Source organism: Aeromonas sp. 159 (assembly GCF_963862045.1).
Taxonomy (GTDB): domain Bacteria; phylum Pseudomonadota; class Gammaproteobacteria; order Enterobacterales; family Aeromonadaceae; genus Aeromonas; species Aeromonas veronii.
This window is the reverse complement of sequence record NZ_CAWLMI010000019.1, coordinates 1-57,671: the sequence shown is the minus strand read 5'-3', so window position 1 is coordinate 57,671 and position 57,671 is coordinate 1. Positions and strand designations below refer to the sequence as shown.

General features: G+C 57.8%; 52 protein-coding genes (1 of these 52 running past the window's edge). 22 read left to right on the top strand and 30 right to left on the bottom strand.

All coding sequences use genetic code 11. The annotated features are described in order from the left end of the window. Positions 1 to 114, bottom strand: the 5' end (the start) of a protein-coding gene (locus AACR14_RS04215; RefSeq protein ID WP_019445241.1) for a LysR family transcriptional regulator. The gene continues 759 nt to the left of window position 1, outside the view; only the first 114 of its 873 coding nucleotides appear in the window; its start codon is at positions 112 to 114; its stop codon lies off the left edge, out of view. A gap of 134 nt (positions 115 to 248) precedes the next feature. Here AACR14_RS04215 and AACR14_RS04210 point away from each other — a divergent pair, with 134 nt between their 5' ends. Continuing rightward, on the top strand, positions 249 to 1,277 hold the full coding sequence (locus AACR14_RS04210) for an NAD(P)H-quinone oxidoreductase (protein ID WP_019445240.1): 1,029 nt from the start codon (positions 249 to 251) through the stop codon (positions 1,275 to 1,277). Positions 1,278 to 1,558: 281 nt separating this feature from the next. Here the strand turns inward: AACR14_RS04210 and AACR14_RS04205 are convergent, their stop codons facing one another. Beyond that, complete coding sequence (locus AACR14_RS04205) at positions 1,559 to 2,230, bottom strand: DNA-methyltransferase (RefSeq protein WP_041201823.1); 672 nt, start codon at positions 2,228 to 2,230, stop codon at positions 1,559 to 1,561. Positions 2,231 to 2,766: 536 nt separating this feature from the next. Continuing rightward, a complete protein-coding gene (gene tkt / locus AACR14_RS04200) occupies positions 2,767 to 4,758 on the bottom strand; it encodes a transketolase (protein WP_019445238.1) in 1,992 nt (663 codons plus the stop codon). 349 nt (positions 4,759 to 5,107) lie between these two features. Between tkt and metK the strand changes: the two genes are divergently transcribed. The 7 genes from metK to ruvX all read left to right on the top strand — a co-directional run bounded on the left by metK (position 5,108) and on the right by ruvX (position 10,711). Then, complete coding sequence (gene metK / locus AACR14_RS04195) at positions 5,108 to 6,259, top strand: methionine adenosyltransferase (RefSeq protein WP_005338519.1); 1,152 nt, start codon at positions 5,108 to 5,110, stop codon at positions 6,257 to 6,259. A 68-nt stretch (positions 6,260 to 6,327) separates the two neighbouring features. Further along, entirely contained in the window at positions 6,328 to 6,855 is a 528-nt protein-coding gene (locus AACR14_RS04190; RefSeq protein WP_019445237.1) for a SprT family zinc-dependent metalloprotease, read from the top strand. Positions 6,856 to 6,929: 74 nt separating this feature from the next. Further along, positions 6,930 to 7,634, top strand: a complete 705-nt coding sequence (locus tag AACR14_RS04185) for an endonuclease (protein ID WP_019445236.1) — start codon at positions 6,930 to 6,932, stop codon at positions 7,632 to 7,634. Between the two features lie 120 nt (positions 7,635 to 7,754). Beyond that, positions 7,755 to 8,486 (top strand): 16S rRNA (uracil(1498)-N(3))-methyltransferase, encoded by a 732-nt coding sequence (gene rsmE, locus AACR14_RS04180; RefSeq protein ID WP_019445235.1) that lies wholly within the window; start codon positions 7,755 to 7,757, stop codon positions 8,484 to 8,486. A gap of 51 nt (positions 8,487 to 8,537) precedes the next feature. Further along, positions 8,538 to 9,488, top strand: a complete 951-nt coding sequence (gene gshB, locus AACR14_RS04175; protein ID WP_019445234.1) for a glutathione synthase — start codon at positions 8,538 to 8,540, stop codon at positions 9,486 to 9,488. A 202-nt stretch (positions 9,489 to 9,690) separates the two neighbouring features. Then, entirely contained in the window at positions 9,691 to 10,245 is a 555-nt protein-coding gene (locus tag AACR14_RS04170; protein WP_005349793.1) for a YqgE/AlgH family protein, read from the top strand. Positions 10,246 to 10,288: 43 nt separating this feature from the next. Beyond that, positions 10,289 to 10,711, top strand: a complete 423-nt coding sequence (gene ruvX, locus AACR14_RS04165) for a Holliday junction resolvase RuvX (protein WP_005343821.1) — start codon at positions 10,289 to 10,291, stop codon at positions 10,709 to 10,711. A gap of 57 nt (positions 10,712 to 10,768) precedes the next feature. On the opposite strand, the gene dtpB is transcribed toward ruvX, so the two are convergent. From dtpB to AACR14_RS04150, 3 genes are all read right to left on the bottom strand, one after another. Further along, a complete protein-coding gene (gene dtpB, locus AACR14_RS04160) occupies positions 10,769 to 12,274 on the bottom strand; it encodes a dipeptide/tripeptide permease DtpB (RefSeq protein ID WP_019445233.1) in 1,506 nt (501 codons plus the stop codon). A 711-nt stretch (positions 12,275 to 12,985) separates the two neighbouring features. Beyond that, a complete protein-coding gene (gene yidZ, locus AACR14_RS04155) occupies positions 12,986 to 13,948 on the bottom strand; it encodes an HTH-type transcriptional regulator YidZ (RefSeq protein WP_019445232.1) in 963 nt (320 codons plus the stop codon). 18 nt (positions 13,949 to 13,966) lie between these two features. After that, the gene (locus tag AACR14_RS04150; protein WP_019445231.1) at positions 13,967 to 15,139 is read right to left on the bottom strand and encodes an MFS transporter; all 1,173 of its coding nucleotides are present in this window, start codon (positions 15,137 to 15,139) and stop codon (positions 13,967 to 13,969) included. A gap of 357 nt (positions 15,140 to 15,496) precedes the next feature. On the opposite strand from AACR14_RS04150, the gene AACR14_RS04145 reads away from it, so the two are divergent. Genes AACR14_RS04145 through AACR14_RS04135 form a run of 3 tightly spaced genes read left to right on the top strand, consistent with a single transcriptional unit; the run spans position 15,497 to position 19,423 of the window. Beyond that, entirely contained in the window at positions 15,497 to 16,426 is a 930-nt protein-coding gene (locus tag AACR14_RS04145) for an AAA family ATPase (RefSeq protein WP_019445229.1), read from the top strand. Then, positions 16,426 to 17,421, top strand: a complete 996-nt coding sequence (locus AACR14_RS04140) for a DUF58 domain-containing protein (RefSeq protein ID WP_019445228.1) — start codon at positions 16,426 to 16,428, stop codon at positions 17,419 to 17,421. The genes AACR14_RS04145 and AACR14_RS04140 overlap by 1 nt, the downstream gene beginning before the upstream one ends. After that, positions 17,408 to 19,423, top strand: coding sequence for a transglutaminase family protein (locus AACR14_RS04135; protein WP_019445227.1), 2,016 nt, complete (start codon positions 17,408 to 17,410; stop codon positions 19,421 to 19,423). The genes AACR14_RS04140 and AACR14_RS04135 overlap by 14 nt, the downstream gene beginning before the upstream one ends. Before the next feature lie 62 nt (positions 19,424 to 19,485). Here AACR14_RS04135 and AACR14_RS04130 read toward each other — a convergent pair whose 3' ends face one another. Next, positions 19,486 to 20,916, bottom strand: a complete 1,431-nt coding sequence (locus tag AACR14_RS04130) for an alanine/glycine:cation symporter family protein (protein ID WP_013724018.1) — start codon at positions 20,914 to 20,916, stop codon at positions 19,486 to 19,488. A 701-nt stretch (positions 20,917 to 21,617) separates the two neighbouring features. Here AACR14_RS04130 and tal point away from each other — a divergent pair. Together tal and AACR14_RS04120 are read left to right on the top strand one after the other, a co-directional pair. After that, positions 21,618 to 22,568, top strand: a complete 951-nt coding sequence (tal, locus tag AACR14_RS04125) for a transaldolase (protein WP_019445226.1) — start codon at positions 21,618 to 21,620, stop codon at positions 22,566 to 22,568. 159 nt (positions 22,569 to 22,727) lie between these two features. After that, positions 22,728 to 22,910, top strand: coding sequence for a DUF3545 family protein (locus AACR14_RS04120; RefSeq protein ID WP_005338547.1), 183 nt, complete (start codon positions 22,728 to 22,730; stop codon positions 22,908 to 22,910). Positions 22,911 to 23,196: 286 nt separating this feature from the next. On the opposite strand, the gene accA is transcribed toward AACR14_RS04120, so the two are convergent. The 17 genes from accA to rpsB all read right to left on the bottom strand — a co-directional run bounded on the left by accA (position 23,197) and on the right by rpsB (position 42,518). Beyond that, positions 23,197 to 24,147, bottom strand: coding sequence for an acetyl-CoA carboxylase carboxyl transferase subunit alpha (accA, locus tag AACR14_RS04115; RefSeq protein WP_005338549.1), 951 nt, complete (start codon positions 24,145 to 24,147; stop codon positions 23,197 to 23,199). A 15-nt stretch (positions 24,148 to 24,162) separates the two neighbouring features. Beyond that, positions 24,163 to 27,642 (bottom strand): DNA polymerase III subunit alpha, encoded by a 3,480-nt coding sequence (gene dnaE, locus AACR14_RS04110; RefSeq protein WP_019445225.1) that lies wholly within the window; start codon positions 27,640 to 27,642, stop codon positions 24,163 to 24,165. A 38-nt stretch (positions 27,643 to 27,680) separates the two neighbouring features. After that, on the bottom strand, positions 27,681 to 28,271 hold the full coding sequence (gene rnhB / locus AACR14_RS04105) for a ribonuclease HII (RefSeq protein ID WP_019445224.1): 591 nt from the start codon (positions 28,269 to 28,271) through the stop codon (positions 27,681 to 27,683). Between the two features lie 119 nt (positions 28,272 to 28,390). Beyond that, on the bottom strand, positions 28,391 to 29,530 hold the full coding sequence (gene lpxB, locus AACR14_RS04100; RefSeq protein ID WP_019445223.1) for a lipid-A-disaccharide synthase: 1,140 nt from the start codon (positions 29,528 to 29,530) through the stop codon (positions 28,391 to 28,393). Next, positions 29,523 to 30,314: an acyl-ACP--UDP-N-acetylglucosamine O-acyltransferase gene (gene lpxA, locus AACR14_RS04095; protein ID WP_005338557.1), complete on the bottom strand. Its 792-nt coding sequence runs from the start codon at positions 30,312 to 30,314 to the stop codon at positions 29,523 to 29,525. Before lpxA ends, lpxB begins: the two co-directional genes overlap by 8 nt. A gap of 5 nt (positions 30,315 to 30,319) precedes the next feature. Beyond that, the gene (fabZ, locus tag AACR14_RS04090; protein ID WP_005338559.1) at positions 30,320 to 30,781 is read right to left on the bottom strand and encodes a 3-hydroxyacyl-ACP dehydratase FabZ; all 462 of its coding nucleotides are present in this window, start codon (positions 30,779 to 30,781) and stop codon (positions 30,320 to 30,322) included. Positions 30,782 to 30,805: 24 nt separating this feature from the next. Continuing rightward, entirely contained in the window at positions 30,806 to 31,825 is a 1,020-nt protein-coding gene (gene lpxD, locus AACR14_RS04085; RefSeq protein ID WP_041201824.1) for a UDP-3-O-(3-hydroxymyristoyl)glucosamine N-acyltransferase, read from the bottom strand. A gap of 3 nt (positions 31,826 to 31,828) precedes the next feature. Further along, positions 31,829 to 32,341, bottom strand: coding sequence for an OmpH family outer membrane protein (locus AACR14_RS04080; protein WP_005338563.1), 513 nt, complete (start codon positions 32,339 to 32,341; stop codon positions 31,829 to 31,831). Positions 32,342 to 32,490: 149 nt separating this feature from the next. Then, entirely contained in the window at positions 32,491 to 35,022 is a 2,532-nt protein-coding gene (gene bamA / locus AACR14_RS04075; protein ID WP_019445221.1) for an outer membrane protein assembly factor BamA, read from the bottom strand. 34 nt (positions 35,023 to 35,056) lie between these two features. Then, on the bottom strand, positions 35,057 to 36,409 hold the full coding sequence (rseP, locus tag AACR14_RS04070) for a sigma E protease regulator RseP (protein ID WP_019445220.1): 1,353 nt from the start codon (positions 36,407 to 36,409) through the stop codon (positions 35,057 to 35,059). Further along, the gene (gene ispC, locus AACR14_RS04065; protein WP_019445219.1) at positions 36,409 to 37,605 is read right to left on the bottom strand and encodes a 1-deoxy-D-xylulose-5-phosphate reductoisomerase; all 1,197 of its coding nucleotides are present in this window, start codon (positions 37,603 to 37,605) and stop codon (positions 36,409 to 36,411) included. Before ispC ends, rseP begins: the two co-directional genes overlap by 1 nt. Continuing rightward, positions 37,605 to 38,462 carry a phosphatidate cytidylyltransferase gene (locus AACR14_RS04060; RefSeq protein ID WP_026034918.1) on the bottom strand — a complete coding sequence of 286 codons (858 nt, stop codon included), beginning with the start codon at positions 38,460 to 38,462 and terminating at the stop codon, positions 37,605 to 37,607. Before AACR14_RS04060 ends, ispC begins: the two co-directional genes overlap by 1 nt. 27 nt (positions 38,463 to 38,489) lie before the next feature. Beyond that, the gene (uppS, locus tag AACR14_RS04055) at positions 38,490 to 39,266 is read right to left on the bottom strand and encodes a polyprenyl diphosphate synthase (protein ID WP_005338574.1); all 777 of its coding nucleotides are present in this window, start codon (positions 39,264 to 39,266) and stop codon (positions 38,490 to 38,492) included. Between the two features lie 72 nt (positions 39,267 to 39,338). Continuing rightward, complete coding sequence (frr, locus tag AACR14_RS04050; RefSeq protein WP_005338576.1) at positions 39,339 to 39,896, bottom strand: ribosome recycling factor; 558 nt, start codon at positions 39,894 to 39,896, stop codon at positions 39,339 to 39,341. A 101-nt stretch (positions 39,897 to 39,997) separates the two neighbouring features. Then, entirely contained in the window at positions 39,998 to 40,732 is a 735-nt protein-coding gene (pyrH, locus tag AACR14_RS04045) for a UMP kinase (RefSeq protein WP_005338577.1), read from the bottom strand. Between the two features lie 71 nt (positions 40,733 to 40,803). Beyond that, positions 40,804 to 41,685: a translation elongation factor Ts gene (gene tsf / locus AACR14_RS04040; protein ID WP_005338578.1), complete on the bottom strand. Its 882-nt coding sequence runs from the start codon at positions 41,683 to 41,685 to the stop codon at positions 40,804 to 40,806. Positions 41,686 to 41,789: 104 nt separating this feature from the next. Continuing rightward, a complete protein-coding gene (gene rpsB / locus AACR14_RS04035) occupies positions 41,790 to 42,518 on the bottom strand; it encodes a 30S ribosomal protein S2 (RefSeq protein WP_005303470.1) in 729 nt (242 codons plus the stop codon). Between the two features lie 371 nt (positions 42,519 to 42,889). Between rpsB and map the strand changes: the two genes are divergently transcribed. The 4 genes from map to AACR14_RS04015 all read left to right on the top strand — a co-directional run bounded on the left by map (position 42,890) and on the right by AACR14_RS04015 (position 47,924). Then, positions 42,890 to 43,678, top strand: a complete 789-nt coding sequence (gene map, locus AACR14_RS04030; protein ID WP_019445218.1) for a type I methionyl aminopeptidase — start codon at positions 42,890 to 42,892, stop codon at positions 43,676 to 43,678. Positions 43,679 to 43,763: 85 nt separating this feature from the next. Beyond that, positions 43,764 to 46,412 carry a bifunctional uridylyltransferase/uridylyl-removing protein GlnD gene (glnD, locus tag AACR14_RS04025; RefSeq protein WP_019445217.1) on the top strand — a complete coding sequence of 883 codons (2,649 nt, stop codon included), beginning with the start codon at positions 43,764 to 43,766 and terminating at the stop codon, positions 46,410 to 46,412. 174 nt (positions 46,413 to 46,586) lie between these two features. After that, positions 46,587 to 47,414: a 2,3,4,5-tetrahydropyridine-2,6-dicarboxylate N-succinyltransferase gene (gene dapD, locus AACR14_RS04020; RefSeq protein WP_005338581.1), complete on the top strand. Its 828-nt coding sequence runs from the start codon at positions 46,587 to 46,589 to the stop codon at positions 47,412 to 47,414. 126 nt (positions 47,415 to 47,540) lie between these two features. After that, positions 47,541 to 47,924: a DUF3461 family protein gene (locus AACR14_RS04015; protein ID WP_005338583.1), complete on the top strand. Its 384-nt coding sequence runs from the start codon at positions 47,541 to 47,543 to the stop codon at positions 47,922 to 47,924. 276 nt (positions 47,925 to 48,200) lie between these two features. Here AACR14_RS04015 and ptsG read toward each other — a convergent pair whose 3' ends face one another. The 6 genes from ptsG to AACR14_RS03985 all read right to left on the bottom strand — a co-directional run bounded on the left by ptsG (position 48,201) and on the right by AACR14_RS03985 (position 54,562). Further along, a complete protein-coding gene (gene ptsG / locus AACR14_RS04010; protein ID WP_005338586.1) occupies positions 48,201 to 49,631 on the bottom strand; it encodes a PTS glucose transporter subunit IIBC in 1,431 nt (476 codons plus the stop codon). A 423-nt stretch (positions 49,632 to 50,054) separates the two neighbouring features. After that, a complete protein-coding gene (locus AACR14_RS04005; RefSeq protein ID WP_019445216.1) occupies positions 50,055 to 51,062 on the bottom strand; it encodes a MalM family protein in 1,008 nt (335 codons plus the stop codon). A gap of 82 nt (positions 51,063 to 51,144) precedes the next feature. After that, a complete protein-coding gene (gene lamB / locus AACR14_RS04000; RefSeq protein ID WP_019445215.1) occupies positions 51,145 to 52,383 on the bottom strand; it encodes a maltoporin LamB in 1,239 nt (412 codons plus the stop codon). 542 nt (positions 52,384 to 52,925) lie between these two features. Then, positions 52,926 to 53,366, bottom strand: a complete 441-nt coding sequence (locus tag AACR14_RS03995) for a flavodoxin (protein WP_019445214.1) — start codon at positions 53,364 to 53,366, stop codon at positions 52,926 to 52,928. Positions 53,367 to 53,456: 90 nt separating this feature from the next. Then, the gene (gene truC, locus AACR14_RS03990; protein ID WP_019445213.1) at positions 53,457 to 54,230 is read right to left on the bottom strand and encodes a tRNA pseudouridine(65) synthase TruC; all 774 of its coding nucleotides are present in this window, start codon (positions 54,228 to 54,230) and stop codon (positions 53,457 to 53,459) included. After that, positions 54,227 to 54,562, bottom strand: a complete 336-nt coding sequence (locus AACR14_RS03985; RefSeq protein ID WP_005338596.1) for a YqcC family protein — start codon at positions 54,560 to 54,562, stop codon at positions 54,227 to 54,229. Before AACR14_RS03985 ends, truC begins: the two co-directional genes overlap by 4 nt. Positions 54,563 to 54,838: 276 nt before the next feature. On the opposite strand from AACR14_RS03985, the gene AACR14_RS03980 reads away from it, so the two are divergent. The 5 genes from AACR14_RS03980 to AACR14_RS03960 form a co-directional block, all read left to right on the top strand. Continuing rightward, complete coding sequence (locus AACR14_RS03980) at positions 54,839 to 55,879, top strand: DUF3549 family protein (protein ID WP_019445211.1); 1,041 nt, start codon at positions 54,839 to 54,841, stop codon at positions 55,877 to 55,879. A gap of 111 nt (positions 55,880 to 55,990) precedes the next feature. Then, positions 55,991 to 56,290, top strand: a complete 300-nt coding sequence (locus tag AACR14_RS03975; RefSeq protein ID WP_019445210.1) for a DUF3301 domain-containing protein — start codon at positions 55,991 to 55,993, stop codon at positions 56,288 to 56,290. A 74-nt stretch (positions 56,291 to 56,364) separates the two neighbouring features. Beyond that, the gene (locus AACR14_RS03970) at positions 56,365 to 56,601 is read left to right on the top strand and encodes a DUF2789 family protein (protein WP_005338602.1); all 237 of its coding nucleotides are present in this window, start codon (positions 56,365 to 56,367) and stop codon (positions 56,599 to 56,601) included. A 79-nt stretch (positions 56,602 to 56,680) separates the two neighbouring features. Beyond that, entirely contained in the window at positions 56,681 to 56,977 is a 297-nt protein-coding gene (locus AACR14_RS03965) for a DNA-binding protein (RefSeq protein ID WP_005338604.1), read from the top strand. A gap of 3 nt (positions 56,978 to 56,980) precedes the next feature. Next, on the top strand, positions 56,981 to 57,671 hold a 691-nt coding region (locus AACR14_RS03960; protein ID WP_019445209.1), incomplete at its 3' end, for a Zn-ribbon-containing protein.

The window sequence follows — 57,671 nt, the reverse complement described above, 5'->3', positions numbered from 1 at the left end:
TGCGGCAATCCGCCTGCCAATGGTGGCCTGATCGACCCCGACCACACGGGCTGCGCCCCTCAGGCTCCCCTCCCGATGCAACGCCAGAAAAATTTTCGCATCATCCCAGTTCATCACGACTCCCGGTTGGAATGCATTTTTGCATTACAGGTGAGGGATAATACTGCGTTTATTCATCAGCAATCTCCACTATCTTGGTGCTCATCCCACTCGGGGAACCTCATATCACCTCGTTACAGGAGCCGCTGATGCATAACGCCTATTCCATTCCCGCCACCATGAGCGCGGTAGAAATTACCCAGCCAGGTGGCCCCGATGTCTTGCAACTGACCACCCGCGCCACACCGGCGCCCAAGCCCGATGAGGTTTTGATCCGGCACTATGCGACCGGCATCAATGGGCCGGATGTGATGCAGCGCAAAGGGCTCTACCCGCCTCCGGCAGGGGCATCGGATATTCCCGGGCTGGAGGTCGCCGGGGTCGTGGTCGCCAAGGGGGAGCAGGTGGACCATCTCAAGATTGGCGACAAGGTCGCCGCACTGATTTCGGGTGGCGGCTATGCCGAATACAGCGTCGCCCACCAGAGCAATGTCCTGCCCCTGCCGCCCGGATTGAGCTTTGTCGAAGCCGCGGCACTGCCGGAAACCTTTATGACGGTCTGGTCAAATATGTTTGAACGGGGCCAGTTTAAAAAAGGCGACATCATCTTGATTCATGGCGGCGCCTCCGGCATCGGCACGACCGCCACCATGCTGGCCAAGGCATTTGGCGCCGCCAAAATCATCACCACGGTCGGCTCACCCGAGCAGCAGGCCGCCAGCATCAAGCTGGGCGCCGATGTGGCCGTACTCTACAAGGAGGAGGATTTTGTCGAGGCCGTGCATGCCGCCACCGATGGCCATGGCGCCGACATCATTCTCGATATCATTGGCGGGGAGTATGTCGCGCGCAACTATGCGGCGGCCGCCATCAATGGTCGCATAGTCCAGATCGGCATTATTGCGGGCGCCGCCCCCAATCTGGATCTGTTTCCCATGCTGCAAAAGCGGCTGACCCATATCGGATCCACCCTGCGCTCGCGTACTCCGCAAGAAAAAGCCGAACTGATTGCCCAGTTGCAAACTCATGTCTGGCCATTTATCGAACGTGGCGAGGTCAAACCGCAGGTTTACCAGACCTTCCCGCTGCATGAGGCCGCCGCCGCCCACCATTTGCTGGATTCAGGCCGTCATATCGGCAAGCTGGTATTAACCATGGCGCCGTTGTCGTCAGATTGATAAAGCCCATCGTGGAGCAGGCCGAGGTGGATGCGGTGATATCCAACGCGGAAAGTCTCCCGCCGCAGGCGTAAGGGTTGCGGAAATAAAAAAGAGACCGGCTATATGCCGGTCTCTTTTTAGGTAACAGGAAGGGGCATTATTTTTATGGCATCGTCTTAAAGAACGCGAACGTTCGATTATGCTTCGCTAATCGAACCTACTAGCTACGTTCAATAATTAAAAACGCACCAGCTTAGGCCGGTGCTTTTTCTGAAACGAAAAGAGAACAACAATATATTTTAATTGTCATTTGAATGATTTTTCATTCGTTCATAGACATGTTCATGGGCTGCACTTGAAATATCACACCCCATAGTCCTCCTTCCAAGGTTTTTGGCTGCAACCAAGGTTGAACCTGAACCAAAGAATGGATCTACAACCAAATCATCATGACTGGAGCTCTGAGATATAAGAGTCTCTAATAATGCAACAGGTTTTTCAGTAGGATAGCCACGATGCACTCGTTTACACTCCAGAACATCAGGTATACCCAAGTCGTTTAGTTTTCTTTTCCCTTTCTCAAAGAAAAGAATAAATTCATACTTGGCCCGATAATGATACCCCATACCAATTGCCATTTTATTCCAAACGATTGGTTTCCAAAATTTAAAACCAACTTTCTCCGCAATTGGTTTTACATAAAACATCGTTTCTTGATCGCAGAAAAGATAGAAATGTGAGTTTTTCTTTAACACTCGATAAAGCTCTAAAAATAAGCTTTCGAAACGTTCATTAGGGAAAATATCAAACCATTGATTACTTGATCCTTCACTTACTTTAAGACGAGTTGTCGTTCCTATTTTCCGATGCTTCTCAAGAGATTCATAAGGAGGGTCAGTAATAACAAGATCAACGCTTGCATCCGCAAGCGTCGACAACCATTTCACAGCATCATCACAAAATAGATTCATTTTATCTGCTTAATAAAGAACTACAGGGTCTACCATTCGAGTATACCGTTGATGGTGCCCCAGGGTCTAATGTCCGGCAATCGACACAATAGCTCTGATCACCCTGAGGATTAGCAGGTGTCCTACGTGCAGGTGTTTGTCCAAAAGCCTCCGGATGACGATGAAATACATGCTCCTGCCCATTGGTAGCAGAGCAACGAGGACATGACTTGTACTCATTACCCAATTCATCATACTTATGTAAAACACCAACATTTAAACGCTGGCCACAACATTGGCAAGGCATATCGAAGCTCCTTATTCTAGCTTTCAAGTCTAAGAGTAAATAAACACTCTAATTTAACAGTATTGACACATAACATATCAGCACTAAGACTCAAACTAACACCAGCTAAGGGCTATATGAAGCCTCTCACTCTTATTTTGAGATCCTCATCATTGGCGGAGCAATATATATACAGCTGTGTGTTCCGATACACCTAAAAAAGCGCCTCCCAAGGGAGGCGCTTTTCAGTTCAATACAAAGCAATCAGGGATTACAGGGATTCAGCGGTCGCAACCACGTTTTCCACAGTAAAGCCGAATTCCTTGAACAGCAGCTCGGCCGGTGCGGACTCACCGAAGGTGGTCATACCGATGATCTTGCCGCCGAAACCGACGTACTTGTACCAGTAGTCAGCGATGCCCGCTTCGATGGCCACACGCTTGGTGACGGACATCGGCAGGACGGACTCTTTGTACTCGGCAGACTGGGCGTCGAACACGTCGGTAGACGGCAGCGAGACCACGCGCACGGCACGGCCCTTGGCAGTCAGCTGCTCATAGGCGGCAACAGCCAGTTCCACTTCGGAACCGGTGGCGATCAGGATCAGCTCCGGAGTACCGGCGCAATCCTTCAGCACGTAGCCACCCTTGGCGGTGTCGGCCAGCTGCTGGGCAGTACGGTCCATCTGGGCCAGGTTCTGACGAGAGAAGATCAGAGAGGTCGGGCCGTCGGTACGCTCGATGGCGTGTTTCCAGGCGATGGCAGATTCAACCTGGTCACACGGACGCCAGGTGCTCATGTTCGGAGTCAGACGCAGGGAGGCGATCTGCTCAACCGGCTGGTGAGTCGGGCCATCTTCACCCAGACCGATGGAGTCGTGGGTGTAAACGAAGATGGCACGCTGCTTCATCAGGGCGGCCATGCGCAGTGCGTTGCGGGCATACTCCATGAACATCAGGAAGGTGGCGCCGTAGGGGATGAAACCACCGTGCAGGGCGATACCGTTCATGATGGCGGACATGCCGAACTCGCGGACACCGTAGTGGATGTAGTTGCCGGAGGCGTCGTCGTTGGTCAGGGACTTGGAACCGGACCACATGGTCAGGTTGGACGGAGCCAGGTCAGCGGAGCCACCCATGAATTCCGGCAGCAGCTTGCCGAACGCTTCCAGTGCGTTTTGGGACGCTTTACGGGTCGCGATCTTGGCCGGGTTGGCTTGCAGGGTTTCGATGATCTTGGCGGATTCAGCAGCCCAGTTGGCCGGCAGTTCGCCAGCGGTGCGGCGCTTGAATTCGGCAGCCAGAGTCGGGTGAGCGGCTTCATAGGCAGCGAACTTGGCAGCCCAGTCGGCTTCCAGTTTGGCGCCCTTCTCCTGACCGTTCCACTCGGCAGCGATATCGGCCGGGATAACGAACGGCGCGTGGTCCCACTTCAGGAAGGCACGAGCAGCGGCGATCTCGTCGTTGCCCAGCGGTGAGCCGTGGCAGTCGTGAGAACCGGATTTGTTCGGGGAGCCGTAACCGATGATGGTGCGGCAGCAGATCAGAGTCGGCTTGCCGGTCTCGGCCTTGGCGGCTTCGATGGCGGCATTGATGGCTTCCGGGCTGTGACCGTCAACAGCCGGGATTACGTGCCAGCCGTAGGCTTCGAAGCGCTTGACGGTGTCGTCGGTGAACCAGCCTTCTACGTGACCGTCGATGGAGATACCGTTGTCATCCCAGAACGCGATCAGTTTGCCCAGTTGCAGGGTACCTGCCAGGGAGCACGCTTCGTGGGAGATACCTTCCATCAGGCAGCCGTCGCCCATAAAGGCATAGGTGTAGTGGTCAACGATGTCGTGGCCCGGCTGGTTGAACTGCTCAGCCATGGCTTTTTCGGCGATCGCCATACCCACGGCGTTGGTGATGCCCTGACCCAGCGGGCCAGTGGTGGTTTCAACGCCCGGTGCATAGCCGTACTCCGGGTGACCCGGGGTGCGAGAGTGCAGTTGGCGGAAGTTTTTCAGATCGTCGATGGAGAGGTCATAACCGGAGAGGTGCAGCAGGGAGTACAGCAGCATGGAGCCGTGGCCGTTGGAGAGAATGAAACGGTCGCGGTCGGCCCACTTGGGGTTGTTCGGGTTATGTCTGAGGTGGCTACGCCACAGCACTTCGGCGATATCCGCCATTCCCATGGGGGCGCCCGGGTGACCGGAGTTGGCTTTTTGAACGGCATCCATACTCAATGCACGAATGGCATTGGCAAGCTCTTTACGAGAAGGCATCTGAATCTCCTGCGATTGCTTCATTTGATGGCCAAGATTAAGGCGCGTTATTGTCCCAGCAGGGCGCGCGGCGTGCAAATATTATCTGGATGAATAAAGTGGCTTTGGGAGGACAATCGCTTTTCTTGCCCTCTATTGACCAAAGCAACCAGAGAAAAACGTTTGATTTCCATCCCTTTCGGGATAGGAGAGCACCGCTTGTGACCCATTGGACACTGCGCGACAAAATAGTGCTGGCAATCGGGGGGGGCGCTAATTAAAATAGACGTCCAGATGTAGATACCTCTACACCATCCCATTCATCCGGTTATTGCCGTGGCGATAACCCAGACAAGCTGAGACTCTTATCATGGCAAAGCTGTTTACTTCCGAGTCGGTCTCCGAAGGCCATCCCGACAAGATTGCGGACCAGATCTCCGATGCGGTACTGGACGCCATCCTCAAGCAAGATACCAAGGCACGCGTTGCCTGCGAGACCCTGGTCAAGACCGGTATGGTCATGGTGGCCGGCGAAGTAACCACCTCTGCCTGGGTTGATATCGAAGAGATCGTGCGTGATACCGTACGTGAAATCGGCTACACCCACTCCGACATGGGCTTCGATGCTGACTCCTGCGCCGTGCTGAACGCCATCGGCAAGCAGTCCCCTGATATCAATCAGGGTGTTGACCGCAGCGATCCGCTGGAGCAGGGCGCTGGCGACCAGGGCCTGATGTTCGGCTACGCCACCAACGAAACCGACGTGCTGATGCCGGCCCCCATCACCTACTCTCACCTGCTGGTGAAGCGTCAAGCTGAAGTGCGCAAGAACGGCACCCTGCCGTGGCTGCGTCCGGATGCCAAGAGCCAGCTGACCTTCGCCTACGACGACGCAGGCAAGATCATCGGTGTCGATGCCGTGGTGCTGTCTACCCAGCACGCCGAATCCATCAGCCACAAGGATCTGGTTGAAGCAGTACGCGAAGAGATCATCAAGCCGGTGCTGCCGGCCGAGTGGGTCAACAAGGACACCAAATACTTCATCAACCCCACCGGCCGTTTCGTTATCGGCGGCCCGATGGGTGACTGCGGTCTGACCGGTCGCAAGATCATCGTCGACACCTACGGCGGCATGGCTCGTCACGGTGGTGGTGCCTTCTCCGGTAAGGATCCGTCCAAGGTTGACCGCTCCGCTGCTTACGCCGCCCGTTACGTTGCCAAAAACATCGTGGCCGCCGGTCTGGCCGATCGCTGTGAAATCCAGATCTCCTACGCCATCGGCGTGGCCGAGCCGACCTCCATCAGCGTCGAAACCTTCGGTACTGCCAAGGTCGCCGAAGAGCTGCTGGTCAAGCTGGTGCGCGAGCACTTCGAGCTGCGTCCGTACGGTCTGATCGAAATGCTGGATCTGAAGCGCCCGATCTACCAGGCTACCGCTGCCTACGGTCACTTCGGTCGCGACGAGTTCCCGTGGGAGCAGACCGACAAGGCCGAACTGCTGCGTTCTGCCGCTGGCCTGTAAGGCTCGCTGTTGTGATAAAAGGGGAGCCTGGCTCCCCTTTTGCTTATCCGCTATCTGACGAGATGTTGATGTCTGCCACCCCTGCCCAGCTTGTCGCCCTGCTGCAACAACGCGTAGAAGCCTGCTTTGTGCAGGCCGAGGCGCACCTTGGCCGCACCTTCCCCCGCCCGCGGATCTACTGCAATATGCGGGGCCGGGCGGCGGGTTCGGCGCGGCTGCAAACCTGGGAGCTACGCTTCAATCCCGCCCTCTATCAGGCCAACCAGCAGGCGTTTCTGGATGAGGTCGTGCCCCACGAGGTGGCCCATCTGCTGGTCTATGCCCTGTGGGGTGAAGGTCGCGGCAAAAGCCGGGTCTTGCCCCACGGCCGCCAGTGGCAGTCGGTGATGCGGGAGGTATTCGGCCTTGAGCCCAGAACCACCCACAGCTTCGATCTGGCGGTACTGGCCCAGCGCACCGTGCCCTATCGCTGTCACTGCCAGCAGCATCAGCTCTCTATTCGCCGCCACAACAAGGTGGTGCGTGGCGAGGCCCGCTACCACTGTCGTCGCTGCAAGCAGCCGCTGGAGCGGGAACGGCCGGAGCCAGAGCAGTAAGCCAGCTTGTGTCGCGCCCCTGTGGTAGGGTGCCCGCCATCGTTCTTCAATCACCCCGTTTTGCAAGGAATCCCATGCGTTTCATCTCCTCCCTCGCCCTGACCCTGCTGGCTGGTTTGCCGCTGCTCAGCGCGCCCCTGCACGCCCAGACCTTTCGCGAAGCCAAGCAGGATCTGGTGAAGCTCTATCGCAGCCAGCCCGGCGTCACCACCTTCTACTGCGGCTGCGACATCGACTATCAGGGCAAATCGATGCGCCCGGATCTCGCCAGTTGCGGCTATGAGCCGCGCAAGCAGGCCAAACGCGCCGCCCGCATCGAGTGGGAACACGTGGTCCCGGCCTGGGAGTTCGGCCACCAGTTGCAGTGCTGGCAGGATGGCGGTCGCAAGAACTGCGAAAAAGCGAGCCCCGAGTTCAACAAGATGGAGGGGGACATGCACAACCTCTTCCCCGCCATTGGCGAGGTGAACGGCGATCGGGCCAACTACCGCTTCTCCGACTGGAACAGCAAGCCGGATCAGTACGGCCAGTGCCAGATGCTGGTGGATTTCAAGGATCGTCGGGTGCAGCCGCCCAAGGGGCCGGTACGGGGCCAGATCGCCCGCGCCTACCTCTACATGAGCCAGCAGTATGGGCTGCGTCTGGCAGCACAACAGCGTAAACTGTTTGAAGCCTGGGATCGCCAGTACCCGGCAGAGGGCTGGGAGTGCGAGCGCAACCGCCGCATCGGCACGCTGCAGGGCAATACCAATCCCTTTATTGAAAAGCAGTGCCAATAACCCCATTTGACCAAGGAGGGGGATTGCCCCCTCCTATCATGAACCCCTTCCCTACTGCTGCGTGAGCCTTGCTCGCCGCAGGATATAAAGGGTTTCCAAGCAAGAGACTGACAAGCAGCCATGCGCATTCCACGTATCTATGAACCGGCCACCCTGCAAGTTGGCCAGACCATCGCCCTGTCGGAAGACGGCGCCAACCATATCGGCCGGGTACTGCGCATGCAGCCGGGCCAGCAGCTCGAGCTGTTCAACGGCGATGGCAATCAATACCCCGCCACCATCGCCAGCGTCGGCAAGAAGTCGGTGGAAGTGACCATCGACCGCTGCGACGCCCAGTCGGTGGAGTCACCGCTGGCCATTCATCTGGGTCAGGTGATCAGCCGTGGAGACAAGATGGACTTCACCATCCAGAAATCGGTGGAGCTGGGCGTCACCTGCATCACCCCGCTCTTCTCCGAGCGCTGCGGCGTCAAGCTGCCGGCAGACCGCTTGGAGAAGAAGCGCGAGCAGTGGCAGAAGGTGGTGATCAGCGCCTGCGAACAGTGCGGCCGCAACGTGGTGCCAGAGGTGCGCATGCCGATGGAGCTGGACGCCTGGCTGGCGGAAGAGACCAAGGAGCTCAAGCTCAACCTGCACCCGCGCGCCGAGTACAGCATCAACACCCTGCCCGTTCCCGAGCACGGCGTGCGCCTGCTGATTGGCCCGGAAGGGGGCTTGTCGAGCGACGAGATCGCCCGTACCGTGCAGGAAGATTTCAAAGAGATGCTGCTGGGGCCGCGGGTGCTGCGCACCGAAACCGCCGCCCTGACGGCGATCACTGCGCTGCAGTGCCGCTTTGGCGATCTGGCCTGAAGCAGGTTTTAAGAATCTCACTCGCAATCGAGCCACAAGAAGGATATTCGGATGACCATTAAACTCGGCATCGTGATGGACCCCATCTCGGCCATCAACATCAAGAAAGATTCCAGCTTTGCCATGCTCGAAGAGGCGCAAAAGCGCGGCTATGAGCTGTTCTATCTGGAGATGAAGGATCTCTACATGGAAGCCGGTCGCGCCTTTGGCACCATGCGCCCGCTCACCGTCAAATATGACTATGCCGACTGGTACACGCTGGGCGAGGTGGTGGATCAGCCCCTCTCCAACCTAGATGTGATCCTGATGCGCAAGGATCCGCCGTTCGACACCGAATTTATCTACGCCACCTACATGCTGGAGCGGGCCGAGGATGAGGGTTGCCTTATCGTCAACAAGCCGCAGAGCCTGCGCGACGCCAACGAGAAGCTCTATACTGCCTGGTTTGCCGAGCACACCCCGACCACGCTGGTAACCCGCCGCGCCGACAAGCTGCGCGCCTTCCACGCGAAGCACAAAGACGTCATCCTCAAACCGCTGGACGGCATGGGCGGCGCCTCCATCTTCCGCATGAAGGAAGATGATGCCAACGTCGGCGTGATTATCGAGACCCTGACCGCCCACGGCAGCCAGTACTGCATGGCGCAGACCTATCTGCCCGCCATCAAGGATGGCGACAAGCGGGTACTGGTGGTGGACGGTGAGCCGGTGCCTTACTGCCTGGCGCGCATTCCGGCGCAAGGTGAGACTCGTGGCAATCTGGCGGCCGGTGGCCGTGGTGAGGCACGTCCCCTGAGCGAAGCTGACTGGGCCATCGCCCGTGCAGTTGGCCCGACGTTGAAAGAGAAGGGGCTTATCTTCGTCGGCCTCGACATCATCGGCGATCGGCTGACCGAGATTAACGTCACCAGCCCGACCTGCATTCGCGAGATTGAAGCGGCCTTCGATGTTCACATCACCGGCATGTTGATGGATGCCATCGAGCATCGGCTGGGCAAATAATCGCCAGACAGGCTAAACCGGCCTGTTCAGGGGTAACCCACCCCCGACAAGCCAGGAAACAGAGAGGGTGGCCCGGCGCCACCCTCTCTGTTTCAAGACAATCCGGAAAGGGGCGGGATCTCGCCCAGCCCAAAAAGCGGTTTTTCCCATGGGGATCAACTGCCATAATTGACCTCAAATACCTTTGCACTATTTGGCCTCTATGCAAACACTGCAAAATCACTTCCTGCTTGCCATGCCAAGCCTGACGGATCCCTATTTCGAGCGCTCGCTGGTCTATCTGTGCGAGCACAACGAAGAGGGCGCCATGGGACTGGTCGTCAACATTCCGGTGGAGATGTCGCTGGAAACCATGCTGACCCAGCTCCAGCTCAATCCGCCCAACAACCCGGAACTCAAGCAGCCGGTGCTGCAAGGGGGGCCGGTTCACGCCGATCGCGGCTTCGTGCTGCACAGCTTCCGCCCCGGTTTCAACTCCACCCTGCAGGTGGGGGATGAGATGATGGTGACCACCTCCAAGGATATTCTGGAAACCCTGGGTACGAGCGAGGCTCCTGCCCATTGGCTGGTGGCCCTTGGCTATGCCGGCTGGAGCGCCGGGCAGCTGGAGCAGGAGCTGGTGGATGGCGCCTGGCTGGTGATCCCACCCAATCCGGCTCTGGTGTTCAAGACCCCCATTCACAAACGTTGGCAGCAAGCTGCCGCCAGCATAGGGGTGAACCCGGTTCACCTCTCCAGCGATATCGGCCACAGCTGATCGGCTGGCCCGCTCCGCTCTCTATTTCGAGGATTTATCAGTTATGTCATCACGCAGCATCATGGGCTTTGACTATGGCACCAAGAGCATTGGCGTCGCCATCGGTCAGGAGCTGACTGGCACAGCCCAGCCTCTGCGCGCCCTCAAGGCCAACGACGGCATCCCCAACTGGGACGAGATTGAGAAGCTGCTCAAGGAGTGGCAACCGGACCTGCTGGTGGTCGGCCTACCGCTGAACATGGATGGTACCGATCAGGAGATCACGGTACGGGCCCGCAAATTCGGCAACCGGCTGCATGGCCGTTTCGGCAAGCCGGTGGAGTTCAAGGATGAACGACTCACCACCACAGATGCCCGCGCCCGGCTGTTTGAGCGAGGCGGCTATCGCGCGCTGGAGAAAGGCAGTGTGGACGGGGTATCGGCGCAGCTGATCGTCGAAGCCTGGATGGAAGAGCAGTACAACTAAACCATCAACAGCAAGGCAAGGGTCGCCGCCCTTGCCTTGTCTCGCACAATCCCCTCATTACGCCTGTGATTGTCCCGCCACCAGCCCCTCGGCCTCTGTCGGCGTCGCATTCATCATCCGGTTGAGCCAGGGCACCATCAGCCCCATCACTACCGCAATCAACAGGGTCGCCATCCCGATCTTGCCAAATACGCCGGTGTAAATGGGCAAGGTTTGCAGCGGATCCGTCATCCCTTGCGGCACGGCGGTAAAAGTCGCCACATAGCCACCCAGCAGGGACGCCATCGCTTGAGTCAGGAACCACATTCCGAGAATAAAACCCATCAGCCGTTGCGGCACCAGCGCAGCCACCATCGCCAGTCCCAGGGCACTGATCATCAGCTCGCCCAGACTCTGGAACAGGTAGATAAGCACCATAAACCAGGGGGAGGTAAGCCCCTGCTCATCGGCAAACCACCAGCCGGATGCCGCCGCCGTCAGAAAGCCCAGCGAGCAGAAGAACATCCCGAGGGTGAACTTGAGCGGCATGGTGAGATCCCGCCCCTTGCTGCCCATCCGGGTATAGATCATCGCGAGTACCGGGCTACCCACCACCACCCAGAAGGGGTTGAGCGCCTGGAAGCTGATTGGGTTGACGCTCATGCCCAGCATCTCGTGGTGCATGTTGTTGATGGCAAAGAAGTTCAGAGACGTCGGCATCTGGGCATACAGCACATAGAAGAGCACCGCCTCCAGCATCAGCACGAAGGCCACATACATCTTGTTGCGGCCCACGGCATCGAGCCTGAATGCCTCGCGAAAAAAGAATATCACCACGGCGATGGTCACCGTCATCAGCACTATGTTGGCGATCACCACGTGGTGCATCAACCAGGCGCAAAAGAAGACCATGGCTACCGAGCCCAATATAACCAGCAGCAGCTTGCTGTAATTAAGTGGCAGGTGATCCGGCGCGGAGCCAATATCCTTGACCATATTGCGGCAGGCAAAGAAGGTGAGCAGCGCAATAATCAGCCCCACCCCGCACAGGTTATAGGTCACTGTATAGCCGTAGTGATCGGCAATCACCGGCGCGAGCGAGAGGGAAATAAGCGAGCCAATATTGATCGACATATAGAACAGGGTAAACGCCCCATCCAGCCGCGGATCTTTTGGCTGGTAGCATTTTGACAGCAGGCTGGCCGGATTGGCCTTGAACAGGCAGTTACCGACCGCGATGGTGCCCAGCGCATAGAAAATCAGGTCGGGATTGTAGATAGAGAGGCCGGTCATAAAGTAGCCTATCACCAGCACCACGGCCCCCAGCACCATGGTGCGCTTGGTGCCGAGAACATGGTCACCGACATAGCCACCGACCGAGATCAGACCATATACCAACGCCGAGAAGGCACCGAAGGTAATAAAGGATTGCTCTTGGGAAAATCCCAGTTGCTGCACAAAGAAAACCGCCAATATCCCCTGCACGCCGTAATAACCGAAGCGCTCCCAGAGTTCGACGAAAAATATCATAAAGAAGGGTTTGGGCTGTTGTAACAACCCTGTGGGTGCTGTTGCTGGACGCATATCAACCTGCCTTTGCTGAGATTTATTTTTATTAATCTGGTGGTGGCTACCGCACTATTTTCTCTTCCGCCATTGCCATAACGGGGAGCACAGTCAGCCTGCCAATCTGGCTATTTTCGGGTGCACACGCCCCGTTCGATGAAAGGTGTTTTTCATCTAGCCGGTTTCAATTACGGGTTATCGGGGGATGGTGAGTGGCGTCTCCCGGTACAGTTACCGGCTCCGGGTTCTACCTTTGCTGCATCCCTTCACTCAAGCCGGTTTATCAACCTTGATACTTATTCCCCTCTGCTCCGTCACTCATGGCTGGTGGCCAGATAGCCGGGGCATGGCACGGCCACAGACGACCTGTGGGGCTGGCTCACTCCACGATCTACTGGCAGTCACCTACGCAGGCGCTATATCACCCCGCCATTCCAAGGGGTGTCATGCTATATCACTGAAAATGCAGGAACTTAATGGTCGATCACACTTTAAAAGTGACCATTAGTGAAGTTTTCTAATGAAACCACATGAATTTTTTTCGTGAAAAGAGCTTCACTCGAGACGTGCAACCAAGGCCAATCTGTGCATAAAGAGAGTTGAATGGCACACAGCTTGAACCCGAACTCGGCACTTAAGTCGTGCCAAAGCCCACTCCTCAGGGCGATGCGACAACAAAAAGCCGGAGCAGATGGCTCCGGCTGATCGATGGGCACCGTCACGCTCACATTAGCGTGGCGATTCGTCGTTGTAGAGTCGCCGGATCTCATTGCGCAGCCACATCACCTTGGCATCCTGATTATGCCGCTTGTGCCACAGCAAGATGAAGGCGATCTCCAGCTGGGCGTAGAGCTTCTCGGGGAGCGGCAGCGGCATGGCGATCAGATTGCCGTGATGCCGACTGGCATAACCACCGCAGTAGGAAGGGGCCACCGCAATCAGCTCATGGCTCGACTGGGAGGCAATATGCAGCGCCTGCTCGAAGCTGGAGACCATGATGGGCACCTCCCGCTTCAGCCCCTCGTCCTCCAGCAGGCTGTCGAGGGCCCAGGTATCGTTCGCTTCCCACACCATGCTGATCTGGGGGCAGGCCAAAAAATTCTCCAGCGACCACTTCTGCTCGAGCAAGGGGTGATCCTTGCGCAGGAACACCACCGGGCGATCGGTGAACAGCACCTCATGATCGATGTAATAAGGCAAGCGGTTGACCTTGGCCAGGGAGCGGCCATGGGTCTCGCGGGCGCAGAAGCCGAGATCTGCATCGCCGTTGACGATGTCGTTGAGGGAGTGGTGATCCCACCCCAGCATCCTGACCACCGAGTTGGGGTACTTCTGGTAGATGGTCATGGGCAGATCGCTCAGGAAGCTGATGTAGAAGGGGGACTCCATCACCAGCGTGAAGCGGGCACCGTCGGGGATCGCCTCGCTATTGAGCGAGGTGATGCTGTCGGTGAGCTGGAACCAGACCTTCAGGTCCTCCTCCAGGGTCAGGGAGAGGTTGGTGGGCTGCAACCCCTGCCGCACCCGCACAAACAGGGGGTCGTCAAACCACTCCCGCAATTTGGCCAGAGACTTGCTCACCGCCGACGGAGTGACACAGAGCTTTTTGGCCGCCCCTGCCACACTGCGCTCCTGCATCAGGTACTTGAACACCACCAGCAGGTTCAAATCGAGTTCACCCAGATTGCGCATATTCCCTCTCATCTTCCATCAGCCCTGCGACCGCGCTTCACGAAGCGCGAGCCATGGTAACAGCCCTTTGACAGCCAGGTAACTGAGCAATGCCAGCAGCAGGGCGCAGATCAGCATCTCGGACGGAGTAAAGCCAAGTTGACCCAGCAGCCAGATATAGAGGCCGGAGAGGCTGATCTGCATGATGCAGAGCACCGCGCTGGCAAAGGCCACGTTATGCTGACAACCATCGAGCGCCTCCCCCATCGCCACCCCGAAGCCACAGGAGAAGCCGACACAGACCAGCGCAAACCCCGGCAGCAGCAGATGGATATCGCCCCCCGTCTGCCAGCTGCCGATCAGTGAGCACGCCGCCAGCAGATAGGAGAGATGAGACACCGCCAGCACCTTCTGTTTGCCCAGCCAGCGCAACAGCAACGGCGTCAGGAAGGAGGTGGACATACTCACGCCAGCCATCACCATCATCACGATGGAGTACTGCTCGGTAGTGAAGCCAAACTCCTTCATCAGGATCAGCGGCGAGACGCTGACATAGACCAGAATGGCGGTCACGCTGGCACTGGTCAGCAGGGAGAGCAGCATAAAGCGCGGCGAGCGCAGCAGGGCAAAAGGCAGCGCCGCGCCACTGCCCGGTTGGCGGGCTGGACGGGTTTCCTTGAGCAGCAGCAGGTTGACCAGACCGCTGATGGCCGCCACCAGCGCCATCGCCATGAAGATCCCGCGCCAGTCAAAATGGGACAGGATGAGGTAACCGAGCACCGGCGCCAACACCGGGATCACGCAGATCACCCCGTTGATCATCGAGAGCGCCATCGCCAGCCGCTCCTGACTCAGCACGTCCCGCAGCACGGTAAATGTCATGATATAGAGCGCTCCAGCCCCGACCCCCTGCCAGAAACGGCCGAAATAGAACTGGTTGATCCCCTCGGCATGGCCCGCCACCAGCGAGGCGATGACAAAAATCAGCGCCCCCCCGAGCACCACCCAGCGCCGCCCGTAGCGATCGGCAATCATCCCGCCCAGCAGCACGGTGGCCGCCATACCGAACAGATAGATAGAGAAGGCGGTGTGGATCTGCGCCTCGCTCGCCTGCAGGGCATCGGCAATCTGGGGCACGGCGACCAGATAGAGATCGATCCCGACCGGATAGAGAATTATCATCAGAAAAGTGCACAACAGGAAAACAGGCATGGATGCTCCATTACAGAGTGGCGGGCCGATGCCTGCCAGATCACAGCGACAGGCGAACAGTGGCGGGGCCAAGGTGGTGACAAAGCTAGCAACGCAGCGCGTCGCAATGGGGGCAACTATATGGGCGCCCAGCGCCCTCACCTAGTGAAGAGATGGCGATCGGTACATTCCAATCAGGAAATATTCTATTGAGTTACGTGCCTGGGCGGCCATATTGAATCGAGCAGACTCACTAATAAACCGCGTCACCTCCCGCTCATAACCATCCCTGCACTGCACTTTTACCACCCGTCTGTTATCCGCCTTCGCCCTTGCGGGCGTATAAGCTGTAGGTGCGACGCAATACAGGAAATGTGTATGAAGGGAATGAAGAGAGAAGAGCAGATTGCCGGGCTGCTGGCGGCACTGGAGCAAGTCATTCTGGGCAAGCCGCTGCAACTGAAAATCGCGCTGGTGACCCTGCTGGCGCGCGGTCATCTGCTGATCGAGGATCTGCCCGGCATGGGCAAAACCACCCTGGCCCACGCGCTGGCGCAGGTGCTGGGGCTGGCATGCAGGCGGATGCAGTTCACCGCAGATCTGCTCCCCGCCGACCTGCTGGGGTTGCAGATCTTTGACCCCCAGCAGCAAACATTTCACTTTCACCCCGGCCCCATCTTCACCCAGGTGTTGCTGGCGGACGAGATCAATCGCGCCAGCCCCAAAGTACAGAGCGCCCTGCTGGAGGCGATGGCCGAGGGCAAGGTGAGCATTGAGGGGAATACGCATCCCCTCCCCGATCCGTTTTTCGTCATCGCCACCCAGAATCCGGCGGATCAGGCGGGCACCTATCCACTGCCGGAGTCCCAACTCGACCGCTTCGCCGTGCGACTCTCGCTGGGTTTTCCGCCGCGAGAGGCGGAGCGCCAGCTACTGCGGGGCAACCAACCGACTGACCCGTTGCCCGCCATGCTAAATGACGCCGAGCTGGCTGCCCTGCAAGCGGAAGGTGATGCTATCCATGTTTCCGATGCCACCCTCGACTACCTGCTGGCGCTGGTGCACCAGAGCCGCTTTGATGGGGATCTGCCACAGCCCCTCTCCCCCCGTGCAGCCCAGACCTTGCTGGCGGTGAGCCGGGCCTGGGCGCTGGTGGCGGGGCGGCACTTTGTCACGGTAGAGGATGTGCAGGCAGTCTTCCCCTATGTGGCCGAGCATCGGCTGCGGGGCAGCTTTGGCGTACAGCACGGCGAAGCCTGCCCCCTGAGCCAGCGATTGCTGGCCAAGGTCGATCCGGACAATCCCTGATGAGAAAATGGCTAAACCGTTGGCAGCAGTGGCGAGCCCGCTGGCAACGACGCTGGCTCGACCGTCGCATTCCCCCGGCCCGCCAGATCACGCTGGCTACCCGCAGCCTCTTTATCCTCCCCACCCGCATGGGGCTGCTCTATCTGCTGGTGCTGCTCGCCATCTATCTGCTCGGCACCAACTACCAGAACAATCTGGTGCTGCTGGTGGCCTACTGCCTCGGCAGCCTGTTTATGGCCGCCATGTGGCTCACCCACCGCAACCTGTTGGGGCTGGAACTGCTGGGTGGGCCGCTGGTGCTGGGGGAAGCGGGTAGCCAGCTACCTATCCGTATCTTGGTGCAGAGCCCGCGCCCGGTGCAGGCGCTCCGGTTTAGCCTCAACGAAGGCACCCTCTGGCTGGCACAGGCCGACGCTGTGCCCAGCACAGTTATCCTGCCAGTATCGGGCTCGCGCCGTGGGCCACTGCACCTTGGTCGATTGCGGGTTGAGAGCCGCTACCCTCTCGGCCTGTTTCGCTGCTGGTCTCTGCTGGACTTGCAACTGGAGGGCTGGCTCGCCCCCAAACCGGCGTTCGGGGCGCTAAGAGGGGAACATGCGACCGAAAGCGAAGGGCATCAGGGCCAGCCCGCGCCAGCTCCCCTCGGTGACTTTGATACCCTGCGGACACATCAGGCCGGTGAGCCACTGAGCCGAGTCGCCTGGAAGCAACTTGCCCAAGGGCGCGGCCTGCTGACCAAACAGTTCCATGAACCTCAGCAGGATGACACTCACCTCACATTGCCGCGGGTCGCAGGCGGGGATCTGGAGCAGCGGCTGGCGGTGCTGGCCTGGTGGTGCGCCGATTACGGCAAGCGGGGCATCCCCTTCACCCTGACGCTGGCAAACCAGACGCTGGGGCCCGATAGTGGCGCCACCTTTGTGCAGCGCTGCCTGCTGGCACTAGCCCAGTTCGATGCCACACCACCGAAGAGCACGCCCGATGCTGCTCGATAACCGCCGCCTGCTGCCACTCATCGCCCTGCAACAGCTGCTGCTGGTCGCTGCGCTCTGGCCCCAGTTGCAACTCTGGGTAGTGACAGTGGGCGCCATCACCCTCGGCGTCCGGGCCATGATGCTGTGGCGCGGCTGGCAGCCCCTGCCTGCCCGCGGGTTGGCGCTGCTGGCCATCACTACTGTGCTGTTGCTGGGACTACAGTGGCGTGGCTTGGGCACCCTGCCCGCCCTGATCAATCTGCTCTGGCTCGGTTATAGCCTCAAGATGATCGAGGTACGGCGCGAGCAGGATATCGAGCTGGTGCTGCTGCTCACCTTCTTTCTTATCGCGCTGGCGCTGGTGCAGCGACAGAGCATCGGCTGGACGGCCGGAATGACAGTAGCACTCTGGCTGGCAGTAACCGCGCTGGTGACCGCCGTCGCCCCCGAACAGAAACGGCCTTGGCGCAGTGCGGGTGGTACCCTGCTGCTGGCGCTTCCACTGCTTATCACCCTGTTTTTGCTGCTGCCAAGGCTCCCGCCCCTCTGGCAGATGCCCACCACCAGCCGTGCCCTGTCGGGCCTCTCGGAAGAGCTGGCACCCGGCGATATCAGCGAACTGGTCAACTCCTCGGAACTGGCCTTTCGGGTCACCTTTGCCGATGGCCCGCCCCCGGCCCGCGAGCGCTACTTTCCGGTAATGCGCCAAGAGGTTTTCGATGGCCAACGCTGGTTGCTGAGCCCCGAGGTAAAAACGTGGCAACGGACAGTGCCGGTGCAAACCGGGCTCACCCTTCTGGCATCATCTTCACGGGCAAGCAATCAGCTGGCAGATAGTCCGTTACCCGCCGGGAGCTACGAGGTGATCGCCGAGCCCCAGCGCCACCGCTGGGCCTTTGCCATGAGTGAACCGACTATTCTGACTGGACCAGTGCTGATCACCCCCATCGACACCCTCTATCGTCAGGGGAGCGGTGAGGTGGCGATCCGCTATCGCATTGGCCGCGGCGAAGCGCAGCCAGAGGACGATAGCCAAGCCGCCCAGCGCAACCAGCAACTGCCAGCCGGAGGCAACCCAAGAGCGCGAGCCTATGGCAAAGAGCTTGCGGCACGCTATCCGGATCGCAGCGCGCTGGTCGCCGCCCTGCTCGCGCAGTTTCGCAGCCAATCCTATTACTACACTCTGACCCCGCCACGGCTTGGCAGTGACGGGGTGGATGAGTTCCTGTTCGATACCAAGCGCGGCTTTTGCGGCCACTACGCCATGGCGACCGCTTTCGTACTGCGCGCTTCCGGTATTCCGGCACGGCTGGTCACCGGTTATCTCGGCGGTGAGTGGAATCCAAGGGGCAACTATCTGGCGGTACACCAGTTCGATGCTCACGCCTGGGTAGAGTATCTCGATGAAGAGGGATCATGGCGGCGAATCGACCCCACTGCGGCAGTGGCACCGGAGCGTATTGAAGGCGGCGTGAGGGAAGCGCTGAGCGACGAGTTTACCGCTGCCGACCCGCTTGCTTTGCAGCGTTATCGCAACTGGGCCCTGCTCAATAAACTACGCTGGTGGGGCAACAATATCGACTACCAGTGGAGTCGCTGGGTGATTGGTTACGATGCGGGTCAGCTCTGGCAACAAATCGGCCTGCGCTGGCCCGCACTGGCGGGACACACTCCCTGGTTGATCCTCGCCAGCCTGATGCTGGTCGCCCTGCTGGTGAGCCTGCCCCTGCTGTTGCCCGCCCGCCTGCCGTCAGAGCGGCGTATCTGGCAGCCCCTGCTCAAACGGGGCAAACGCAGTGGCTACCCACCCCAGCCAGCCGAGAGCATGGGGACATGGTGCGAGCGGCTGGCACGGCTGCGTCCCGACCTTGCCCACTCCCTGCTAAAGAGTGCGTGGCTCTATCGACTCTGGCGTTATGCCCCCCTCAGCGAACGGCAACAAGGGCGCTGCTGGCGCCAGTTGCGACGGCGTGTCAGACAGCTCGTCCAGCACTGGGATCAGCCGCCGAAGAGCGGCTCATAAAAGAAGGGGGAGCCACCGGCTCCCCCTTCAGGTTTTAATCAAGAGGTTTGATTTACCGCTTGTTACTTTTTGGTCGGATTGTCCCAGATCCCCTCTTCCAGCTGGGAGCGGATCTCGGGGTATTTGTTGGCATCGAAGGTGGGCACCTTGCCCAGCCGGAGCTGGTCGTTGTAATCCTTCGCCAGCTTGATGGCAACGCTGGAGAGCAGCAGGATCGCCACCAGGTTGACTATGGCCATCAGTCCCATGGAGACATCTGCCATCGCCCACACAATCGGCAACTCACCCACGGCACCGAACATCACCATCCCCAGCACGAACACCCGGAACAGCATCAGGCCACCCTTGTGGTTGTGCTCGAGGAACACCAGATTGGTCTCGGCATAGGAGTAGTTCGCCACGATAGAGGTGAAGGCGAAGAAGAAGATGGCCGCCGCAATGAAGATGTTGCCACCGCTGCCAATCTGGGAGGAGAGCGCCCGCTGGGTCAGCTCGACACCGGTCACGCCGGAGCCCGGCTCAAACTGACCGGACATCAGGATGATGGCGGCGGTACAGCTGCAGATGACGATGGTGTCCATAAAGACCCCCAGCATCTGCACATAACCCTGAGAGGCCGGGTGCGGCGGATAGGGAGTGGCAGTCGCCGCAGCGTTGGGCGCAGAGCCCATCCCCGCTTCGTTGGAGAAGAGACCGCGCTTGATACCGTTGATCATCGCCTGGGAGATGGCATAACCGAGCGCACCCGAGCCTGCCTGCTCAATCCCGAAGGCGGACTTGATGATCAGCATGAAGACATGGGGCAACTCGGTGATGTTCATCGCCACGATCACCAGCGCCAGCAGGATGTAGGCCAGCGCCATAAAGGGCACCACCAGCTCGGCAAAACGGGCAATGCCACGAATGCCGCCGAAGATAATCAGGCCGGAGAGCGCCACCAGCGCCAGACCGCTGACCCAGTCAGGAATGCCAAACGCCACCTTCATCGCCAGACTGATGGAGTTGGCCTGCACCGCGTTGAACACCAGACCAAATGCCAGGATCAGGCAGAGCGAAAACACCACCCCCATCCAGCGCATGCCAAGGCCTTTCTCCATGTAGTAGGCCGGGCCACCACGGTAGTTGCCATCCTCATCCTTGACCTTGTAGAGCTGGGCCAGAGTGCTTTCGACGAATGCGGTCGCCATGCCGATAAAGGCAATCAGCCACATCCAGAAGATGGCGCCGGGGCCACCCAGATAGATGGCGACAGCCACACCGGCCAGGTTGCCGGTGCCGACACGGGCGGCAAGGCTGGTACAGAGGGCCTGGAAGGAGGAGATGCCTGCGTTGTCCGATTTACGGCTGTTTTTCAGCACGGAAAACATGTGGCCAAAGTGACGGATCTGGATAAAACCCAGGCGGAAGGTGAAAAAGATACCGACCCCGATGAGCAGGTAGATGAGCACGGCTCCCCACATCAGGTCGTTTAGCATCGCAATCAAGGTGTCCATAATTCTCTCGTTGTTATTCACATCCATGGTCAGTCTGCGCTGACCGTTTTCTGTCTGTCGTTTAATTAGCGTTTCGCTAAAGGGGCGGAATCTAGCACAGCGGGAGAGCCCGGAATAGTGATCCCGGTCACGCGAGACACAAAAAACGAACGGTAAAAGCCCATAAAGCTCCATTTAAATCGCAAACTTTCAACAAACTCAATAATTCAATCAGACAGGCCACCATTAAGCCCCATAAGAGAACCATTTTGATATATCCCTGATGAGCTATCCGAAAACGCAAACGCTTGCATGAAATGGCTTTCAAACGGAAACATTTCGCCAAACGTTTTCGCTGTAATTAAATTTCAAGTACGTAGTGAGATAATTTATGTGATCGACGACACAAATATGGATATTGGCTAAAAAAGTTCAGCTGAAAGCAAACCGGAGCGAGGTCAGGATGAAATGTAAAAAACCTTACTAATCATATAGTTTCACGCCATAAAGCGGGATAACTCAACAGCCTGAATGTTTAACAACCAAGCGCCCCTATTGCAGGATGCAGCACATCAGTATTAATTAGGCAGGCAATGACGATGGGCCGCCCCCATCGCGCTTTTCTGAGCCTGAGGCACCAAGATCCTGTAATTTTATTTCAGAACCACCGTCTCAAGCCCGCAACCCAGGGATTACTCCCTCATTAAGAGATGATATTCGCTATGGCCGATAAATTAACCCAGCTGAAAGCCCTGACCACTGTTGTTGCCGACACCGGTGATATCGAAGCCATCAAACGCTATCAGCCCATCGATGCCACCACCAACCCCTCTCTGGTTCTGAAGGCTTCCGAGATCCCCGAGTACGCTCCGCTGATCGAAGACGCCATCAAGTGGGCCAAAGCCCAGAGCCAGGACAAGGCACAGCAAATCATCGACGCGGGCGACAAGCTGGCCGTCAACATCGGTCTGGAAGTGCTGAAGATCGTTCCGGGCCGTATCTCTACCGAAGTGGACGCCCGTCTCTCCTTCGATACCGAAGCCAGCATCGCCAAGGCCCGCAAGCTGATCCGTCTTTACAACGAAGCGGGTATCAGCAACGACCGCATTCTGATCAAGCTGGCCTCCACCTGGGAAGGGATCCGTGCCGCCGAGGTTCTGGAGAAAGAGGGTATCCAGTGCAACCTGACCCTGCTGTTCTCCTTCGCCCAGGCCCGTGCCTGTGCCGAAGCCGGTGCCTTCCTGATCTCCCCATTCGTGGGTCGTATCCTCGACTGGTACAAGGCCAAAAATGGCCGTGATTACACCGCCAGCGAAGATCCGGGCGTGGTCTCCGTCACCTCCATCTACAACTACTACAAGCAGCACGACTACCCGACCGTGGTGATGGGCGCCAGCTTCCGCAACACCGGCGAGATCCTGGAACTGGCCGGTTGCGACCGCCTGACCATTGGCCCGGCCCTGCTGGAAGAGCTGAGCAAGACCGAAGGCGCCGTGGTACGCAAACTGGACTACACCGGTGAGCGCAAGGCCAAACCGACTCCGATGACCGAAACCGAATTCCGCTGGGAACTGAACCAGGATGCCATGGCTCACGAGAAGCTGGGCGAAGGCATCCGCATGTTCGCCATCGACCAGGGCAAGCTGGAAACCATGCTGGCAAGCCGTCTGTAATCAGTTCTTTTTTCTGATAAAAACCGGGCCCCTACCAAGGGGCCCGGTTTTTTTCATGGGCTTTTTTAGCGCTGTCATAGAGTCGTCACGAAAACGTTTTAATTTCAGATTCGTTATGTTATACGGGTGGTGAAAACGATAAAAACCAAGGAGGGAGCCATGGAAATGTTCAACTTCGATTATGACGAGGTGGTTGAACTCGGTTCGCGTAGCCGCGGGACAACGGGAAAAAAACGTAAATGGCGTGAAATCGAGGCGTTGAAAGACAAACATCGCCTGCAGAAGGAGCTGCAATCCATCGATATCGCCTATGAAGGTCTTACAGACGAGATTGAACTGTAATACTGCCAGACACCTGTAAAAGCGCTCCGCACAGTCGGGGCGCTTTTTTCTGCCGCAATCGGATGATCACGTGGCTTGTCATGCCATCGCCAGCGATGCCAAAGGATGCTGTAGGCTACTGACAGCCATCACCAACGGCATGGCATAAAGACCATGCACCTCACCCGCGAAGACTGAACTGTGCCGTTTCAGGGCGCATTGGGGCAATCACCGCAAGACAAGTCATCAGCAATAAAAAGCCCCCGTCGCTGACGGGGGCCTGAATAGTCGGGGTTGACGGCTGCGCTTAGCAGTAGCCGTAGCCCAGCAGACGCTGGTAGCGCTGCTCCAGCAGTTGCTCGGTATCGAGCGGACGCAGTGCGTCCAGATCCTGCTTGATGCGAGCCTTGAGGTTTTTGGCCATCTTCTCCACATCACGGTGAGCACCGCCGAGGGGCTCGTCGATCACGTGGTCGATCAGCTTGAGCTCTTTCAGACGCTGGGCAGTGATACCCATCGCTTCGGCAGCTACGGAGGCCTTGTCAGCGCTCTTCCACAGGATGGAGGCACACCCTTCCGGCGAGATGACGGAGTAGGTGGAGTACTGCAGCATGTTGACGCGGTCACCCACGCCGATTGCCAGCGCACCACCTGAGCCACCCTCACCGATCACGGTGCAGACCACCGGCACGGTCAGACCGGCCATCACTTTCAGGTTGCGGGCAATCGCTTCAGACTGGCCACGCTCTTCGGCACCGACCCCGGGGTAAGCGCCCGGGGTGTCGATAAAGGTGATGATCGGCATCTTGAAGCGCTCGGCCATCTCCATCAGACGCAGGGCCTTGCGGTACCCTTCCGGACGTGGCATGCCGAAGTTGCGCTTGATCTTCTCTTTGGTCTCGCGACCCTTCTGGTGACCAATCACCATCACCGGCTCACCGTCGAGACGGGCGATGCCGCCGACGATAGCCTTGTCATCGGCATAGGCGCGATCGCCAGCCAACTCGTCGAAATCGGTGAAGATATGCTCGATATAGTCAAAGGTGTAGGGGCGCTGGGGATGACGCGCCATCTGGGATACCTGCCAGGCACCCAGATCACCGAAGATCTTCTTGGTCAGCTCTTCGTTTTTCTTCTCCAGCCGGCGGATCTCGTCTTTCAGATCCACGGCGTGATTGCCTTCACTCACATGTTTGAGTTCATCAATCTGCGCCTGCAACTCGGCAATCGGCTGTTCAAAATCCAGAAAAAGACTCATAGGGCCTTAGAACCTCTAATCAAAAACCAATTCAACCCGCTCTCGTCCAAGCAGGACTCGCAAGTCATCTATCAGTTGATCGGTGGGCGTCACCCGCCACTCGGTACCGAGCGTCAATCGCACCCGGGAGCCGGGGCGACGATAGTTTACCTGAACCGGACAGACTCCGGCACGGGCGGGCTCCAAAATCTCGCACAAACGCGGGAAAAAGCGATCATCAATCCGCTGTTCATCGAGGGAGATGCGGATTGCTCTGGCAAAACGCTCCCTCGCATCGTTGATATCCAGTAATTCTCGAGCCGACATTTTAAGGCCACCGGAGAAGTCATCAAAGCTGACCTGTCCAGAAACCACCAAAATGCGGTCTTTTTGCATCAATTCTTCATATTTTTCCAGCGCTTCACTGAACAGGGTCACATCGAGGCGACCGGAACGGTCGTCCAGGGTGAAGATCCCCATCTTGTTGCCACGCTTGGTCACCATGCTGCGGGCCGCAATCACCAGCCCCGCCGCCGTGGTCACGGTATCACGGGAGGTGGGATGCAGATCGCACAGGCGACCCGAGGTATAACGACGCAATTCGCTGCTGTACTGGTTGATGGGGTGGCCGGTGAGATAGAGCCCAAGGGTCTCGCGCTCCCCTTCCAGCCACACCTTGTCAGGCCAGTGCGGCACGTTGGCAAATGCCTTCTTGACGTCGTCAATCTCTTCAGTGAGCACGCCGAACATGTCGACCTGCCCCACCGCCTGCGCCTTGGCGTGCTGCTCGGCGGCACGCATCGCCTCCTCCAGCGTCGCCATCAGGGCGGCACGGTGGGGGCCGAGCCGATCCATGGCGCCGGAGAGAATGAGCTTCTCCATCACCCGCTTGTTGAGCTTCTTGATGTCGACCCGGTTACAGAAGTCGAACAGATCGCGGAACGGGCCGTCTTGATCCCGGGCGCTCAAGATCGCATCGATGGGGCCTTCACCGACCCCTTTCACTGCCCCGATCCCGTAGACAATATGACCATCTTCGTTGACCGAGAAGCGATAGCGGCCGGTGTTCACATCCGGCGGGATCACGGTGAGCCCCATCCGCTGGCACTCGTCCACCAGAGTCACGATCTTGTCGGTGTTGTCCATATCGGCGGTCATGACCGCCGCCATGAACTCGGCCGGGAAGTGGGTCTTGAGCCAGAGGGTCTGGTAGGAGACCAGCGCATAGGCGGCGGAGTGGGATTTGTTAAAGCCGTAGCCCGCAAACTTCTCCACCAGATCGAAAATCTTCATCGCCAGTTCGCCGTCGACGCCATTCTTGACGGCGCCCTCCTCGAAACCGGCTCGCTGCTTGGCCATCTCCTCGGGCTTTTTCTTACCCATCGCCCGGCGCAGCATATCCGCGCCACCCAGCGTATAACCCGCCAGGGTCTGGGCGATCTGCATCACCTGCTCCTGATAGAGGATGATGCCGTAGGTCGGTTCCAGAATCGGTTTCAGGCTCTCGTGCTGCCACTTCTCGTCCGGATAGGAGATCGCTTCATTACCGTGTTTGCGGTCGATGAAGTTATCCACCATGCCTGACTGGAGCGGGCCCGGTCGGAACAGGGCCACCAGTGCGATCATGTCTTCGAAGCAGTCGGGGCGCAGCCGCTTGATGAGATCCTTCATGCCGCGGGATTCCAGCTGGAATACCGCTGTGGTCTCGTAGCGCTGCAGCAGGTCGAACGACTTCTTGTCATCGATGGGGATGGCGGCGATATCCACCGGCGGCTTGCCCTCTTTGGCAAGACGCGGGTTTATCATACCGAGCGCCCAGTCGATGATGGTGAGGGTCCGCAGACCCAGGAAGTCGAACTTCACCAGACCGGCGTACTCCACGTCGTTCTTGTCGAACTGGGTGACCGGGTGATGGCCTTCGTCATCGCAGTAGAGCGGCGCAAAGTCGGTGATCTTGGTGGGTGCGATCACCACGCCACCGGCGTGTTTACCAGCGTTGCGCACCACCCCTTCGAGACGACGAGCCATGTCGATGAGGTCTTTGACCTCCTCATCCTGCTCGTAGAGTTCGGGCAGCTTGGGCTCAGCCTCGAATGCCTTGGCAAGCGTCATGCCCGGATCCGGCGGGATCAGCTTGGAGATGCGATCGACAAAGCCGTAAGCGTGACCCAGCACCCGGCCCACGTCCCGCACCACCGCCTTGGCCGCCATGCTGCCGAAGGTGATGATCTGGGATACCGCATCCCGGCCGTACATGTCGGAGACGTGCTCAATCACCTCGTCGCGCCGGTCCATGCAGAAGTCGACGTCGAAGTCGGGCATGGATACCCGCTCGGGGTTCAGGAAACGTTCGAACAGCAGGTCAAATTCCAGCGGGTCGAGGTCAGTGATCTTGAGGGCGTAGGCCACCAGAGAACCCGCCCCCGAGCCCCGACCCGGGCCAACGGGAATGCCGTTGTCCTTGGACCACTGGATAAACTCCATCACGATGAGGAAGTAACCCGGGAAGCCCATCTGGTTGATCACTTTCAGCTCGATGTCGAGACGCTCGTCATACTCGGGACGGCGCTCGGCCCGCACTTGCGGATCCGGGAACAGAAACTCGAGACGCTCCTCCAGACCCTCTTTCGATTTGGCCACCAGAAAATCTTCGGTAGTCATGTCGCCGGTCGGGAAGTTGGGCAGGAAGTACTCGCCGAGACGCACCGTCACGTTGCAGCGCTTGGCGATCTCCACCGTGTTTTCCAGCGCTTCGGGAATGTCGGCAAACAGCTCCGCCATCTCCTCCTGACTACGCAGGTACTGCTGGGGGCTGTAGCGACGAGGGCGGCGTTTGTCCATCAGGGTATAGCCATCGTGGATGGCAACCCGGATCTCGTGGGCATCGAAGTCATCGGCGTTGAGGAACACCACCTCGTTGGTGGCGACCACTGGCAGCTCGAACTCGGTGGCGATGGCCACCGCCATGTGCAGGTAGACCTCTTCGTCGGGTCGACCGGTACGCAGCAGTTCGAGGTAGTAGGCATCGGGGAAGTGGGTCTGATAGAAGGCGACGCACTGCTCGGTCATCTGCCGGTTGCCCTTGAGCAGGAACTTGCCCACATCCCCCTCGCGGCCGCCGGAGAGGACGATCACCCCCTTGGCATGATCGCTGAGCCAGCTCTTGTCGATAACCGGCCGCCCTTGCACGTGGCCGCGCTGGTAACCGCGGGAAATAAGCAGGGTGATGTTCTGGTAGCCGTCGTTATCCATGGCGAGCAGGGTGAGACGGAACTGCTCGTCGCCGAGCTCATCGCTCTGCACCCAGAAGTCGGCACCGACGATGGGCTTGATCCCCTTGCCGTGGGCCGCGCCATAGAAGCGCACCAGACCGCACATGTTCATCTGATCGGTCAGCGCCAGCGCCGGCATGTTGTTGGCCGCCGCCGCCCCGACGATGGGGTTGATCTTCTGCAGGCCATCGACCATGGAGAAGTCGGAGTGGACTCGCAGGTGGATAAAACGGGGGTCAGCCATCGTCATCTCCTCTCGCTGCTCAAACTAAATGGCATGGTCTACTCGATCCCCAGTGCGCGGCGCACCGGTTTGAAGCTCTTGCGATATTCGGGCAACGGGCCACGCTCGGCCAGAATGGCGAGGTGCTCAGGCGTAGGGTAACCCTTGTGGCGGGCAAAACCATACTCGGGATGGCGACAGTCCAGCTCGGTCATCTCCGCATCTCGGGTCACCTTGGCGAGGATAGAGGCGGCGCTGATGGCGGCCACCAGACTATCGCCCTTGACCACGGCGCGCGCTTCCATCGGCAGCGCCGGGCAGCGGTTGCCATCGATAAAGACCAGCTCGGGGGTGACCTTCAGTCCCGCCACGGCGCGCTGCATCGCCAGCATGGTGGCATGCAGGATGTTGAGCCCGTCGATCTCCTCTGGAGTGGCGCGACCGATGGCCCAGGCGAGCGCCTTCTCTTTGATCTCGTCAAACAGGGCGAGGCGCTTCTTCTCAGAGAGCTTCTTGGAGTCGTTGAGCCCCGCGATCGGATTGGCGGGATCGAGAATGACCGCAGCGGTGACCACGTCACCCACCAGGGGGCCACGGCCCACTTCGTCCACACCGGCAACCAGCTTGTCGTCAGGAATATCGATCATCATCTTGTAGCCTTGAATCAAAACAGGCCCCGTGGGGCCTGACAGGGGTCGACTGGCGCGGCATCACCGCTCGGAAAACGGATTAACGGGCTGTGCGGCGCAATCGACGGTCCGAAATAGCGTTATCTGCCGAGCAGATCCGCCACCGCATCGGCGGCCTGCGAGTCGGCATTGCAGCGGATCAGCTGGTGCAGCTCGGTGAAGGTGTTGACCAGCGCACTGTTTTCGTGCTCGAAGTACTTGCTCACCTCTTCCACCAGATTCTCCGGGGTGCACTCGTGCTGGATGAGTTCCGGCACCAGCATGCGACCGGCGAGCAGGTTGGGCAGAGAGACAAATTCGGTCTTTACCAGTCGCTGGGCCAGCCAATAGCTGAAGGGCTTGAGCTTGTAGCCCACCACCATCGGCTTTTTCACCAGCATGGCTTCGAGCGCCGCGGTGCCAGAGGCCAGCATCACCACGTCGGCGGCGATCATCGCCTCGCGGCCCTGCCCTTCCAGCAGCACCATGTCGAGACCCGGCGCTACCTCGGCCTTGATGGCCATAAACTGCTCGCGCCGTTTCTGGTTGACCAGCGGCACGATGAAGCCGAGATCCGGATAGCGCACCGTCAGGTGTTTGCACGCCTCGAGAAACAGGGGGGACATAAAGCCCACTTCTGCGGTGCGGCTGCCCGGCAGCACTGCCAGCCAGCGGCGATTGGCATCGATACCGAGATTGCGACGCACGGCAGCCTGATCCGGCACCAATGGAATATCGTCCGCCATGGTATGGCCGACAAAACGGCAAGGGGCGTCGAAACGGTCGTAAAAGGCTTTCTCGAACGGCAGGAAGGCGAGCACCATGTCGGTAGCGGCCTTGATCTTGTGAATGCGGTTCTGGCGCCAGGCCCACACAGAGGGGCTGACATAGTGAACCGTCTTGATACCGGCGCGGCGCAGTTTCAGCTCCACTCCGATATTGAAATCCGGTGCATCCACGCCGATGAAGATATCGGGCGGATTGGCAATAAAGTGGCGCAGCAGTTCGCGACGAACCTTGAGGATGCGCGGCAGACGGCCAAGCACCTCGGTGATCCCCATGACGGAGAGCTCTTCCATCTCGAACAGGGCCTTGACGCCGAGGGCCTGCATCCGCGGCCCGGCGATCCCTTCGAACTGCGCATCCGGGTAGCGGGCCTGCAGCTCGCGCACCAGACCGGCAGCCAGAATGTCGCCGGAGACTTCTCCGGCGACGATACCGATACGAACCGGATCAGGCACGGATGATCCCGCGCTCGTTATCTTTGAGGAAGTCCACATAGAGCTGGACGGCCGGTTCGGCTTGCGCCATCTCGATCAGCACCGGCAGCACCTCTTCGATGGTCTTGCCGGAGCGGAAGATCTCTTTGTAGGCACGCTTGACGGCAGAGATGGCCTCGGCGCTGAAACCGCGGCGACGCAGACCTTCGGAGTTGACCCCGAACGGTTTGGCGTAGTTGCCGGCAGCCATCACGTAAGGAGGCACGTCCTTGTTCAGGGCGGCGCAACCACCGACGAAGGCGTGGGAACCGACGCGACCGAACTGGTGAATGGCGGAGAGACCACCAAAGATCACGAAGTCACCAATCACCACGTGGCCCGCCAGGGTCGCGTTGTTGGCGAAGATGCAGTTGTCACCGATGATGCAGTCGTGGGCAACGTGAACGTTGACCATGAACAGGTTGCCGCTGCCCACCTTGGTCAGGCTCTGATCCTGAATGGTGCCGCGGTGGAAGGTGCAGTTCTCGCGAATGACGTTGTTGTCGCCAATTTCGAGGAAGGTGCGCTCACCGGCGTACTTCTTGTCCTGGCAATCCTCACCGATGGAGGTGTGCTGGAAGATCTTGTTGCCGCGACCAATCTTGGTCGGGCCCTTGATCACCACATGGGAACCTACCCAGGTGTTGTCACCGATTTCCACCTCGGCGCCGATGACAGAAAAGGGGCCGATTTCAACCCCTTTACCGATCACGGCAGACTCATGGACGATGGCAGTATCGTGAATGATGGCAGTCTGGTCGATCACGTGTGTTAAACCTCGCGTTTGGCGCACATCAGCTCGGCGGTACAGACCACTTCACCGTCGACGGTGGCGACACCGGTGAACTTGGCAATACCGCGACGCTCTTTCAGGAACTCCACGTCGAGCACCAGTTGGTCACCGGGGCCGACCGGACGCTTGAAGCGAGCGTTGTCGATTGAGGCAAAATAGTAGAGTTCGTTGGGAGACGGCTTGCCCACCATGGTAAAGGCCAGGATACCGGTGGCCTGTGCCATCGCTTCCAGGATCAGTACGCCAGGGAACACCGGCTTGGCCGGGAAGTGCCCCTGGAAGATCGGCTCGTTGAACGAGACGTTCTTGATGGCACGCAAGGTTTTGCGCTCATCGCTGATCTCGTAGTCGTCTACACGATCCACCATCAGAAACGGATAACGGTGGGGTAGCAGATCCATGATTTCCTGGATACCCAGGCTCTTCTTTTCAGTAGTCAAAACAGTACCCTATACCAATCGTGATTATTCTTGATCCAGCTTCTTCTCAAGCTTGCTTAACCGCTTGTGCATCTCTTCGATACGCATCACCCGGGCGGCGGTCTTGCGCCACTCTTTATTGGTTTGCAGAGGGATGCCGGAAGAGTAGACACCGGGCTCGGTAATGGGTCGCATCACCATGGCCATACCGGTGACGGTGGCCTGGTCGCAGATCTCCATATGCCCGTTAAAGACGGAAGCGCCGCCAATGATACAGTATTTGCCGACCTTGAGACTACCAGCCATCACGGTAGAGCCCGCCACGGCGGTGCCGTAACCGATCTCCACGTTGTGGGCGATCTGGCACTGGTTGTCGATGATGACGTTGTCAGCGATGCGGGTATCTTCCAGCGCACCGCGATCAATGGTGGTGCAGGCACCGATCTCGACCCGGTTGCCAATGGTCACACCGCCGAGCTGGGGGATCTTGATCCACTCGCCACGCTCGTTGGCATAACCGAAACCATCGGCCCCGATCACTGTGCCGGATTGAACCAGACAGTCGGAGCCCATGGTCACATTGTGATAGAGGGTGACGTTGGCCCACAGCCGGGAGCGGGCTCCCAGCCGGGTATTTTTGCCAACAAAACAGCCCGGGCCAATGCGTACATCGTCACCCAGCACGACACCGGATTCGATCACTGCATTGGCGCCGATGGCCACTCTCTCGCCCAGTTGCACGTCAGCCGCGATAACGGCACTCGGATGAATATCCGTGGCCGGCTGCGGGGTGGTGTCCAGCAGTTGGGCTACCCGGGCAAAGCCCACATAGGGGTCTTTGAGCACCAAGGCATTGGTGGGACAAAATGGCAGATCCGCTTCTGTAATGAGCACGGCGGTCGCCTTGCTCTGCTCCAGATAGTGCCGGTACTTCTTGTTGGACAGGAAGGTGATATCCCCCTCCCCGGCCTTTTCCAGTGTCGCTACCTTGCGGATTTCCAGGGTTCCGTCGCCATGGACCTGGGCCCCCAGTTGCTGGGCCAGCTGTGCGAGAGTGAATGCCATCAATTAGTTGCTCTTGCTTACCTGAGAAATAACCTGGCCGGAGATGTCCAGCTTGCTGGCGGCATACGGGGCGGCATTGCGCTCCAGCACCAGATCGTAACCATTGCTCTTGGCGATGGAATCGATGGCTGCCTGCACCTTGGTCAGGATCTTGTTGCGCTCTTCGGACTGACGGCGGCCGTTGTCCTGCTCAAAGGCTTGACGCTTCTGGTTGAACTCCATCTGCAGCTTGGCCAGCTTCTCCTGATTCTGCTTCTTCTGCTCGGCGCTCATAAAGGCTTCATCCTTGCGGAACTTTTCGACCAGCTTCTGGCCTTCCTGTTCCAGCTTCTGCAGCTCACGCATGCGCGGCTCGAATTCACCTTTCAGCTTGGCTGCAACGGCTTCACGCTGGGGCAGCTTTTGGAAGACTTCGCCCATATCAACCACGGCGATCTTGGTCTCAGCGAAGGCAGAACCCATGCCGGCAGCCATCAGTGCAAAGCTCAAACCAGCTACTTTCAACGCTTTATTCACACTTACTCCTTGTTCCCTCATGGCGAGGGCTACCTGATTTACCCGATTATGCAAGCGGCGTTAGGACCGTCTTGTTACCTGGTGAGGCACGCATACCGCGCGTCCCATCATTGAAGACCCCCACCGCATGGGTGAGGGCGAAACTCTGCTTAGAAAGTACGACCGATGTTGAAGGAGAAGACTTCGGTGCGATCCCCTTCGTATTTCTTGATCGGCTTGGCCAAGGCAAACACCAGCGGGCCCATCGGCGAGAGCCACTGCAGGGAGACACCGGCAGAGACCCGGATATTGCCCGGGTTGGAGTAGTCCTGGCTCAGATAGTTGCAATCAGAACCGGCGGCGCAAGGATATGCCCCGTTGGCAAAATCAGTGCTCCATACGGTACCTGCGTCCATAAAGACGGTTGAACGGATCTGCGGACGATAGGTCTCGGAGACGAACGGGGTCGGGAAGACAAGCTCCAGTGAGGCGACGGCCAGAGCGTTACCGCCCACCGAGGTGTCGGAACCTTCGTAGTAGCCAGTTTCACACGGCTGAGAACCCGTGCAACTGCCAGCACCCGGCTTGTTGTAGGTCTTGTAGATCGCCTTGGGACCAATGGTATTGCTCTTGAAGCCACGTACCGTATCGAAACCACCGGCATAGTAGTTCTCGAAGAACGGCAGCATGGAGTCATCGCCATAGCCGTTACCGTAGGAGACACGACCCTTGCCGATCATTACCCAACTGTGATCCGCATCGAGCGGGAAGTAGTGGGCATCTTCGGCAGAGAGCTTGTAGTACTGCAGCTCCATGCCCGGTACGGTCACCTTGGCGTTGATACGCTGACGATCGCCAGAAGTCGGGAACATCCCCTTGTTCAGGGTAGAGCGGGTCCAGCCAGCGGTGACATCGACGGTCACAAAGTCGAGGTTGGAACCATCCTGTGAATAGGCATTCCAGAACTGATCCATCTGTACCGACTGGCGGTTATCATTCCACTGATCCCAGCAGTAGGTATTGCCATCAGTATCCGGATTGTCCTTCAGACACTCCTGATAGTTCTGGGCATTGAATGACGGACGGCTCAGCTTGGTGCTCTCGATACCGGTACTGAAGTCGAGACGGTTGAACTCGTTGACCGGGAAGCCGCTGGAGAGACGGAAACCGATGGTTTCGTTCTCGTAATCGACAATATCGGCATCATCGGCGCGGAACTGGTTGTAGTAGACCCGACCACCCAGGCTGACACCATCCACGGTGAAGTAGGGGTCGTTATAGCTCAGGTCAACGTTCTTGGAGTAGTCGTTGGTGCTGGCGTTGATGGAGACCTTCTTACCGGTACCCATAAAGTTGTCCTGAGAGATCCCCGCCTGCAGGCTCAGACCCGATTCGGTGCCGTAACCGATACCGGCGTTGATGGAGCCAGCAGGCTGCTCCTTGACCTTGAAGTCGAGGTCAACCAGATCATCGTTGCCCGGCACCCGTTTGGTGTCCACTTCGACGCTCTCAAAGTAGCCAAGGCGGTTGAGACGGCTCTTGGACTGCTCGATGTTGTCGGAGGAGAGCCAGGTGCCCTCCATCTGGCGCATCTCGCGACGCAGTACCTGATCTTCGGTGGTGGCGTTACCGCTGAAGTTGATATTGCGTACATAGACACGGGGGCCCGGCTCAACGTTGACGATCAGCTCCACTTCCTTGGTCTTGTCATTGATCTGCGGGAAAGTGACCACTTTCGGATAGGCGTAGCCGTAACGGCCGAGGAACTTGGAGAGCACCTCTTCGGTATGAGTCACCTGACTGGCAGAGTAGGTGCTGCCGGCAGCAATCGGGATCAATCCCTTCATCTCGCCACCGCGATCGATCAGGTCCCCCTTGAGCTGGACACCGGAGACCTTGTACTGATCCCCTTCCTTGATGTTGAGGGTGACGTAGACGCCCTTCTTGTCGGGGGTCATGGAGACCTGGGTAGACTCCTGCTGGAAGCGGATATAGCCGCGGTCCATGTAGTAGGAGCGCAGGGTCTCGATATCACCCGCCAATTTTTGCTTCTGATAGCGCTGATCGGCGGTGAAATTCCACCAGGGCACTTCGTCGCGCAGGGAGAGCTGGGCAATCAGCTTATCTTCAGGGAAGACGCTGTTGCCGACGATGTTGATCTGCTGGATCTTGGCCGCTTCCCCTTCCACGAAGGTGAACTTGAGATCGACCCGGTTGCGCGGCAACGGGGTGACGATCGCCTTGACCTTGGCGGAGTATTTACCCACGCCATAGTAGAAATCTTCCAGTCCCTTCTCGAGGGAAGTGAGCACGGTGCGATCCAGCGGATCGCCCACACGGATACCGGAGGACTCCAGACTCTGGGTCAGTTGCTCCTCTTTGATATCCTTGTTGCCAGCAAACTCGATGCTGGAGATGGTCGGACGCTCCTTGACCATCACCTGCAGCACCTGGCCGTCACGGTAAACCTTCACATCCTCGAAGTTACCCGAGGCATAGAGCTTTTTGATGGCGCTGGCCAGAGCCACGGAGTCGACGGTATCACCGACCCGGATCGGCAGGTTCAACAGTGCGGCACCCAGGGTCACCCGTTGCAGACCTTCGACCTGGATATCTTGCACCACAAAAGAGGCAGGGGCCGCCTGGGCCAGGAAACTGGCACCCAGCAGGCAACTCAACACCAATGCTTTTTTAACAGCCATTTTGTTCTTATGTGTCCTTGTTGATGCTCTGGCCTCAGAGGCGAGCGAAATCGTTAAACAGCGCAATGCCCATCAATAACATCAGAATGGCGGCGCCGATCCTGAAACCCACTTCCTGTATTTTCTCTGATACCGGCTTGCCGGTGACCGCTTCGATAAGGAAATAGACCAGATGGCCACCATCGAGCACCGGCAGGGGGAATAGATTGATAATCCCCAGGTTGACGCTGATCAGCGCCAGAAAACTCAAGAAATAGACCAGACCATAGTCGGCACTGCTGCCGGCGCCCTTGGCAATGGAGATGGGGCCGCTCAGGTTGTCCAGCGACACGATGCCACCGATCAACTTGCCAATCATGTCAAAGGTGAGCGTGATCAGGCTCCAGGTCTTGTCCGCGCCATGCCACAGCGCCTGCAAAGGCCCATACTGTAACAGAATTCGATATTCATCCGGTAATGGAACCAGTTGCGGCGAGAGACCGACGAATCCTACCAGCTTGCCCTGCACCTTGCGGCTATCCGGGGTCAGGGTCACGTTGAGATCACTGTTGTTGCGCTCAACCACCACTTGCAGGGGTTCACCCGGTGCCTGCTGCACCAGTTCGACAAACTGGGCCCACGCGGTAATAGGCTGATCGCCGACCAGTTTGATACGGTCACCTACCTGCAGCCCCGCCTTTTCACTGGCACTCTTGGCCACCACTGCAGCTACGACTGGCAGCACTTTGCCACTCAGGGGGACAATTCCCAAGCTGCCGATGGGCGACTCTTTATCCGGATCGAAGGTCCAGCCGGTCAGCGACAAGGTTTTATCGGTGGCATAGCTGGTATTGGGTGCCTGCACCTTGAGAGTCACTGCATCATCACCCAGATGACTGATAAGAGCGTAGGTGACGCTCTCCCAGTCACCGGTCTGCTCATCGCCGACCCCGACAATCTCCATCCCCGGCACCACACCCGCCTCGGCAACTATGGATGCCGGACGCACTTCACCGATCACCGGCTTGACGCTCGGCACCCCGATGATAAACATCAGCCAGAGGGCAAACAGGGCAAAGACGAAGTTGGCCATGGGACCTGCGGCAACAATCGCCATCCGCGCCCAGACACTCTTGTGGTTGAAGGCATACTGCTCGTCACCGGGCTTGAGTTCATCGACCCGGCCATCGAGCATCTTGACGTAGCCACCGAGCGGGATCAGCGCCAGCACATATTCGGTGCCATCCTTACCCATCCTGCGCCAGATCGCCTTGCCAAAACCGATGGAGAAGCGCTCAACCTTGACGCCACAACGACGGGCCACCCAGAAGTGACCAAACTCGTGCACCGCGACCAGCAGACCCAGCGCAACAACAAAGGCACCGATATTCCACAACACACCGCCCATCAGCCAAGCTCCTCAATCAAAGTATGAGCACGGGCTCTTGCCGCACCGTCCAGGGCAAACAGATCATCGAGCGAGCCTACTGTGCTGCTCTCCAGCGCCAGCATCACTGCCTCGTTGATCCGGGCAATATCCATAAAGCCGATGCGCCCGGCCAGGAAGGCGGCAACCGCCTCCTCGTTGGCTGCATTGAGCGCAGTGGTCGCCGCTTGTCCCTTCTGGCAGGCATTGATGGCCAGCGCCAGACAGGGATAACGATCATAATCAGGCCGGATAAAGCTGAACTCTCCGACACTGAAGAAATCCAAAGGTTCCACACTGGAGGGGATGCGATTGGGATAAGCCAGCGCATGGGCGATGGGGGTACACATATCCGGATTGCCAAGCTGGGCCAGCACGGAGCCATCCTTGTACTGCACCATGGAGTGGATCACCGACTGCGGGTGGATCACCACCTGGATCTGCTCTGGCGCCGCATTGAACAACCAGCGCGCCTCGATGTACTCCAGCCCCTTGTTGATCATGGTGGCGGAGTCGACCGAAATCTTGGCCCCCATCGACCAGTTGGGATGCGCGATGGCCTGCGCCGGCGTCACCTTGGCCAGCTCGCTGATCTCGGTGTAACGGAACGGGCCGCCAGAACCGGTCAGCAAAATCTTGCTGATCCCCGCCGCCGCCAGATCGCAAAAACCGGGCTGGCGCTGCACAGCGGTCGGCAGACACTGGAAGATGGCATTGTGTTCGCTGTCGATGGGCAGCAGCTCGGCGCCATGTTCGCGCACGGCTTCCATGAAGAAAGCACCGGACATCACCAGCGCCTCCTTGTTGGCCAGCAAAATACGCTTGCCGGCACGTACCGCGGCCATGGTCGGGGCCAGTCCGGCCGCACCGACGATGGCGGCCATCACGCTATGGGTGTCGGGGTGAGCGGCCACATCGCAGAGGGCTGCTGCACCAGACATGACCCTGGTCGCACTGCCGTGCGCTTTCAGACGGGCAGCGAGTTCACGGGCGGCATCCTCATCGACCATCACGGCAAAACGGGGGGAGAATTCGAGGCAGTCCCGCAACATGGCATCCACGTTGCGGGCGGCGGTCAACGCCAACACTTGCCAACTGCCCGGGTTATGGCGCAGCACTTTCAAGGTACTCTGACCGATGGAGCCGGAGGCTCCCAGAATAACCAGTGACTTGTGCATCAAAACTCCTGACTGAGTAGCAGATAACTGAGCAGAAACACCGGCAGGGCGGCGGTCAGGCTGTCGATCCGGTCGAGAATGCCGCCATGACCCGGCAGCAAAGTGCCGGAGTCCTTGATGCCTGCTTCGCGCTTGAACATGCTCTCGGTCAGATCGCCGAGTACGGAGGCAAGCACCGCCAGCAGAGAGCAAAACAGCACGGTGATCATCTTGGCAGGAACAAATCCCATCGACCAGGTAACGCCGATGGCCAGCAGGCTGGCGGTAAAGAGGCCGCCACACATCCCTTCGATGGTTTTGCCCGGACTCACAGCCGGTGCCAGCTTGTGCTTACCGAACGCCTTGCCGAAAAAATACGCGCCAGAATCTGCCGCCCAGACCAGCCCCATCACGAACAACAGGATCCAGGCCCCCATCATGGGGTCATGGTAAAAGTTGTAACCACGGATGGCGACCAGCGACCAGAAGAAGGGAACCAGAGTCACCAGACCAAACAGCGACTTGAGCCAGATAGACTCTTTCCACAGCTTGGCGCTTTGGGGATAGCGCAGCACCAGCAGCAGACCCAGCAGCCACCAGCTTACCGCTGTCCAGAGCACGCCCATCACGAGGGGGTGCAGGTGGGGCGTCCAGAGTTGCTCCACCGGCAGCCAAAAGAGGCTGGCACCGAGCAACAGACAAAATACGATGGGCAACCATTGCTGCGGAGCAGCAGAGACAAACCCACTCCATTCGCGACTGGCCAACAAAAACACCAGCGCAGCCAACAGGGCAAAAAATTTCAATGGCAGAAAGAAGAGCGCCCCCAACACCAGGGGGATCAACATCAAAGCAGTAATAATTCGTTGTTTTAGCAAAAGAAACCTCTCTCTTGGGAGCGGGGTTTAGCCGGTCTGCTGCTCGGCGATCAATTCCCGTATCTGTTCACCCGTGCAACCGAAGCGACGCTCGCGGGCAACGAAAGAGGCGACAGCCTCACTGAACTCGGCCTCGTTGAAATCGGGCCACAATACCGGGGTAAAATAGAGCTCGGCATAGGCGAGCTGCCATAACACAAAGTTGCTGATGCGATGATCGCCACCGGTGCGGATCAACAGGTCCACGGGTGGCAGATCGGCCATGCAAACCTCGCGGGTCAACATGGATTCATCAATGTCGTCAGCGGCCAGTTCACCGGCCGCCACTGCTTTAGCCAGCTTGCGGGCCGCCTGGGCGATATCCCACTGGCCGCCATAGTTGGCCGCAATGTTCAGGGTCAACCCCTTGTTATTGGCGGTCAAGGCTTCCGCCTTGGCGATTTTGGCCTGCAACCGCTCACTAAAGCGAGCAGTATCGCCAATCACCTTGAGCCGGATCCCGTTGTTGTGCAGTTTCTGCACCTCACGACCCAGCACTGTGATGAACAGTTCCATCAAGGCACTGACCTCCCCTTCCGGGCGGCGCCAGTTCTCGCTGGAGAATGCAAACAGGGTCAATGCCTCGATCTTGGCACGCGCAGCAAAGGTAACGGCCTCGCGCACTGACTTGACGCCCGCCTTGTGGCCATAAACCCGCATCTTGCCTCGGTTCTGGGCCCAGCGACCGTTACCATCCATGATGATGGCGACGTGACGGGGTAAAGACGAGTTGGCACAATCACCCAACGCAGCCAAAAGCGACATGTAATTCTCCCACAAAGACAAAAGCGCCGTGCAGGGGCACTACACGGCGCTCGTAATATACCTTTCAGACGGTTAGATTTCCATTAGCTCCTTCTCCTTTACGGCAAGGGCCTCATCGACCAGCTTGATGTAGGAGTCGGTCAGTTTCTGGATCTCTTCCTGGGCGCGACGGTCGTCGTCTTCGGAGATCTCTTTGTCCTTCAGCAGCGCTTTCAGATCGGCGTTGGCGTCACGACGGATGTTGCGCACGGCAACACGGGCATTTTCCGCTTCGGCACGGACGATCTTGGTCAGGTCGCGACGACGCTCTTCGGTCAGCGGCGGCAGTGGCACGCGCAGGGTCTGGCCATTGCTGGACGGGTTCAGGCCCAGATCGGAGGTCAGGATCGCCTTCTCTACCGCCTGGATCATGGAGCGGTCAAAAATGGAGATGGAGAGAGTGCGAGCATCTTCTGCCACGACGTTGGCCAACTGTTTCAGCGGAGTGGCAGCACCGTAATACTCAACCTGGATGCCGTCGAGCAGGCTCGGGTGAGCGCGGCCGGTACGGATCTTGGACATTTGGGTCTTGAGCGCTTCTACGCTCTTGCCCATACGGTCCTTGGCGTCGTTTTTAATCTCGTTGATCACAGTGGTTTTCCTTTTGGCGAACGAGCCGCTACACGGCCCGTGTCTATCTTATTTACTGACGTGATGGATAGGATAAGAGCGCCAGGTGGCTCACTTTTATCTTATTTACCAACGTGGTGGATCAGAGTGCCTTCCGGTTCACCCATGACAACCCGGCGCAGGGCACCCGGTTTGTTCATGTTGAACACGCGGATCGGCAGATCATGGTCACGTGCCAGGGTAAAGGCAGCAAGATCCATCACCTTGAGCTCTTTTTCAAGAACTTCATCATAACTCAGTTCATGATACAGCACGGCATCCGGATTCTTGACCGGATCTTCGTTGTATACACCATCAACCTTGGTGGCTTTGAGCACCACATCAGCTTCGATCTCGATCCCGCGCAGGCAAGCCGCAGAATCGGTAGTGAAGAAGGGGTTGCCGGTACCGGCAGAGAAGATAACGACTTTGCCAGCACGCAGCTGGCTGATTGCCTCGGCCCAGCTGTAGGAGTCACAGACGCCTTGCAGGGAGATGGCAGACATCAGACGGGCATTCACATAAGCACGATGCAGGGCATCACGCATGGCCAGACCGTTCATCACGGTTGCCAGCATACCCATGTGGTCGCCCACCACGCGGTTCATGCCCGCTTTGGCAAGACCGGCACCACGGAACAGGTTGCCGCCACCGATGACCAGACCGACCTGAACACCCAACTCAACCAGTTCTTTGATCTCTTGGGCCATCCGCTCCAGCACCGCCGGATCAATGCCGAAACCCTCGGATCCTTGCAGGGCTTCACCACTCAACTTCAGAAGAACACGTCTGTATGCAGGTTTGGGATTGGTACTCATGTCACTGATTCCTGGTCATATAAAGACCGCGACATAAGTCGCGGTCTGGGGAAACGGAAAAACCGGTTCGATTAGGCCTTTTGAGCGGCCGCGATTTGGGCTGCAACTTCAGCAGCGAAATCGGTCTCTTGCTTCTCGATGCCTTCGCCCACTTCGAAACGGGTGAAGGAGACAACGTCAGCGCCTTCTTTCTTCAGCAGCTCGGCAACGGTCATGGAAGGATCTTTCACGAACGGTTGACCAGTCAGGGAAACCTCACCGGTGAACTTCTTCATGCGGCCTTCAACCATCTTCTCGGCGATCTCTTTCGGCTTGCCGGAGTTGATGGCGATGTCGATCTGGATTTCGCGCTCTTTGGCAACGACTTCAGCAGACACGTCTTCAGGCTTGACGAATTGCGGGCTGTTGGCAGCAACGTGCATGGCCAGATCTTTGGCCAGCTCGGCAGAACCACCGGTCAGCTTGGTGATAACACCAATGCGGGAACCGTGAACGTAGGTACCCAGGTTGTCACCTTCAACCAGCATCACGCGACGCAGGTTCATGTTCTCACCGATCTTGGCGATCAGGTTGGTGATGGTCAGCTCGACGGATTCGCCGTTACCGAAGTCAGCGGCTTTCAGCGCGTCAACGTCAGCAATTTTCTGGGTCGCAGCGATGTCAGCGATCTTCTGGCCCATTGCCATGAAGCTGGCATCTTTGGCGACGAAGTCGGTTTCGCTGTTCAGCTCGATCATGACGGCAACGTTGCCTTCGGTGCGAGCAAAGATAACGCCTTCAGCGGCGATACGGCCAGCTTTCTTGGCGGCTTTGGCCTGACCGGATTTGCGCATGTTCTCAATTGCCAGCTCGATATCACCAGCAGCTTCTTCCAGTGCTTTTTTGCAATCCATCATGCCAGCGGCAGTGCGCTCGCGCAGTTCTTTTACCAGGGCGGCAGTAACGTTAGCCATGTCCAGTATCCTCGGTCTTGAATTGACAAGAAACAGGGGCCACAAGGGCCCCTGCTAACCAATTACATCAGCTTGGTTAATAAGGGCTTTACAGTCCTTATCAATTACTCAGCTTCAACGAAGCCATCTTGTTCGGCTTGAACAACGATGTCCTGAGCGCGAGCTTCCAGTACGGTGTCAGCAGCAGCATTCAGGTACAGCTGTACGGCACGGATAGCGTCGTCGTTACCCGGGATGACATAGTCAACGCCGTCCGGGTTGGAGTTGGTATCAACGATGGAAACTACCGGGATACCCAGGTTATTGGCTTCTTTGATAGCGATATGCTCGTGGTCGGCATCGACAACGAACAGAACGTCAGGCAGGCCGCCCATGTTCTTGATACCACCCAGGCTCTTCTCCAGCTTTTCCATTTCGCGAGTACGCATCAGCGCCTCTTTCTTGGTCAGCTTGTCGAAGGTACCGTCTTGGCTCTGGGTTTCCAGATCTTTCAGGCGCTTGATAGACTGACGAACGGTTTTCCAGTTGGTCAGCATACCGCCCAGCCAGCGGTGGTTTACATAGAACTGGTCGCAACGCTCAGCGGCTTCTTTTACGGCTTCAGACGCGGCACGCTTGGTACCAACGAACAGTACCTTGCCTTTCTTGGCAGCTACGGAGCTGATGAAGTTCATGGCATCGTCAAACATAGGAACGGTTTTTTCCAGGTTGATGATGTGAACTTTGCTGCGTGCACCGAAGATGTAGGATTTCATTTTCGGGTTCCAGTAACGAGTCTGGTGACCGAAGTGAACGCCAGCTTGCAGCATGTCGCGCATAGAAACTTTAGCCATTTTATACCTCTGTATTGGGGTTAGGCCTCCACACATCCCATATAACCGACCCGTTAAGGCACCCCGGCATATGTGTCGATGTGTGTGTGTTGTTTAAGTAAGGGTGATGAAATCGGGACGCAAGTTCCCCATTCCGGCGCGCTTTATATCATAACTTTGTCCAGGACACCACCGGCCGACACCCTAAACAGGTGTAAATATGGATCCCGCCAGAGGATGCTGCGACGCCGATTTGACGTTGTGATGACAATCACACTGGAAGTACGCGGGGGTTGCGGATAAAATTTTGCCCTGATTGCAAACGCATCTATTTTTCATTACCTGTCCTGTCTGCCCTCGCAGGCCCAGCGGCAGGCCGCAAGAGAGATCCCATGTCCATTAAAATCAAGACACCGGAAGAGATTGAAAAGATGCGCGTTGCCGGCCAATTGGCCGCCGATGTGCTGGTCATGATTGCGCCCCATGTCAAAGCTGGCGTCACCACTGACGAACTGAACACCCTCTGCCACGACTATATTGTCGACGTACAACAGGCGGTTCCAGCTCCGCTCAACTACCACGGCTTCCCCAAATCCATCTGCACCTCGGTGAACGATGTGATCTGCCACGGTATCCCGAATCACAAGAGGCTGCGCGATGGCGACATCATCAACCTGGATATCACCGTTATCAAGGATGGTTACCACGGCGATACCTCGGCCATGTTCATCGTGGGTGAAACCACCCCGCTGCGCCGCCAGCTCTGCAAAGTTGCGCAAGAGAGCCTCTACGCCGCCATCAAGAAGGTGCGTCCGGGTGCCTGCATCACCGAGATTGGCGCAGTGATCCAGCCCATCGTCGAGAAGGCCGGTTTCTCCGTGGTGCGTGACTACTGCGGTCACGGTATCGGTGCCGAGTTCCACGAAGAGCCGCAGATCCTCCACTATCGCAACAGCGGCAAGCTGGAGCTGAAAGCAGGCATGTGCTTCACCATCGAGCCCATGGTCAACAGCAAGAAGTATCACTGCAAGGTCAATCCGAAGGATGGCTGGACCGTGACCACCAAGGATGGCGGCGACTCCGCCCAGTGGGAGCACACCCTGCTGGTGACCGAGGATGGCTGCGAGGTGCTCACCCTGCGCCCCGATGACACTATCGACCGCTTCATCAAACACAGCTAACATCGAACCCCGGCCCTGAACTTCCAAAGCGCCGGGGTTTTTACTTCTGTTTCAGCCATTTGCCTGCCACTGTGTGTGAGATGCCATGGACGCCAGCCTGCTTTCCCCCCATTTGTTACCCGATGATCAGCTCACTCGCGACAACTGCAAAGAGTACCTGAGCCGCTTTCTCGGCTGGCTGCACGCCCGTTTTGATGCCGGTGACAACATCATCGAGCTGGTTGCCACCCGCTCCGAGTACATGGATCAGTTGCTCTGCCGGTTGTGGCAGAAGTTCGGCTTCGACAAGAGCGACCTAACCCTGATCGCGGTAGGCGGTTATGGCCGTGGCGAGCTGCACCCCCACTCCGACATCGACCTGCTGATCCTCTATGATGGCGATGAACTGGACGAGGTGTTGGGACTGCGCATCGGCGAGTTCATCACCTTGCTGTGGGATCTCAAGCTTGAGGTGGGTCAGGCGGTGCGCAACGTGGCGGAGTGCCTCGAGCAGGGGCGCGCCGATATTACGGTAGCAACCAACCTCATCGAGGCCCGCTACATCACAGGTCGCCAGGAGGGATTCCGACAACTGAAAGAGGCCACCGGCCCCCAGCACTTCTGGCCGAGCGAAGCCTTCTTTCGCGCCAAACGGCAAGAGCAGGCGGAGCGCCATCAGCAGTTTCTCGGTACCGCCTACAAGCTGGAGCCCGATCTCAAGAGCAATCCGGGTGGCCTGCGGGATATTCAGACCCTCGCCTGGGTCGCCCGCCGCCACTTTGGCGCCACCACTTTGTTCGAGATGACCAGCCACGGCTTTCTCAACCGCGCCGAGTATCGTGAGCTGCTCGACTGCCAGAATTTTCTCTGGAAGGTGCGCTTTGCCCTGCATATGGCCATCAACAAGGGAGATAACCGCCTGCTGTTCGATCGCCAGCGCACCGTGGCCCAAATGTTGGGGTTCGAGGGGGAAGGCAACACTCCGGTCGAGCAGATGATGAAGCGCTTCTACCAGACGGTGCGGCGGGTCTCGGAGCTTAACGAGATGCTGCTGCAGCTGTTTGACGAGGCGATCCTCGGCAACACCGCCATGGATGTGCGCCGCCTCTCCGACGAGTTCCAGCTCCGTGGCCGCCTCATCGATGCGGTGGATGCGGAGCTGTTTAGCCGTGAACCGGCCGCCATCCTGCGCCTCTTCTATCAGATGGCCCAGCATCCCGAGATTGCAGGCATCCACTCGGCCACCCTGCGCCAACTGCGCGAGGCGCGCCGCAAACTCAACTGCTGGTTGCAGGACTTGCCCGACTGCCGTCGCCTCTTTATGGCGCTGCTGCGCCACCCCAACGGCATCGGCCTGCCGCTCACCCTGATGCACAAGTACGGCATTCTGGCGGCCTATCTGCCGCAATGGAACCTCATCGTCGGCCAGATGCAGTTCGACATGTTCCACGCCTACACGGTAGATGAGCACACCCATCGGCTGCTCAAGAACATTCATCAGTTCCCCAATCCGGCCAGTCGCCAGAGCCACCCGCTCTGCCACGAGGTCTTCACCCGGCTGCGCAAACCGGAGCTGCTCAGCATCGCCGCCCTGTTTCACGATATTGCCAAGGGGCGGCGCGGCGATCACTCGGAACTCGGCGCCGTCGATGCGCTGGAGTTCTGCCAGTTGCACGGTCTGGATCGCTACGAGAGCCGACTGGTCGCCTGGCTGGTGCGCCATCACCTGCTGATGTCGGTTACCGCCCAGCGCCGCGATATCTACGATCCCGACGTGGTCACCGACTTTGCCCAGAAGGTGCGCGACGAGCAGCATCTCGACCTGCTCTACTGCCTCACCGTGGCCGATATCTGCGCCACCAACGATACCCTGTGGAACGACTGGAAGGGCACCCTGCTGCGGGAGCTCTACTTCGCCACCCAGAAGGCGCTGCGCCAGGGGTTGGAGAACCCGCCCGACATGCGGCTGCGCATTCGCGAAAACCAGCGTCAGGCCAAGCAACTGCTGGCGCAACGGGATGTATCGGAAGAGGCAATCAACCAGCTCTGGGCCGATTTCAAGGCCGACTACTTCCTGCGCCACAGCCCGGAACAGATCGCCTGGCACTGCCGCCACATCATCGAACATGGCGACAACCCGGCACCGCTGGTGATCATCGGCAAACACCCGACCCGCGGTGGCAGCGAGGTGTTTATCTACTGCCGCGATACCCCGAATCTGTTTGCCACCGTCGCCTCGGCGCTGGATCAGAAGAACCTCAACATCCACGACGCCCAGATCATGAACTCGCGCAGTAACTATGTGCTCGATACCTTCGTGGTACTGGAGCCAAGCGGCGAGCCCATCAGCCCCAATCGCACTGCCACCATCAAGAAGGCGCTGGAGAAGGCGCTGCAGGAGCCGGGCAAGCTGGTGCTGCGCAACAAGCCGTTGTCACGGCGCCACCGCCAGTTCAGCGTGCCGACCCGGGTGGTCTTCCTGCCCCGCTCTTCGCCCACTAAAGGGGAGAGCCGTCACACCCTGATGGAGCTGACAGCCCTCGATACCCCCGGCCTGCTGGCGCGGATCGGTGCCGTTTTCCAGCAGTGCGGGCTGTCGCTGCACGCCGCCAAAATCGCCACCTTCGGCGAGCGGGTCGAGGACTTTTTCAGCCTGACCAGCCTCGATGGCGAGCCATTGACCGCCGAGCAGCAAAAACAGCTGGAAGAGCGACTGGTACACCAACTCAATCCCCAACAGTCGGTACTGGATTAAGCGAAGAGTGATTCGAAAGAGGCTGATTGTCGGGCGTTTTTTGCCATGCCAAACAACTGGTTGGCGCACACAGGATGAAGAAATGGCCGCTGGCCGGAAGAATTCCGGTCAACCCCTTAAAAACAGTCGGAAAAGTGTGATACAACAAACAGAATTTTTTAAAGGAAACCTGTCATGACCGAGTTGCAACAGATCATTGAAGCGGCCTTCGAGCGCCGCGACACCATTACTCCGGGCTCCGTGGATAGCGCCACCAAGTCCGCCATCCTGCAAGCCATCGACCTGCTGGACTCTGGCAAGGCACGGGTTGCCGAGAAGATCGCCGGTGAGTGGGTTGTCCATCAGTGGTTGAAGAAAGCGGTACTGCTCTACTTCCGCATCAACGACAACGGCATCATCAAGGGCGACGATGCCCAGTACTACGACAAGGTTCCCCTCAAATTCTCCAACTACACCGCCGAGCAGTTCAAGGAAGCGGGTGTGCGCGTGGTGCCGCCGGCGACCGCCCGCAAAGGCTCCTTTATCGCCCCCAATACCGTGCTGATGCCCTCCTACGTCAACATCGGCGCCTTTGTTGACGAAGGTACCATGGTCGATACCTGGGCCACTGTCGGCTCTTGCGCCCAGATCGGTAAAAACGTGCATCTCTCCGGCGGCGTCGGCATCGGTGGCGTACTGGAGCCACTGCAGGCCAACCCGACCATCATCGAAGACAACTGCTTTATCGGTGCCCGCTCCGAAGTGGTTGAAGGGGTCATCGTCGAGGAAGGTTCCGTCATCTCCATGGGCGTCTTCATCGGCCAGTCCACCCGCATCTATGACCGCGAAACCGGCGAAATCCACTACGGCCGCGTACCGGCTGGCTCCGTGGTCGTCTCCGGCTCCCTGCCCTCCAAATGCGGCAAGTACAGCCTCTACGCGGCGGTGATCGTCAAGAAGGTGGATGCCAAGACCCGTGCCAAAGTCGGCATCAACGCCCTGCTGCGCTCCATCGACGAGTAATCAGCATTGCTGTGATGAAAGGGCGCCTGATGGCGCCCTTTTCATTTTGGCGCCCCTGTCACAGGCAAGCCATGAGGCATCGGTTAAGATGGATGGGACAGGATCGTTTCAAACCAAGGAAGCCTGATGTACGAGAATCTGAAGAGCCTGGGGATCCAGGATCCCGCCTCCGTCGACAGCTATACCCTGCGCCAGGAGGCCAACCACGACATCCTCAAGATCTACTTCAAGAAGCAGAAGGGCGAGTTCTTCGCCAAGAGTGTCAAATTCAAGTATCCCCGCCAGCGCAAGACCATGCTGGTCGACTCGGGCACCCACGAGTACAAGGATGTTACCGAGATCAACGCCAACCTCAAGTATGTGGTGGATGAGCTGGACAACCTGACCCAGGGCGTTCATCAGCAGGCCGACCCGGACATCAAGCAGAAGATCCTGCGCGACCTGCGCCATCTGGAAAAAGTGGTGCAGAACAAGATCAGCGAAATCGAGCGGGATCTGGAGAAACTCTAATCCCCCCGACTCGACAAAAGAGCGCCCAGGTGGCGCTCTTTTTATTGGCTGATTACTGGATGACTTTATCTGGCTATAAGGTTGATCTGGTGATGGTGTGCGATAAGGCTAGCGAGGCACAACGCCAACATAGGGCATCCCGTTACATATCGCCCCTTGGGCAACGAGACTCCTGCCGAGATCGATCTACAGCGACTCGCACGCTCCATAACCACAAATAGCAAGAGGGAGGCTTTCGCCTCCCTCTTCAAACACGCTGATATTCAGGCAACAGGATTAGTTGCTCTTCATCCAGATGTCCATGTCGGTTTTCAGGTTGTCGGACTTGGTACCGAAGATGGCTTGAACGCCGGAACCAGCCACTACCACACCGGCAGCACCCAGCTTCTTCAGACCAGCCTGGTCAACCTTGGCAACATCTTTCACGCCAACACGCAGACGGGTGATGCAGGCATCCAGAGAAGCGATGTTCTCTTTACCACCGAAGGCGGCAACCAGAGCAGCAGACATCTCGTCTTTGCCTTGGCCAACGGCCTCTTCAGCAGTCTCGTCTTCACGACCCGGGGTTTTCAGGTTCATGGCACGGATAACGAAGCTGAATACCACGTAGTAGATAGCAGCGTAAACCAGACCCAGACCAACCAGCAGCAGCATGTTGTCGGCACGCGGTGATTGCACCACGAAGTCGATGAAGCCGTTGGAGAAGGTGTGACCGTGTACGATACCCAGAGAGTTGGTCAGCACATAAGCCAGACCAGCCAGTACAGCGTGTATTGCGTACAGAACAGGAGCGATGAACAGGAAGGAGAATTCAATCGGCTCGGTGATACCGGTCAGGAAAGAGGTCAGGGCAGCAGAGGCCATGATACCAACGATCTTGGCGCGGTTTTCCGGCTTGGCAGCGTGAGCGATGGCGAACGCAGCAGCAGGCAGACCGAACATTTTGAACAGATAGCCACCAGCCAGTTGACCGAAGCCGTTACCGGCAGCGCGGGACGCGTCATCAGCAGTCAGGAAGCAGGTCATGATACCGTGAACAGTTTCACCGGCACCGTTGACACAGGTACCCGCCTGATAGAAGAACGGTACGTTCCAGATGTGGTGCAGACCGAACGGGATCAGGGAGCGCTCAACCACGCCGTAGATACCGAAGGCCAGTACCGGGTTCTGGTTGGCAGCCCAGTCAGAGAAGGCACCGATGGCGCCACCCACTGGCGGCCAAATCACGGACAGGATCACACCCAGACCGATGGAGAGGAAACCGGTGATGATGGGTACGGCACGTTTGCCCGCGAAGAAGCCCAGGTACTCTGGCAGCTGGATCTTGTAGAAACGGTTGAAGGCCCAGGCAGCGATACCACCGGCCAGGATACCACCCAGCACGCCGGTTTCGATGGTTTCAACACCCATCACAGGTGCCATGACCTTCAGGGTTGCGACCATGATGCCGTAGCCAACGATGGCTGACAGACCGGATACACCGTCGTTATTGGTAAAGCCCAGAGCAACACCCACTGCGAACAGCAGGGCCATCTGGCCAAATACAGAACCACCGGCTTGCTCCATCAATTGGGAGACAATTTCCGGCATCCAGCTGAAGTGGGCAGCACCCACCCCCAGCAGAATACCTGCGACTGGCAAGACTGATACTGGCAGCATCAGCGCCTTACCAACCTTTTGCAGATTAGAGAAAGCATTTTTGAACATTGTGTGCGCTCCTGAATGGATTGTCGTCCCTGAACGATCTATCTGGATGAAATAAGCACTGATTCATTCAGATATCTTCGAGTCGGGCTTGTTTATTTTGACCATCAGAATATAACCCAGCGGGTCATAAATTGCTGCTTTCGAAGGCGGGGGAATATTGAATTTGGAGGGAAGATCACAACTTGTTTAGCGGCTAAAAAACGCATCTAATATAAGTTAAAAATGTGCATTATCACTCTATTACAAAAACATATAAATAGCAGTTTCACTTTGTATTTTAATAATACAATTTACATCAAACGGCAACTCATTGTAACCAAATGTAACGGTGTTATTTTTACTTATTACAGTCTACCGATTAAAAAGGCCTCCAACAAGGGAGGCCTCAATAAATATATCTGACCAGTAAATGGTCGTATTACTCTATTTTTGCGACCGCTTGACCGCATCAATAAACACGCTTTTTGCTTTGGTTGAACCAGCCCGTTCAGCCTCGTTCACCAGCTTCATCGCCTTGTCGATATCCCCCGCCTTGACCGCTTTTTCGATCTGACTCTGATAGAAGGTTTCAGTTTCACTCAACATGGCAGGAGCAGGTTTGGCAACTACCGAGGCACTGGTTGCGACAACCGCAGTTGCAGCAGGGACGACCAGCTTATTAGGAACCACTTCCACAGTTGAGCGTCTCGCTTGCTCTTTTATCTCATCAGTACCAATTGCATACGCTGGTTTGTACACATTTCCACCTCCTTTTCCTGCGCTAAGGTCTACAACAGAGAAACGGATAACCCCCCAAGGCGAATGTGGAATAACTGGGTCCTTGATGCCGTAATCATTGACAACCTTTGCTTTGGCCATCAACTTGGCATCACTGGGGATCGTTAGGGTCTCACTCAATCGCGATTCATCTGTATAGATAAGCAGGTAGCTCTCATTGTTCGGATTACCGATGTGACTACGGTCGACGGTAAAGGTTCCACTAACAGCATTCCCACTGATCAATCTCGCTGGGTCATACCTAAAAACGTTCCGACCCATCGTTCGGGTGACCTGAAAACGCGAGTCCAACATAACCACGACTGGCTCAAACATAGTCTGATCGATGATCCCTTCGACAGTGATACTGAGGTCACCAGAATGAGTAGGGAGACGATAAGCAGCAAAATAACTCTTGCCTTCAGAAAACGCATACACGGGAGAATTTGCATCAATGGCGGCTAGCTGAGATGTCCCAGGCACCATATCAACATACGGGATATTCGCAAAATCCTTGCAACACGCTTTAGCCAAATCCAGAGATTGCATGGCACGTTCTCGATCCGTAACGGCTGCTTTGAACCCTTTGGTTGGAGAGAGCTGTGCTTCGAGCGAGGCACACCCGCCCAACAACAAAGAGCCTAGCAAAACGACTGCGAGCTTGGTGTTATACATGATTCGACGCATCCATTAACAGAATAAACAAAGAAGCCCCCGACAAGCGGGGGCGTGACTATACAAGCATTTAATACACCTATTACCACCAAGCTTCTGCTTGCACACCGACGGTGAAAGCATCATCTTGCGGAACTCCATTGGAGTCTTTTTCAAGTGCACCGTCTTGCTGCAGGTAGCTAGCAAAAACCCGAATTTCCGGACGAGCCCAGTAGCCACGGCCAGCAGACCATGCCTGCGCGATAGTGTATTTACTACCTTCGGTAGACTTTTCTGCACTATTTTTAATCTTCTCATTATCCTTGAAGTAACCCAGCTCAAGGTAGGTCTTCATGGTATCAGTCCAGTTATAGGCAGGACGAACAACTACAGAGAAGGTATCAATGTCTGCGAGTTTTTTGTTAACGTAAACGTCATTGGCTTCACCATAGACCAGTTGATGGCCAACTTCGAAGTTACTTGCGCCCAAAGCGATGACACCGTGGTTGATTGCACGGAAACCTTTCCCATCACCTTGTTCGATAACCAAACCGTTTCCGTTACCAGCACCGTAACCAGCAGCTTGATTGGCCAAACCGCCACTCATGTACTGCAGAACTGTCTTATTAAAGCCGCCAGACAGACCCCAAGTCAGCTCTGCCGTACCCATTTGCCCATCTTCTGCATCATAACCAAGTCGAGCTTTCTGATCGTCAGTGACATTTGCTTGCGCAAAATCGTAACCCAGTTCCAAGCTGGCGTCTTTCCACAACGGGATACCAGCATAACGAACATCCAAAGTGTTGGTATCAACACGCTCTTTACCTGCTTTGAACTCAGCACTGGTATCAGATTGAATCAACGCAACAGATGCCTTACCAGGGCCAATGTTCACATTTTCCAGACCACCACCGATACCAGACACATCCCAGTAGTAGAAGTCACTAAGATGAATATCGTGGCGCTGATAGTAGCGCTGACCAGCCCAAAGGGTCTCGCCACCACCAAACAGATTCTTGGCCTGAACGTTAAATTGGCGACCTGCAATGTTGTCATTCCATGTGCTCTTGGCTGAATCGTCATCACCAAAAGCAATCATTGAGTCAACATAAAATGAAATATCATTTTTATTGTATACTTCTTGGCCAAGCTGAATTTCGCCGAAAACGTTTTTCTCGTTACCAAGACGACCAACTTTTTGCTGGCTCAGGGTCTGCTGACCGCCATTGTCAGAAACACCAAAACCACCACGCATATAACCGTGGAAATCTACGGCAAAGGCGGCTTGGGAAGCCAGGGCGGCAGTAACAGCTGCTGCAATCGGGAGCCACTTCATTTTCATTGTCATATTCCTTATTTCCCGCAGTGAGGAGTGTGATCCTGAATATTCAACTTCTTATCACCATGTAATCCTGTTGGTGATAACCGAGGTTGATTATAGGGAGCGTATTTCACGACAAATATGAAGCGACTCACAAAATGGCGACAAATCGCTCGGCAAACAATCTCCACAACACCAGAAAGCAAAAAACCGACCTGATAAGCAATAGAAAACCAATAAAACCACAAGGCAAGCAATTATAGCAAACCTGAAAGCGTTACCAGCAATTAATTTGCGACTGAACCAAAGTCATTATTTTACGATCGAATGACAAAAACATGACTGAGATCGCTTTCAAGATTGAACTTTTATTTGGACGACGGGTCTGCGGTACGCTTGAAACCATTACGCCGATGGAATGCCAAAAGGGGAAAATATCCCTCCGCCACTATCGACAATAAGAGTGGAAAATATGCTTGCTGAGTGAGATGACATTTGTGCAAATAACAATCCCCTGCCGGTTAAGGAGCAGGGGATTGATATGGCTCTATTTCAGAGAATATTCAGGGCTGAATATCCCACTTTTTCAGCCAGCTGAGTGCCACCTGTTCGGGTTCATCGTGCACGGTGGCATCCAGCTCCAGCGGGGGCATCACTCGCGTGGCGCCCAGCTCTTGCAGCAATCCGTCCAGCCGACGGCCCGCGCCACAAAAATGGTCATAGCTGCTGTCGCCCATGGCAATCAAGGCATACCGCAGCCCCTTGAGCCAGGGCGCCTTGTCAGCCAGCTCGCTGGCAAAGGGCTGCAGATTGGGAGGAATGTCCCCCTGTCCGGTGGTGGCACTGACCAGCAATAAAAAACGGCCGGGGTCGATGTCCGCCAGCCGTGCTTCTTCGTGCAGAGAACAGTGATGCCCCTTGCGTTCCAGCTCATCTGCCAAGGTCTCGGCCACCAGCATGGCTGCGCCATAGACAGTTCCTACCACGATATCAATCTGCGCCATTTTCCTCTCCCTGCTTGAGTCACTCTTTTGAGCAACTCTATCAGCAAGCTGGCGTCAGATGCCACCGGTTCAAGGCTGAGGCTCAGGCGCTTAGTAGTCGCTCTCGCTGGCGGGCCAGCCCAGCTCGGCAAACAGGCGCAGCACATCCTGACCGAGTGGCGCCTGGATCCGCATCGGCACCTTGAGCACCGGATGGGTAAAGCTCAGGGTGCGGGCCACCAGCAGCAGCCGTTCGCAGCCAAAGTGCTCGCGAAAGAAACGGTTGTGACGACCATCCCCATGGGTGGTATCCCCGACGATGGGGTGGAACAGGTGATCCATATGGCGGCGCAGCTGATGCTTGCGGCCGGTCTTCGGGAACAATCTGACCAGACTGTAACGACTGGTGGGGTGCTTCTTGGAGACTGCATGGGGCAGCTCGACCTGATGCAAGCGCCGGAAGGTAGTGACGGCATCCTGCGCCGGGCGATCCGGGTTGCTCATGGCATCGGCAATCTTGTCCAGCTGCTCCTTGAGGGGATAGTCGATCACCCCCTGCTCGGGTGCCCAACCGCGCACCAATGCCAGATACTCCTTGTGCACCTGACGCTGGGTAAAGGCTTCGGTCAGCGCGCGGGCAATCACCGGATCGAGCGCAAACAGCAGCACCCCGGAGGTGGGCCGATCGAGGCGATGCACCGGATAGACATGGCGACCGCCGATGAGATCCCGGGTCATCTGCATGGCAAAACGGGTCTCGCCCTTGTCGAGCCAACTGCGATGCACCAGCAGACCGGACGGCTTGTTGACCGCCACCAGCCACTCATCCTGATAGAGCAGAGTCAGCTTCAGGTCACTCTCTTCTCGAGTTTGCGCAGGCATCATTGTTCGATCACTTTGCCGGAAAGCAGCAGATCGAAGCGGGCGATCAGGCGCAGCAGCGCTTCTGCCTCGGCCAGATCCTCTTTGTAGACTTCGCTGGCCATGGGATAGAGGGAGACGCTGGTGGGCAACGGCGCCTGCAACATCACCAGCTGCTCCATGCGCGGGATCAGCACGAACTGCAGCCACTGATCAAAGCTCAGGGTATCGACACAAAAAGGCAGGGTGCTTGCCAGGGCTTCGTCACCGGGATGGTCAGCTTGCCAGCGCTCAAGGCGCTGCAACTCGGCGGTGAGTTCCCCCAACAGGCCAGCTACCAGCAAATATTGATTCATCTCGCTCTCTTCCTCATAACCACAAATTGATCCGCCGACCCGACAGGGTCAGCCAGGATGCCGATACATTCAATCGCGCAGCACCGGCGATTCAGCCGACTCATCGACATACACGGCAACCAGCGCAGCCTGCCGCCTTTAAAAAAGGGCGATACTATACACCTCCCCCCGCATGGCTGCCATGTTGATATCTGCCGCAACGTGCGTCTGCTGCCACTGGCTATCCTCGGCAAGGGCCTTATAATCGGCCCGCATCACCATTAGCCGGATCTCACCATGTCTGCGACGCCTACTGCCATCAATACCTTGACCGAATTTCTGACTCAGGCTGGCACCCAGTTCCAGCTGTTTGACATGGGCCGCCAGGTGCGGCCACTGGCAAGCGACACCTTTGTCCGCATCGAACAGCAGCAGGAGCCCTACCCCTGGCCGCTGCAGCAGCACGCCTGGCTGGGTGTGCACTTCTTCCAGCCGAGCGAGTCTCGCCACTACCTCTGGTTCCTCAAGTTTGCCCTCGATGAGCGCGGCCTGCTGATGTCAAATGGCCCCAAGCTGTTCATGGATCAGGTGGTGGAGACCCTGGGCTACAAGCTCACCGGCGATCTGGATGAAGAGAAGGCCCAGCGCTTGGCCGACAATCCCTACACCTTCCGCCCGGCGGAGGCAAAAATGGCCAGTCTGCACGCCAAGCTGGCGCGCCAGCTGGAGCAGGCCCCTTCCGCCTATTACGATGCCCTCTGCCACTATCTGGCCGCCCCCAACGACACCGGTTGGCAAACGCTGGGGCTGCAGGGCTTTGCCGATCTGGCCGAGCGACTCCATGATGAGCGCAATCTGGCGCTGATCTGCAAGGCGCTGCCCAAACTACCGCAAGAGCCGCTCTATGCCCTCTGCCAGAGCCTTGAAAACGCCCCGCTGCCGCCAGCAGTACAAGGCGCCCTGCTCGAGCGGATCGGCAAGGAGCAGGAGTGCGCCGCCCCCAACCCGGAGACCCTGGCCTACCTCTGCCGCGCCATGGCCTCCTGTCCCGGCAGCTCTTTGCGCACCAACAAGCTGCTGACCCTGCTGCAAACCCAGCCGAGCCCGGCGCTGCTGCTCGCCATTGCGGGCCGGCTCTGGCCCGACCTGAAAGATGCCAATCTGCTCAGCCACTATCTGGAACAACTGGCACTGCAACCGACCCAGTTCTTCAATCAGGTTTTTGCCGAGTTGGTCACTTTACCGGCCCTGCGCAATGATATGCTGGCCAGACTGCGTGACCCCAACCGCAGCGATGCGCTGGGCAAGGCCATCGGCCGTCTGTTTGCCTCGGCCTGATCCCTCGCCTCCCCCTCACGCCACGAGGCAACACGGCGGGAAATAGAAAAGGAGATCGGGAGTGCCGAGCAGGACTCCCGGTTATCGACATCACGATAAGGAAGCCCGCCTATGGGAGAGATGCTCGGAATTTTGTTGCTGATTGCCGTAGCCGGCCTGTTCTGGCTGCAACGCCAACAGGCAGAAGTGGCCTGGCAATACATGCGCCGCTACTGCCAGCACCATGATCTGCAACTGCTGTCACTGGCCCGCAACCGGCGGGAGCTGGCCCGCAATCCCCTGCGGCTGCTGACCCACTATCAGTTTGAATTCTCCAGCGATGGCGAGAGCCACTATCAGGGCACCCTCAAGATGCAGGGGCTGCACGTCGTGGGCGTTGATCTGCCACCCCATCGCATCCCCTCTGCCTGATCCCCAATCTCGTCTCTGCGCCCGATGGCTGTGCCTGTCTATAATCTCAGGGATTAAACAAAGGGAGAGACGAGATGGAACCCCTTGTCCACGATCTGCCAGCCCTGTTTGCCCAGCTCGGGATGGCCAACGACGAGCTGAGCCTGCACCGCTTTGTGCACGACCATCACCTCGACAATGAGACCCTGCTGCCGGAGGCCGGTTTCTGGAACGCCGCCCAGGCCAGCTTTCTGCGCGACGCCCTGTGGAACGACTCCGACTGGTGTGAAGCGATCGACCAGCTCGATGTGATGCTGCGCCAGCCCCGCTAAGCCGCCCTTTCCTCCCCTGCCGGCTTTGGTTAAGATCCCGCCCCGATATCGATCCCCCCTTCTCACCCAGAGCATGCTTATGTCCGCCCACGAGATCATCCGAATTGCCAACGAGCTGGCCGCCAAGGGCCTGACGCCCACCACCGCCATGATCAAGGCCCGCCTCACCCAGCCCGTGCCGATGGCCGAGCTGTTGAAAGTGCTGAGCCAGTGGAAGCAGCAGCCCGTCGCGACCGCCGAGAGCGAAAGTCTGCCCGAAGCGGCGCCCCAACCAGCACCGGCGCTCACCCTGCAGCAACTCGCCGAGCAGCTCGCACGCATCGAACAGAAGGTGGATCGTCTGACCGACCTGCTCCTCCAGCAGGGACAAGGCTGAGCCATGTATATCGTCGAACTCTGCTTTGAGTGTTACCGCGATACCTCCCTTGGCGAAGCCGAGCGGGCCATCGTCAACTACCTCGACATGCTGCGTTATCAGGGCCAGATCCTCGGGCGGGAGTTCCCCACCAGCATGCATGAAGGCTATTTCGTCAGTCGGGTGGTCTGTCCGGAGCAGGATAGTTTGCATCCGGACAACCAGAGCGATCAGGTCAAACTGGCTGAGCAGCAGCTCAACCAGGCCGGGCTGCTGGCGCCGAAACTGCAGCTGCAGGGGGCGGATCTACTATCCGACAGCACAGATCCTTGCGGCCAGCAGGGCGAGCGGCCGAGCTGGATGATGCTCTACACCAGCTTCCTGCACACCTGCTCGCCGCTGCGCTGTGGCGACCACTTCGCCCCCATTCCGCTCTACCAGCTGCCCGCAGTCGCCAACGGCGATCAGAAGCAGATCATCAAGTGGCAGGAGGATTGGGAGGCGTGTGATCAGTTGCAGATGAACGGCTCCATCGCCGAACATGCGGCGCTGCACGAAATCGGCGAAGTGGGCAGCCGCCTCTACCGGCGCGGCACCGACCTGGCCAAGCGGCTGGAAGTGCTGAGCGGCATCCCCACCTACTACTACCTCTATCGGGTGGGCGGGCTGAGCGCGGCCGAGGAGAAGGCGCGCCCCTGCCCCAGCTGTGGCGGTG

What these genes read in the sequence shown, in the direction of transcription:
- tkt (WP_019445238.1), bottom strand. Translation starts at nt 4,758, where the DNA reads ATGCCTTCTCGTAAAGAGCTTGCCAATGCCATTCGTGCATTGAGTATG.
- AACR14_RS04130 (WP_013724018.1), bottom strand. Translation starts at nt 20,916, where the DNA reads ATGGACACCTTGATTGCGATGCTAAACGACCTGATGTGGGGAGCCGTG.
- bamA (WP_019445221.1), bottom strand. Translation starts at nt 35,022, where the DNA reads ATGGCTGTTAAAAAAGCATTGGTGTTGAGTTGCCTGCTGGGTGCCAGT.
- AACR14_RS04210 (WP_019445240.1), top strand. Translation starts at nt 249, where the DNA reads ATGCATAACGCCTATTCCATTCCCGCCACCATGAGCGCGGTAGAAATT.
- dnaE (WP_019445225.1), bottom strand. Translation starts at nt 27,642, where the DNA reads ATGGCTGACCCCCGTTTTATCCACCTGCGAGTCCACTCCGACTTCTCC.
- AACR14_RS04185 (WP_019445236.1), top strand. Translation starts at nt 6,930, where the DNA reads ATGCGTTTCATCTCCTCCCTCGCCCTGACCCTGCTGGCTGGTTTGCCG.
- AACR14_RS04120 (WP_005338547.1), top strand. Translation starts at nt 22,728, where the DNA reads ATGGAAATGTTCAACTTCGATTATGACGAGGTGGTTGAACTCGGTTCG.
- AACR14_RS04005 (WP_019445216.1), bottom strand. Translation starts at nt 51,062, where the DNA reads ATGTATAACACCAAGCTCGCAGTCGTTTTGCTAGGCTCTTTGTTGTTG.
- pyrH (WP_005338577.1), bottom strand. Translation starts at nt 40,732, where the DNA reads ATGAGTACCAATCCCAAACCTGCATACAGACGTGTTCTTCTGAAGTTG.
- AACR14_RS04135 (WP_019445227.1), top strand. Translation starts at nt 17,408, where the DNA reads ATGCTGCTCGATAACCGCCGCCTGCTGCCACTCATCGCCCTGCAACAG.
- AACR14_RS04145 (WP_019445229.1), top strand. Translation starts at nt 15,497, where the DNA reads ATGAAGGGAATGAAGAGAGAAGAGCAGATTGCCGGGCTGCTGGCGGCA.
- ptsG (WP_005338586.1), bottom strand. Translation starts at nt 49,631, where the DNA reads ATGTTCAAAAATGCTTTCTCTAATCTGCAAAAGGTTGGTAAGGCGCTG.
- dtpB (WP_019445233.1), bottom strand. Translation starts at nt 12,274, where the DNA reads ATGCGTCCAGCAACAGCACCCACAGGGTTGTTACAACAGCCCAAACCC.
- AACR14_RS03980 (WP_019445211.1), top strand. Translation starts at nt 54,839, where the DNA reads ATGTCTGCGACGCCTACTGCCATCAATACCTTGACCGAATTTCTGACT.
- AACR14_RS04205 (WP_041201823.1), bottom strand. Translation starts at nt 2,230, where the DNA reads ATGAATCTATTTTGTGATGATGCTGTGAAATGGTTGTCGACGCTTGCG.
- AACR14_RS03975 (WP_019445210.1), top strand. Translation starts at nt 55,991, where the DNA reads ATGGGAGAGATGCTCGGAATTTTGTTGCTGATTGCCGTAGCCGGCCTG.
- lpxD (WP_041201824.1), bottom strand. Translation starts at nt 31,825, where the DNA reads ATGGCATTCACTCTCGCACAGCTGGCCCAGCAACTGGGGGCCCAGGTC.
- rpsB (WP_005303470.1), bottom strand. Translation starts at nt 42,518, where the DNA reads ATGGCTAAAGTTTCTATGCGCGACATGCTGCAAGCTGGCGTTCACTTC.
- uppS (WP_005338574.1), bottom strand. Translation starts at nt 39,266, where the DNA reads ATGTCGCTTTTGGCTGCGTTGGGTGATTGTGCCAACTCGTCTTTACCC.
- AACR14_RS03985 (WP_005338596.1), bottom strand. Translation starts at nt 54,562, where the DNA reads ATGAATCAATATTTGCTGGTAGCTGGCCTGTTGGGGGAACTCACCGCC.
- accA (WP_005338549.1), bottom strand. Translation starts at nt 24,147, where the DNA reads ATGAGTCTTTTTCTGGATTTTGAACAGCCGATTGCCGAGTTGCAGGCG.
- AACR14_RS04190 (WP_019445237.1), top strand. Translation starts at nt 6,328, where the DNA reads ATGTCTGCCACCCCTGCCCAGCTTGTCGCCCTGCTGCAACAACGCGTA.
- metK (WP_005338519.1), top strand. Translation starts at nt 5,108, where the DNA reads ATGGCAAAGCTGTTTACTTCCGAGTCGGTCTCCGAAGGCCATCCCGAC.
- AACR14_RS03965 (WP_005338604.1), top strand. Translation starts at nt 56,681, where the DNA reads ATGTCCGCCCACGAGATCATCCGAATTGCCAACGAGCTGGCCGCCAAG.
- yidZ (WP_019445232.1), bottom strand. Translation starts at nt 13,948, where the DNA reads ATGCGCAATCTGGGTGAACTCGATTTGAACCTGCTGGTGGTGTTCAAG.
- AACR14_RS03970 (WP_005338602.1), top strand. Translation starts at nt 56,365, where the DNA reads ATGGAACCCCTTGTCCACGATCTGCCAGCCCTGTTTGCCCAGCTCGGG.
- map (WP_019445218.1), top strand. Translation starts at nt 42,890, where the DNA reads ATGTCCATTAAAATCAAGACACCGGAAGAGATTGAAAAGATGCGCGTT.
- tsf (WP_005338578.1), bottom strand. Translation starts at nt 41,685, where the DNA reads ATGGCTAACGTTACTGCCGCCCTGGTAAAAGAACTGCGCGAGCGCACT.
- AACR14_RS03995 (WP_019445214.1), bottom strand. Translation starts at nt 53,366, where the DNA reads ATGGCGCAGATTGATATCGTGGTAGGAACTGTCTATGGCGCAGCCATG.
- AACR14_RS04015 (WP_005338583.1), top strand. Translation starts at nt 47,541, where the DNA reads ATGTACGAGAATCTGAAGAGCCTGGGGATCCAGGATCCCGCCTCCGTC.
- gshB (WP_019445234.1), top strand. Translation starts at nt 8,538, where the DNA reads ATGACCATTAAACTCGGCATCGTGATGGACCCCATCTCGGCCATCAAC.
- AACR14_RS04140 (WP_019445228.1), top strand. Translation starts at nt 16,426, where the DNA reads ATGAGAAAATGGCTAAACCGTTGGCAGCAGTGGCGAGCCCGCTGGCAA.
- lamB (WP_019445215.1), bottom strand. Translation starts at nt 52,383, where the DNA reads ATGAAAATGAAGTGGCTCCCGATTGCAGCAGCTGTTACTGCCGCCCTG.
- rsmE (WP_019445235.1), top strand. Translation starts at nt 7,755, where the DNA reads ATGCGCATTCCACGTATCTATGAACCGGCCACCCTGCAAGTTGGCCAG.
- ispC (WP_019445219.1), bottom strand. Translation starts at nt 37,605, where the DNA reads ATGCACAAGTCACTGGTTATTCTGGGAGCCTCCGGCTCCATCGGTCAG.
- rnhB (WP_019445224.1), bottom strand. Translation starts at nt 28,271, where the DNA reads ATGATGATCGATATTCCTGACGACAAGCTGGTTGCCGGTGTGGACGAA.
- tal (WP_019445226.1), top strand. Translation starts at nt 21,618, where the DNA reads ATGGCCGATAAATTAACCCAGCTGAAAGCCCTGACCACTGTTGTTGCC.
- ruvX (WP_005343821.1), top strand. Translation starts at nt 10,289, where the DNA reads ATGTCATCACGCAGCATCATGGGCTTTGACTATGGCACCAAGAGCATT.
- glnD (WP_019445217.1), top strand. Translation starts at nt 43,764, where the DNA reads ATGGACGCCAGCCTGCTTTCCCCCCATTTGTTACCCGATGATCAGCTC.
- AACR14_RS04170 (WP_005349793.1), top strand. Translation starts at nt 9,691, where the DNA reads ATGCAAACACTGCAAAATCACTTCCTGCTTGCCATGCCAAGCCTGACG.
- dapD (WP_005338581.1), top strand. Translation starts at nt 46,587, where the DNA reads ATGACCGAGTTGCAACAGATCATTGAAGCGGCCTTCGAGCGCCGCGAC.
- truC (WP_019445213.1), bottom strand. Translation starts at nt 54,230, where the DNA reads ATGATGCCTGCGCAAACTCGAGAAGAGAGTGACCTGAAGCTGACTCTG.
- AACR14_RS04150 (WP_019445231.1), bottom strand. Translation starts at nt 15,139, where the DNA reads ATGCCTGTTTTCCTGTTGTGCACTTTTCTGATGATAATTCTCTATCCG.
- rseP (WP_019445220.1), bottom strand. Translation starts at nt 36,409, where the DNA reads ATGGGCGGTGTGTTGTGGAATATCGGTGCCTTTGTTGTTGCGCTGGGT.